Source organism: Pantoea nemavictus, assembly GCF_037479095.1.
In the GTDB taxonomy this organism is placed as follows: Bacteria; Pseudomonadota; Gammaproteobacteria; order Enterobacterales; family Enterobacteriaceae; genus Pantoea; species Pantoea nemavictus.
Window position 1 is genome coordinate 1,497,789 of the sequence record NZ_JBBGZW010000001.1, and the last position, 57,671, is coordinate 1,555,459.

General features: G+C 50.8%; 42 protein-coding genes, 1 tRNA gene and 3 pseudogenes (2 of these 46 cut by a window edge). 21 read left to right on the forward strand and 25 right to left on the reverse strand.

What is annotated here, in order from left to right; translation table 11 throughout:
- Window positions 1-1,316 carry the 5' end (the start) of a bifunctional [glutamate--ammonia ligase]-adenylyl-L-tyrosine phosphorylase/[glutamate--ammonia-ligase] adenylyltransferase gene (gene glnE / locus WH298_RS06735; protein ID WP_180822517.1) on the reverse strand. 1,543 nt of this gene lie to the left of the window's left edge, so 1,316 of the gene's 2,859 nt are visible here — the first part of the coding sequence; it begins with the start codon at window positions 1,314-1,316; its stop codon lies off the left edge, out of view.
- A 25-nt stretch (window positions 1,317-1,341) separates the two neighbouring features.
- A complete protein-coding gene (locus WH298_RS06740; protein WP_180822518.1) occupies window positions 1,342-2,652 on the reverse strand; it encodes a CYTH domain-containing protein in 1,311 nt (436 codons plus the stop codon).
- Window positions 2,653-2,856: 204 nt separating this feature from the next.
- Between WH298_RS06740 and WH298_RS06745 the strand changes: the two genes are divergently transcribed.
- Complete coding sequence (locus WH298_RS06745) at window positions 2,857-3,480, forward strand: TIGR04211 family SH3 domain-containing protein (RefSeq protein WP_180822519.1); 624 nt, start codon at window positions 2,857-2,859, stop codon at window positions 3,478-3,480.
- Window positions 3,481-3,622: 142 nt separating this feature from the next.
- The gene (locus tag WH298_RS06750; RefSeq protein ID WP_180822520.1) at window positions 3,623-4,855 is read left to right on the forward strand and encodes a multifunctional CCA addition/repair protein; all 1,233 of its coding nucleotides are present in this window, start codon (window positions 3,623-3,625) and stop codon (window positions 4,853-4,855) included.
- A gap of 18 nt (window positions 4,856-4,873) precedes the next feature.
- On the opposite strand, the gene bacA is transcribed toward WH298_RS06750, so the two are convergent.
- Complete coding sequence (bacA, locus tag WH298_RS06755) at window positions 4,874-5,692, reverse strand: undecaprenyl-diphosphate phosphatase (protein WP_049850610.1); 819 nt, start codon at window positions 5,690-5,692, stop codon at window positions 4,874-4,876.
- A 192-nt stretch (window positions 5,693-5,884) separates the two neighbouring features.
- Window positions 5,885-6,244, reverse strand: a complete 360-nt coding sequence (gene folB / locus WH298_RS06760) for a bifunctional dihydroneopterin aldolase/7,8-dihydroneopterin epimerase (protein ID WP_009127658.1) — start codon at window positions 6,242-6,244, stop codon at window positions 5,885-5,887.
- Window positions 6,245-6,351: 107 nt separating this feature from the next.
- Between folB and plsY the strand changes: the two genes are divergently transcribed.
- Complete coding sequence (gene plsY, locus WH298_RS06765; RefSeq protein ID WP_009127656.1) at window positions 6,352-6,951, forward strand: glycerol-3-phosphate 1-O-acyltransferase PlsY; 600 nt, start codon at window positions 6,352-6,354, stop codon at window positions 6,949-6,951.
- A gap of 31 nt (window positions 6,952-6,982) precedes the next feature.
- On the opposite strand, the gene tsaD is transcribed toward plsY, so the two are convergent.
- Window positions 6,983-7,996, reverse strand: coding sequence for a tRNA (adenosine(37)-N6)-threonylcarbamoyltransferase complex transferase subunit TsaD (gene tsaD, locus WH298_RS06770; RefSeq protein WP_009127654.1), 1,014 nt, complete (start codon window positions 7,994-7,996; stop codon window positions 6,983-6,985).
- A gap of 281 nt (window positions 7,997-8,277) precedes the next feature.
- Here tsaD and rpsU point away from each other — a divergent pair, with 281 nt between their 5' ends.
- The 3 genes from rpsU to rpoD all read left to right on the forward strand — a co-directional run bounded on the left by rpsU (window position 8,278) and on the right by rpoD (window position 12,579).
- A complete protein-coding gene (rpsU, locus tag WH298_RS06775; protein ID WP_008103436.1) occupies window positions 8,278-8,493 on the forward strand; it encodes a 30S ribosomal protein S21 in 216 nt (71 codons plus the stop codon).
- Window positions 8,494-8,611: 118 nt separating this feature from the next.
- On the forward strand, window positions 8,612-10,357 hold the full coding sequence (dnaG, locus tag WH298_RS06780) for a DNA primase (RefSeq protein ID WP_180822521.1): 1,746 nt from the start codon (window positions 8,612-8,614) through the stop codon (window positions 10,355-10,357).
- A gap of 380 nt (window positions 10,358-10,737) precedes the next feature.
- Entirely contained in the window at window positions 10,738-12,579 is a 1,842-nt protein-coding gene (rpoD, locus tag WH298_RS06785) for an RNA polymerase sigma factor RpoD (protein ID WP_009127647.1), read from the forward strand.
- Between the two features lie 62 nt (window positions 12,580-12,641).
- On the opposite strand, the gene mug is transcribed toward rpoD, so the two are convergent.
- On the reverse strand, window positions 12,642-13,157 hold the full coding sequence (gene mug / locus WH298_RS06790) for a G/U mismatch-specific DNA glycosylase (protein WP_009127646.1): 516 nt from the start codon (window positions 13,155-13,157) through the stop codon (window positions 12,642-12,644).
- Window positions 13,154-13,741: a TetR/AcrR family transcriptional regulator gene (locus WH298_RS06795; RefSeq protein WP_180822522.1), complete on the reverse strand. Its 588-nt coding sequence runs from the start codon at window positions 13,739-13,741 to the stop codon at window positions 13,154-13,156. Before WH298_RS06795 ends, mug begins: the two co-directional genes overlap by 4 nt.
- Window positions 13,742-13,876: 135 nt before the next feature.
- Between WH298_RS06795 and WH298_RS06800 the strand changes: the two genes are divergently transcribed.
- From WH298_RS06800 to WH298_RS06820, 5 genes are all read left to right on the forward strand, one after another.
- Window positions 13,877-14,659, forward strand: a complete 783-nt coding sequence (locus WH298_RS06800; RefSeq protein WP_180822523.1) for an SDR family NAD(P)-dependent oxidoreductase — start codon at window positions 13,877-13,879, stop codon at window positions 14,657-14,659.
- A gap of 189 nt (window positions 14,660-14,848) precedes the next feature.
- A tRNA-Ile gene (locus tag WH298_RS06805) sits at window positions 14,849-14,924 on the forward strand.
- A 236-nt stretch (window positions 14,925-15,160) separates the two neighbouring features.
- Window positions 15,161-16,195: a hypothetical protein gene (locus WH298_RS06810; protein WP_180822524.1), complete on the forward strand. Its 1,035-nt coding sequence runs from the start codon at window positions 15,161-15,163 to the stop codon at window positions 16,193-16,195.
- 79 nt (window positions 16,196-16,274) lie between these two features.
- On the forward strand, window positions 16,275-17,090 hold the full coding sequence (locus tag WH298_RS06815) for a hypothetical protein (protein ID WP_180822525.1): 816 nt from the start codon (window positions 16,275-16,277) through the stop codon (window positions 17,088-17,090).
- Between the two features lie 920 nt (window positions 17,091-18,010).
- Complete coding sequence (locus tag WH298_RS06820; protein ID WP_180822526.1) at window positions 18,011-18,568, forward strand: serine acetyltransferase; 558 nt, start codon at window positions 18,011-18,013, stop codon at window positions 18,566-18,568.
- A gap of 4 nt (window positions 18,569-18,572) precedes the next feature.
- Here WH298_RS06820 and WH298_RS06825 read toward each other — a convergent pair.
- Window positions 18,573-19,585, reverse strand: a pseudogene (locus tag WH298_RS06825) (hypothetical protein); the annotation flags it as partial.
- An 86-nt stretch (window positions 19,586-19,671) separates the two neighbouring features.
- On the opposite strand from WH298_RS06825, the gene istA reads away from it, so the two are divergent.
- The 3 genes and pseudogenes from istA to WH298_RS06840 all read left to right on the forward strand — a co-directional run.
- Entirely contained in the window at window positions 19,672-20,691 is a 1,020-nt protein-coding gene (istA, locus tag WH298_RS06830) for an IS21 family transposase (protein WP_238344418.1), read from the forward strand.
- Window positions 20,691-21,470 (forward strand): IS21-like element helper ATPase IstB, encoded by a 780-nt coding sequence (istB, locus tag WH298_RS06835; protein ID WP_180822527.1) that lies wholly within the window; start codon window positions 20,691-20,693, stop codon window positions 21,468-21,470. Before istA ends, istB begins: the two co-directional genes overlap by 1 nt.
- Window positions 21,471-21,888: 418 nt before the next feature.
- A pseudogene (locus tag WH298_RS06840) lies at window positions 21,889-22,011 on the forward strand (IS110 family transposase); the annotation flags it as partial.
- Between the two features lie 121 nt (window positions 22,012-22,132).
- Here the strand turns inward: WH298_RS06840 and WH298_RS06845 are convergent.
- From WH298_RS06845 to WH298_RS06860, 4 genes are read right to left on the reverse strand one after another with little or no spacing between them, the layout of a single operon-like run.
- Window positions 22,133-23,176, reverse strand: a complete 1,044-nt coding sequence (locus WH298_RS06845; RefSeq protein ID WP_180823701.1) for a Wadjet anti-phage system protein JetD domain-containing protein — start codon at window positions 23,174-23,176, stop codon at window positions 22,133-22,135.
- Window positions 23,177-23,200: 24 nt separating this feature from the next.
- Complete coding sequence (locus tag WH298_RS06850; protein ID WP_180822528.1) at window positions 23,201-27,637, reverse strand: coiled-coil domain-containing protein; 4,437 nt, start codon at window positions 27,635-27,637, stop codon at window positions 23,201-23,203.
- 2 nt (window positions 27,638-27,639) lie between these two features.
- Window positions 27,640-28,536, reverse strand: a complete 897-nt coding sequence (locus WH298_RS06855; RefSeq protein WP_180822529.1) for a hypothetical protein — start codon at window positions 28,534-28,536, stop codon at window positions 27,640-27,642.
- Between the two features lie 2 nt (window positions 28,537-28,538).
- On the reverse strand, window positions 28,539-30,008 hold the full coding sequence (locus WH298_RS06860) for a hypothetical protein (protein WP_180822530.1): 1,470 nt from the start codon (window positions 30,006-30,008) through the stop codon (window positions 28,539-28,541).
- Window positions 30,009-30,183: 175 nt separating this feature from the next.
- Here WH298_RS06860 and WH298_RS06865 point away from each other — a divergent pair, with 175 nt between their 5' ends.
- Window positions 30,184-31,077, forward strand: a complete 894-nt coding sequence (locus tag WH298_RS06865; protein WP_180822531.1) for a BrxR family helix-turn-helix transcriptional regulator — start codon at window positions 30,184-30,186, stop codon at window positions 31,075-31,077.
- A 493-nt stretch (window positions 31,078-31,570) separates the two neighbouring features.
- Window positions 31,571-31,729, forward strand: a complete 159-nt coding sequence (locus WH298_RS06870; RefSeq protein ID WP_180822532.1) for a hypothetical protein — start codon at window positions 31,571-31,573, stop codon at window positions 31,727-31,729.
- Here the strand turns inward: WH298_RS06870 and WH298_RS06875 are convergent.
- From WH298_RS06875 to WH298_RS06900, 6 genes and pseudogenes are all read right to left on the reverse strand, one after another.
- The gene (locus WH298_RS06875; protein ID WP_180822533.1) at window positions 31,726-32,340 is read right to left on the reverse strand and encodes a Fic/DOC family protein; all 615 of its coding nucleotides are present in this window, start codon (window positions 32,338-32,340) and stop codon (window positions 31,726-31,728) included. The two genes, WH298_RS06870 and WH298_RS06875, sit on opposite strands and share 4 nt — an antisense overlap.
- A 4-nt stretch (window positions 32,341-32,344) precedes the next feature.
- Window positions 32,345-33,596, reverse strand: a pseudogene (locus WH298_RS06880) (tyrosine-type recombinase/integrase).
- 364 nt (window positions 33,597-33,960) lie between these two features.
- Window positions 33,961-34,665: an MgtC/SapB family protein gene (locus WH298_RS06885; RefSeq protein WP_009127550.1), complete on the reverse strand. Its 705-nt coding sequence runs from the start codon at window positions 34,663-34,665 to the stop codon at window positions 33,961-33,963.
- Window positions 34,666-35,013: 348 nt separating this feature from the next.
- On the reverse strand, window positions 35,014-36,825 hold the full coding sequence (locus WH298_RS06890) for a TolC family protein (protein ID WP_238344420.1): 1,812 nt from the start codon (window positions 36,823-36,825) through the stop codon (window positions 35,014-35,016).
- A 101-nt stretch (window positions 36,826-36,926) separates the two neighbouring features.
- Window positions 36,927-38,168 carry an HlyD family type I secretion periplasmic adaptor subunit gene (locus WH298_RS06895; protein ID WP_049850566.1) on the reverse strand — a complete coding sequence of 414 codons (1,242 nt, stop codon included), beginning with the start codon at window positions 38,166-38,168 and terminating at the stop codon, window positions 36,927-36,929.
- A complete protein-coding gene (locus tag WH298_RS06900) occupies window positions 38,165-40,474 on the reverse strand; it encodes a type I secretion system permease/ATPase (protein ID WP_049850565.1) in 2,310 nt (769 codons plus the stop codon). Before WH298_RS06900 ends, WH298_RS06895 begins: the two co-directional genes overlap by 4 nt.
- A 267-nt stretch (window positions 40,475-40,741) precedes the next feature.
- Between WH298_RS06900 and ddlA the strand changes: the two genes are divergently transcribed.
- Window positions 40,742-41,836 carry a D-alanine--D-alanine ligase gene (gene ddlA / locus WH298_RS06905; protein ID WP_180822534.1) on the forward strand — a complete coding sequence of 365 codons (1,095 nt, stop codon included), beginning with the start codon at window positions 40,742-40,744 and terminating at the stop codon, window positions 41,834-41,836.
- 16 nt (window positions 41,837-41,852) lie between these two features.
- Here the strand turns inward: ddlA and WH298_RS06910 are convergent, their stop codons facing one another.
- From WH298_RS06910 to WH298_RS06920, 3 genes are all read right to left on the reverse strand, one after another.
- Window positions 41,853-43,277 (reverse strand): GGDEF domain-containing protein, encoded by a 1,425-nt coding sequence (locus WH298_RS06910; protein WP_180822535.1) that lies wholly within the window; start codon window positions 43,275-43,277, stop codon window positions 41,853-41,855.
- Between the two features lie 294 nt (window positions 43,278-43,571).
- A complete protein-coding gene (locus WH298_RS06915) occupies window positions 43,572-45,047 on the reverse strand; it encodes a SulP family inorganic anion transporter (RefSeq protein ID WP_180822536.1) in 1,476 nt (491 codons plus the stop codon).
- Between the two features lie 681 nt (window positions 45,048-45,728).
- Window positions 45,729-46,538, reverse strand: coding sequence for a 5'-nucleotidase, lipoprotein e(P4) family (locus WH298_RS06920; RefSeq protein ID WP_180822537.1), 810 nt, complete (start codon window positions 46,536-46,538; stop codon window positions 45,729-45,731).
- Window positions 46,539-46,647: 109 nt separating this feature from the next.
- Between WH298_RS06920 and WH298_RS06925 the strand changes: the two genes are divergently transcribed.
- Window positions 46,648-47,367: a purine nucleoside phosphorylase YfiH/LACC1 family protein gene (locus WH298_RS06925; protein ID WP_180822538.1), complete on the forward strand. Its 720-nt coding sequence runs from the start codon at window positions 46,648-46,650 to the stop codon at window positions 47,365-47,367.
- Between the two features lie 29 nt (window positions 47,368-47,396).
- On the opposite strand, the gene WH298_RS06930 is transcribed toward WH298_RS06925, so the two are convergent.
- The 4 genes from WH298_RS06930 to WH298_RS06945 form a co-directional block, all read right to left on the reverse strand.
- Window positions 47,397-48,716, reverse strand: a complete 1,320-nt coding sequence (locus WH298_RS06930) for a gluconate:H+ symporter (protein ID WP_180822539.1) — start codon at window positions 48,714-48,716, stop codon at window positions 47,397-47,399.
- A gap of 79 nt (window positions 48,717-48,795) precedes the next feature.
- Window positions 48,796-49,560, reverse strand: a complete 765-nt coding sequence (gene idnO / locus WH298_RS06935; RefSeq protein WP_180822540.1) for a gluconate 5-dehydrogenase — start codon at window positions 49,558-49,560, stop codon at window positions 48,796-48,798.
- A gap of 9 nt (window positions 49,561-49,569) precedes the next feature.
- Window positions 49,570-50,601 carry an L-idonate 5-dehydrogenase gene (idnD, locus tag WH298_RS06940; protein ID WP_180822541.1) on the reverse strand — a complete coding sequence of 344 codons (1,032 nt, stop codon included), beginning with the start codon at window positions 50,599-50,601 and terminating at the stop codon, window positions 49,570-49,572.
- Between the two features lie 170 nt (window positions 50,602-50,771).
- Window positions 50,772-51,473: a response regulator gene (locus WH298_RS06945; protein ID WP_009127526.1), complete on the reverse strand. Its 702-nt coding sequence runs from the start codon at window positions 51,471-51,473 to the stop codon at window positions 50,772-50,774.
- A 486-nt stretch (window positions 51,474-51,959) separates the two neighbouring features.
- Here WH298_RS06945 and WH298_RS06950 point away from each other — a divergent pair, with 486 nt between their 5' ends.
- The 3 genes from WH298_RS06950 to WH298_RS06960 all read left to right on the forward strand — a co-directional run.
- Entirely contained in the window at window positions 51,960-55,634 is a 3,675-nt protein-coding gene (locus tag WH298_RS06950) for an ATP-binding protein (RefSeq protein WP_180822542.1), read from the forward strand.
- Window positions 55,635-55,741: 107 nt separating this feature from the next.
- Entirely contained in the window at window positions 55,742-56,365 is a 624-nt protein-coding gene (locus WH298_RS06955) for a response regulator transcription factor (protein ID WP_180822543.1), read from the forward strand.
- A 318-nt stretch (window positions 56,366-56,683) separates the two neighbouring features.
- Window positions 56,684-57,671, forward strand: the 5' end (the start) of a protein-coding gene (locus WH298_RS06960; protein WP_180822544.1) for an NADPH-dependent 2,4-dienoyl-CoA reductase. Its footprint extends 1,016 nt past the window's final position; the window shows 988 of its 2,004 coding nt (coding positions 1-988); it begins with the start codon at window positions 56,684-56,686; its stop codon lies beyond the right edge, outside the window.

The window sequence follows — 57,671 nt, forward strand, 5'->3', positions numbered from 1 at the left end:
GCATCGTCACCAATCAGCTCATCAAAAATAGCGCGCACGCCTGCCATTTGCTGCTCGAGCTGCGCCATTAATGCATCCCAATCTGCCGCGCCCATTGCCCAGGCTAAACGCTGACGATCGAGTTCATTCTCCGGCAGCGTTTGGGTTTGCTCGTCATTAATACTTTGCAGCAGGTTTTCCAGCCGACGCAGGAACAGATAGGCTGCGCGCAGATGATCAACCTGCTGCTGGCTTAACAGAGACAGCTCGCCGATAGCTTTTAGCGTAGGCAGCAAGGAGCGCAGTTGTAGTGAGCGTTCACGTCCGCCTCGAATCAGTTGAAACACCTGCACGATGAATTCCGTTTCGCGAATGCCGCCAGCACCGAGCTTGATGTTGTCTTTCAGTCCACGCCGACGCACTTCGCGTGCAATCATGCCTTTCATGTTACGCAACGACTGAATCACGCTGAAATCGATGTAACGTCGATAGACAAAAGGACGCAGCATTTGCTGCAACTCCTGGCTCCAATGACCGTGATCGTCGCCCATCAGCCGCGCTTTAACCATGGCATAACGTTCCCAGTCGCGACCTTGCTCCTGGTAATAATCTTCCAGTGCAGCAAAGCTCAGCACCAGCGGACCGCTGTCGCCGAAGGGACGTAGCCGCATATCAACGCGGTAGACAAATCCATCCACCGTTGGCTGATCCAATACCTTAATCAGCCGCTGCCCCATGCGCGTAAAGAATTGCGCATTATCGAGCTCGCGCCGACCGCCCTGCGTCACGCCGTTTTCCGGCCAGGCAAAAATCAGATCGATATCAGATGAGAAGTTAAGCTCGCAGCCGCCGAGTTTACCCATGCCAAGAATCAGCATTGGCTGGGCTTCACCGGCAGCATTGCAAGGCGTACCGAAATCACGGCTGCAGTCCTGCCAAACCCAATCGCGCGCCGCGGCGATGAGAATCTCCGCCAGCGAGCTCAGTTGTTGCAAACTCTGTTCGATGCTGGATTGCTGCAGCGCCTGCATCCAGGCGATTCGCACCAGCATATGACGGCGGAACAATCGCAGTTCACGCATCAGGGAGGTTTCATTATCAACAGATTGCAACGCATCGCTCAGCCAGCGGGCGTAATGCTGCCACTCATCCGGCGCAGGGGCTTGTTGCTGCAGATGCTGCCACCATTCGGGATGCTGCTGCAGGTTATCAAGGATAAAGTCACTAAAGGTCAGCGCGCCTGCCTGCTCTGGCGTGAACGCTGAGGGCGGCAAATTAAGTCTCTCTGCCACATTAGCTAACTGCGCCTGCATTAGCGCCGGTAACGGTAACAACATCTTCTCTCCCTGATTGGATTTTTCGTTAGCGTTTGGTTCCGCTGTTGAGCCAGAACGGCGTGGTTTTAATTGCCAGATTAACCAGCTGAATCAAACCGTGATTTTGCTTGATGCGAATGGCATGCTGTAGCTCCAGCCAGCCTTCCAGCCAACTGTTTACCTCTTCAGCTGGATAAGCACCCGCCAGCAAGTTCACCGCCAGCAGCTGGCGATTCAAACGTGTGGCTTTATCCTGGAATTCATTAAAGAGTTGCACGTCGACGAAGGTTTCTCTGAGATCGGCCGCAATACGGCTCAGCATAATGTCGCTAAAACGTTTGAACGATCCCAGCAGCTTGCTTTTGCTCTTGTCATCGAGCCAGCTTTGCCATTGTGACTCAACGAGCCAATGAGTAAGCGCTAACTGAGCTTCAACGGAGATGGATGAGAAACATGCGGCCTCGGCATTTATCTCTTCGTCGGCCAGTAGCTCTTCCTGACGGGTTAATTGCTGTCGCAGATCGCTGCTCGCCTTGCGCGGCACCAATGCACCAAATAGCGAGAATGCCTGGCGCAGCGTTTCCAGCGCTTCAACCACCGACGCTTTAGCTTCTTTATTGCCGCGCAGCCACACTTCCTCATGATATTGCCAATGATTCAGTGCAGCGGTCATGGCATTAATCATGCCCTGCTCTACCGAAGCCTTGGCGGCAATCTTCTGCAGCGGAAGTGGACGACGTGGACGTGGCAGGTTGCCCTGTGCCAGTTGATAACCGCGTGCTGCTTTACTCAGGCTGCCGAGACGTAATCCCCCCATGGTGATGAGCGCTTCGGCAAATTTCAATATATCTGCGCGCTGACCGCTTTTGAGCTCCAGCTCGACTTCATAAAGCGGCTCACTGAACTCACCCGCTGTTACTTCGCCGCGGTCAAACGCGACCTCAATTTCACTGTCGCCAAACTGCACCAGCCAGGCTTCACGCTGGAAGTGCGTGCTGAACAGTGGTTCCAGCCGCGATTGCAGTAGGGCGACATCGGTGCCCTGTGGCCAGATCTCTGCCGGCAGGCGCGCAATATCCAGTTGCGGCTCAGTGATATCGACGTTGTATTCCGGACGTTGATGCAGACCGCCAACGGTCTTACCGGCGGCTTTTAACGTCATCTCATAGCGTTGGTCAACACCCCGAATACGCAGGCCCATATCCCAGCGACGCAGTTGGTTATCGTCGGTTTCATAATAGATGTTGGTCAGATCGCGCGCGGCGACGTGCTGATGTGGCCAGGCGGCAAGCTTTTCAGCCAGTTTTTCGGCGGCTTGCGGTGTGGCAATGAACTTTAATTCGATTTCAATGGTCATAATTTTTTATTCAATACGCTGCTGGCACTTACGAGTTTAATCTGGCGAAGAGTAATGCACCGGAAGCCCGCTGTCTCCGCTTTCTTGTGCTTTTACGACCCTTTTCGCACCAGATTGAGACCAGGATAGTTCTCATTCAGATTTATGAGAAGCGTCTCCAGACTGTGCCGGTAATTTTACGCCATTAAGAAAAAACGACATCGAATGAAAAAAATCACACTTGCTGCCCTTTCTTTGCTGGCTTTCAGCGCCATCACACCTGCTCATGCTGCTGACGAAAAGCGTTACATCTCCGATGAATTATCCACTTGGGTGCGCAGCGGTCCGGGCGATCAATATCGCCTGATCGGCAAGCTGAACGCCGGAGAGGAAGTGACCTTGCTGCAAACCAACAACGACTCGCAATATGGCCAGATTCGTGATGCAGAAGGCAAAACTAACTGGATCCCACTGTCACAGCTGAGCGCCAATCCCAGCCTGCGCACTCGCGTGCCGCAGCTGGAGCAGCAGGTTAACGACCTGACAGCTAAGCTGGCGAACATTGATAACAGCTGGAATCAGCGCACTTCTGAGATGCAGAACAAAGTCGCCAATAGCGACGGCACCATTGATGGCCTGAAAGCTGAGAATCAAAAGCTGAAAAACGAGCTGATTGTCGCGCAGAAGAAAGTCAGTGCCGCCAATGTGCAGTTGGATGACAAGCAGCGCACCATCATCATGCAGTGGTTTATGTATGGCGGCGGCGTGCTGGGTGTTGGTCTGCTGCTGGGTCTGTTGCTGCCGCACATGGTGCCGCGCCGCAAGAAAAACGATCGCTGGATGAACTAATACTCCACGCAGATTTGTTCTTTTATTTGAGGGGATCGTAAGATGCCCCTTTTGGCGTGCCCGATTTTTAGCCAAAGTATGCAACAATAAAGTAACAAGCGTGTTGAGCACGCAATTTCTGATTTGCCTCTGGAGTGGTTGAGTGAAGACGTTTCTGGTCGGTGGCGCAGTGCGCGATGCCTTACTGCGTTTGCCGGTAAAAGATAGAGATTGGGTCGTGGTGGGCGCTACGCCCGATATGATGCTGGCTGAAGGTTATCAGCAAGTTGGGCGGGATTTTCCGGTTTTCCTGCATCCGCGTAGCCGTGAAGAGTATGCGTTGGCACGTACCGAGCGCAAAAGCGGTAACGGTTACACCGGGTTTGTGACCCAATTCGCGCCAGATGTCACGCTGGAGCAAGATTTACAGCGCCGCGATCTCACTATCAACGCCATCGCACAAAGCGACAGCGGCGAACTCATCGATCCTTATGGTGGCCAACGCGATTTAGCTCAACGCCTGCTGCGCCATGTTTCCGCCGCCTTCAATGAAGATCCGCTGCGTGTATTACGCGTGGCGCGTTTTGCCGCCCGCTTTGCCCACCTTAATTTCCGCATTGCAGATGAAACTCAGGCGCTAATGCGTGAAATGGCCAGCAGTGGCGAACTGGCGCATCTCACCGCCGAACGTGTGTGGAAAGAGACGGAAAAAGCGCTGCTGACGCGTAATCCACAGGTCTATTTCCAGGTGCTGCGTGATTGCGGTGCGTTGCAGGTGCTGTTCCCGGAAATCGATAATCTGTACGGCATTCCAGCACCGATTAAGTGGCATCCCGAAATTGATACTGGCGTGCATGCGCTGATGACGCTCACCCTCTCGGCTGCGCTTTCCGATCAACTTGACGTGCGTTTCGCCACGCTATTCCACGATATTGGCAAAGCGCTAACGCCTCCAGAGAAATGGCCGAGTCATCATGGTCATGGCCTGGCGGGTGTACCGCTGGTTGAAGCGCTGTGCCAGCGCCTGCGTGTGCCCAATCAGGTGCGTGATTTAGCGTTAGTGGTAACCGAATTCCACGATGTGGTGCACACCATTGAGCGTCAGCCGGCTGAGGCGCTAATCGCGTTGTTTGATCGTATTGATGCATGGCGCAAGCCCGATCGTGTGGAAAAGATGGCGCTGACCAGTGAAGCCGATGCGCGCGGTCGTGCAGGTCTGGAAAGTATGGCTTATCCGCAAGGTGACTATTTACGTCAGGCGTTTACGCTGGCGCAAGCCGTGCCAACCAAAGATGTGGTGGCCGCAGGCTTTAAAGGGGCAGAAGTGCGGGAAGAGTTAACGCGTCGACGTGTTGCGGTGCTGCAAGCGGAGTTGATTAACACGCGGCCAGCTTAACTGGCCGCGTGTTACGCATTACATAAAGATGGCGTAAACCACTGCCGCGACAATAAAGCGGTAGATGGCGAAAGAGACAAACGAAATACGCTTGATCAGTTCCAGGAACACTTTGATTGCCAGCAGCGCCACAATGAAGGCGGTGACAAAACCAACGGCAAACATCGGGAGATCCTGCATCGTCAGGAATCCGAGGCTCTTATAGAGATCGAGGCCGGTAGCGCCAATCATCATCGGCACCGCCAGAATGAACGAGAACTCCGACGCCGCATAGCGACTCACGCCCATCAGCATACCGCCTGAAATCGTTGCACCCGAGCGTGAGAAGCCCGGCCACAGCGCCAGACACTGGAAGCAGCCAATCATAAACGCCTGGCGATAAGTGATATCGTCCACGCCGACGGCTTTCGGTTGCTTTGGCTTGAAATATTCCGCGACCAACAGCAGGACACCACCGACAACCAGCGCGTACATCACATTGATCGGGTTAAACAGCGTTTTGATTTGATCGTGCAGCAGCAGACCAATCACCACCGCCGGCACCATACCCAGCAGAATATGAATCAGCGTCAATTTCCCGGTGCCGACGCCTTCGTGCTTAACCTCACCGAAGTGGATGCCGATCAAGCCAAACAGGCGACGCCAGAACATCACCACCACCGCCAGGATTGAACCCAGCTGAATCACCACTTCGAAGGTTTCTGCAGTTTCGCCTTCAAAGCCCAGCAGGTGGCCAACGATAATCATATGGCCCGTGGAAGAGACCGGCAGGAATTCCGTGAGGCCTTCTACAATCCCCAGGATTGCAGCTACCCAAAGCTGATGAATGTCTGCCATCAAAATTATTTCCTCTATCCGTTTTAAACAGTAAAAAGGCGGTCGCAAAGGGCTACCGCCTGAAATTATGCCTGCGCCACGCTGAAGGAAACCTTAAGAAATTCGGGCACGATCTGTTAGTTAGCGCAGCGGCCTCAAGTGAGACACACCATAATTTGGTTTGGTTTCATTGTGATGGCAATCACGGAAGATTTATTTCGGAATAGTCCCGCGTTCAATACGCACGCCAACGCTGCCCGCTTGGGCGATAGCCCCCGGTTTTGCTACCTTTATGCGCACTCCAGGCGTTTTGAAACGATTCATCAACAGAACGGCGATTTCTTCCGCTACCCTTTCAACGAGGGCAAAACGCTGGCCTTGCAGATGATTGAGGATTGCTTCAGTCACATCGGCATAGCTCAGGCAATCATTCACATCGTCGCTGGCGGCGGCCTGGCGGTTATCCCAGGCTAGTTCGACATCGAGCACAAGCTTCTGCTGCATGCCCTGCTCCCAGTCGTAAACGCCAATAGTCGTGAACACGGTAAGCTGCTCGATAAATACGATATCCATGATGTCAGTCTCTGTTTTTGGCTAAGCCGGATACCACTTCCGGCGGATTATGCGTATTATCCACGCTTATCGAGAACAAAACGACCCAAAAGGAACGGTACGAAGCTATGAGTGCTATCGCGCTTGGTATGATTATTTTCGCGTATCTTTGCGGTTCGATTTCCAGTGCGATACTGGTTTGTAAACTGGCTGGTTTACCCGATCCGCGCTCGCAAGGCTCAGGCAACCCTGGCGCTACCAACGTTTTGCGCATTGGTGGCAAAGCTGCCGCTGCGGCGGTACTTATTTTCGACGTGGCGAAAGGCATGCTCCCAGTGTGGATCGCCTACCTGCTGCACGTTGCGCCCCTCTATCTTGGACTGACGGCGATTGCCGCCTGCCTTGGTCATATTTATCCGGTATTCTTTCGTTTTCGCGGCGGTAAAGGCGTAGCGACCGCATTTGGCGCAATTGCGCCGATTGGCTGGGATTTAACGGGATTGATGACCGGTACCTGGCTGTTAACGGTACTGCTGAGCGGCTATTCATCGCTTGGCGCTATTGTCAGTGCGCTGATCGCACCGTTTTATGTGTGGTGGTTTAAACCGCAATTTACCTTCCCCGTCTCCATGCTCTCCTGTTTGATTCTGTTGCGACATCACGACAACATTCAACGCCTGTGGCGCGGACAGGAAACGAAAATCTGGAAACGGAAGAAGAAGAAATAAAGAAACCGGCGCGAAGCCGGTTTTTTTCGTTTTAGATGGCGGGCAATTCGGATAGCGGCCAACGCGGTCGCACGCTGACGCCAAGTTCTCCACGCGTGCCCCCTTTCAGCCGCACCATGCCGGCGTAAGCGATCATCGCGCCATTATCCGTGCAAAACTCAGGGCGCGCGTAAAACACTTCGCCACCGCGCTTTTGCATCATTTCGGCCATCCGCTCACGCAGCGTGCGGTTGGCACTGACGCCGCCGGCAATCACCAAACGTTTAAAACCGGTCTGCTCCAGCGCGCGTTTGCACTTAATCATTAAGGTATCGACCACCGCATCTTCAAACGCGCGAGCAATATCAGCACGTGCTTGTTCGTCGCCCTGATGCTCGCGAATGGTATTCGCCGCAAAGGTTTTTAGCCCGGAGAAGCTAAAATCCAGCCCCGGACGATCGGTCATCGGACGCGGGAATTTGAAGCGGTTTGCCGTGCCCTGCTGCGCCATACGCGACAACATTGGCCCGCCGGGATAATCCAGACCGAGCAGCTTGGCGGTTTTATCAAACGCTTCACCGGCTGCATCATCAATCGATTCGCCCAGCAAAGTATATTCGCCAATACCGGTCACGCTGATTAACTGCGTGTGACCGCCGGAAACCAGCAGCGCCACAAATGGGAATTCAGGCGGATTCTCTTCCAGCATCGGCGCCAGCAGATGCCCTTCCATATGATGGACCGGCACCGCCGGCACATTCCAGGCGAACGCCAACGCACGGCCAATGGTTGCCCCCACCAACAACGCACCGACCAGGCCCGGTCCAGCCGTATAGGCAACACCATCAATTTGTTGTGGCTCAAGACCCGCTTCTTTTAGTGCCGCCTGAATCAGCGGCACGGTTTTACGCACGTGGTCGCGCGATGCCAGTTCCGGCACCACGCCGCCGTAATCGGCATGCAGTTTGACCTGGCTATATAATTGATTTGCCAGCAGACCGGACGCATCGTCATAAATCGCGATGCCGGTTTCATCGCAGGACGTTTCAATACCCAGAACTCGCATAGCTTTTATCACCCTCTTCTTGCGGCGCGCAGTGTAGCACAGGCAAATCACACCCCAGAGACTTTGGCCAGGAAAAAGTGTTTTTCTGTCGCATAAAGAGTGCGCTATACTCCACGGCCTGAAAAAACCGGCAGCCGCGATGACAAATGCCCCTGTTGGTTCTAAATTATACATGGTGCTTTACAAGTCAGCCGCGGCTGGAGTAAAATGCTGCACCATTTTGAAATGTGCTGGCGCCGCAGTCAGCAGCAAAAACCGAATTTTATCGAGGTAAGAGTTACATGCCGGTAATTAAAGTACGTGAAAACGAGCCGTTCGACGTAGCACTGCGTCGCTTCAAGCGTTCATGCGAGAAAGCAGGTGTTTTGGCAGAAGTTCGTAGCCGTGAGTTCTACGAGAAGCCTACCACTGAGCGTAAGCGCGCTAAAGCATCTGCAGTTAAGCGTCACGCCAAGAAACTGGCTCGCGAAAACGCACGCCGCACTCGTCTGTACTAATTTCTTGCGGAAGTTCGCTTCCGCCGCGTGATAAACGCAGACAGAGTCAAGTAAAAGGCCGTGCTTTCCGAAAGGAAGCGCGGCTTGTTGTCGTTTATGAGCTGAAAAATCGGGGCTTATGGCTGGACGAATTCCACGCATATTTATCAACGACTTACTTGCCCGCACGGACATCGTGGATATTATCGATGCCCGCGTTAAGCTGAAAAAGCAGGGTAAGAATTATCACGCGTGCTGTCCTTTTCATAACGAAAAAACGCCCTCTTTCACCGTAAGCGGTGAGAAGCAGTTTTATTACTGCTTTGGCTGTGGTGCCAAGGGCAACGCCATCGATTTCCTGATGAATCACGATCGTCTGGAATTTGTTGAGAGCGTTGAGGAGCTGGCCACGCTTCACGGCTTAGAAGTGCCGTATGAAGCGGGCAACGGTCCTAGCCCGATGGAGCGCCATCAGCGTCAAAGTCTTTATCAGTTGCTGGAAGGCCTGAACGGCTTTTATCAACAGAGCCTGCGTAATCCGCAAGCGCAATCTGCCCAGAAATATCTCGCCACGCGCGGACTCAGCCAGGAAGTGATCGATCACTTTGCTATCGGCTATGCGCCCGCCGGCTGGGATAATGCACTGAAGCGTTTTGGTCAGCAAAAAGACGATCGCGAATCACTGATGGAAGCCGGCATGCTGGTCAGCAATGACTCAGGCCGCACCTATGATCGTTTCCGCGATCGCGTGATGTTCCCTATCCGCGATAAGCGCGGCCGCGTCATTGGTTTTGGTGGTCGCGTGCTGGGCAACGATACGCCGAAGTATCTGAACTCACCTGAAACACCGATTTTCCATAAAGGCCGCCAGTTATACGGACTTTATGAAGCGCAAAAAAATCATCCGCAGCCTGCGCGTTTGCTGGTTGTTGAAGGTTATATGGACGTGGTGGCGCTCGCGCAATTTGGCATCGATTATGCCGTAGCATCGCTGGGCACTTCGACTACCGCTGAGCACGTTCAGCTGCTGTACCGCTCAACGGATACCGTGATTTGCTGTTATGACGGCGACCGCGCCGGACGCGAAGCAGCATGGCGTACGCTCGAAACCGCATTGCCTTACATGAATGATGGTCGTCAGCTACGCTTTATGTTTTTGCCCGATGGCGAAGATCCGGACACGCTGGTACGCAAAGAGGGCAAAGAAGCCTTTGAAGCGCGGATGGAGCAGGCTACACCGCTCTCCACGTTTTTGTTCGACAGCCTGATGTCGCAGGTAGATTTGAGTACCCGCGATGGTAAGACCAAGCTGGCGACACTTGCGTTACCGCTGATTAGTCAGATTCCCGGTGAAACGCTGCGTATTTATATGCGCCAAACTCTGGGTAATAAACTCGGTATTCTTGACGATAACCAGTTAGACAAGCTGATGCCGAAGCTGGCCGAAAGTGGCGCGCTGCCCACTGCACCACCGCTGAAGCGTACCACCATGCGCGTGCTGATTGCGTTATTAGTGCAGAATCCACAGTTCGCCTCCATCGTACCGACGCTGGATGGACTGGAGCAGTCGAAAATGGCAGGTTTACCGCTATTTGTGGAGTTAGTCAGCCGTTGTACAGAGAATCCTGGCCTGACTACCGGACAGCTACTAGAGTTATATCGCGGGACAAATTTTAGCCAGCCCCTTGAAACACTGGCCACCTGGAACCACATGATAGTGGATGAAGAGGCGGAAGAAGTGTTCCAGGATTCACTGGCCAGCATTTATGATTCCGCGCTTGAACAGCGTCTTGAAGCGCTGATCGCCCGCGAGCGAACAGAAGGCTTAAGCGCCATCGAACGCCGCGAGTTCTGGGCTTTAAGCCAGGCATTAGCAAAAAAATAAGATTTTAACTCGGTCAGAACTGCAAGCACGTTAAAAACCGCATTCTGGCTCAGTCATTTCCGGATTATTAGACGCGATAAGCGAACCGGAAAACAAACAGCTCAAGATTTAGAGGCGTTAACGTCGCAGCCAGTTTCAGTGCTGCCAGCGCGCAGCACCCGGAGCGTACTGAAGTACGTGAGGATTGCGAGCACTGCCAGCGCTGAAAATGGCAAGTAAGTTAGCCTCGGAACGAACACAAGCGGCTTAAGTGCCGATTATATGAGGGCAAAGGCCCTGGCCGCGATGTAGGCAGCGGCAAAAACACAACGCCTTCACTGTTATAGTTGGCTCGCGCCGACCGACACCAATCTAATTAACAGAAGTGTGGATACCGTCTTATGGAGCAAAACCCGCAGTCACAGCTTAAGCTACTTGTCACCCGTGGTAAGGAGCAAGGCTATCTGACCTATGCTGAGGTCAATGACCATCTGCCGGAAGATATCGTCGACTCCGATCAGATCGAAGACATCATTCAGATGATTAATGACATGGGTATTCAGGTCGTTGAAGAAGCGCCTGATGCTGATGACCTGATCCTGAATGAAAACAGCTCCGATACTGACGAAGATGCTGCAGAAGCCGCCGCTCAGGTTTTATCCAGTGTTGAATCTGAAATTGGCCGTACCACCGACCCTGTGCGCATGTATATGCGTGAAATGGGTACCGTTGAACTGCTGACGCGTGAAGGCGAAATTGACATCGCTAAGCGCATCGAAGACGGTATCAACCAGGTTCAATGCTCTGTTGCCGAATATCCGGAAGCGATCACCTATTTGCTCGATCAGTACGATCGCGTAGAAGCGGGCGACTCTCGCCTGTCTGATTTAATCATCGGCTTTATCGATCCTAACGCCGAAGAAGATATTGCGCCGACCGCGACTCACGTTGGTTCTGAGTTATCGCAGGAAGATCGCGATGATGATGAAGAAGAAGACGAAGAGGATGACGACAGTTCTGATGATGACAACTCCATCGACCCAGAACTGGCTCGCGAGAAGTTTGGTGACCTGCGTACGCAGTACGAAACAACGCGTACCGTAATTAAAGCTAAAGGTCGCAGCCACGCAGACGCCGTCGCTGAAATCCAAAATCTGTCTGAAGTATTTAAGCAGTTCCGCTTGGTACCGAAGCAATTCGATTACCTGGTGAACAATATGCGTGAAATGATGGAGCGCGTGCGTACGCAAGAGCGCCTGATCATGAAGCTGTGTATTGAACTGTGCAAAATGCCGAAGAAGAACTTCATCACGCTGTTTACCGGCAATGAAACCAATCCAAGCTGGTTCAAAGCCGCGCTGGCCATGAATAAGCCTTGGTCGGAAAAACTGCTCGAAGTTGAAGATGATGTGAATCGTTCGCTGTACAAATTGCAGCAGATCGAAGAAGAAACCGGCTTGACTATCGAGCAGGTCAAAGACATTAACCGTCGCATGTCTATCGGCGAGGCCAAAGCGCGTCGTGCGAAGAAAGAGATGGTTGAAGCAAACTTGCGTCTGGTTATTTCTATCGCTAAGAAATACACCAACCGTGGTCTGCAGTTCCTCGATCTGATTCAGGAAGGCAACATCGGCCTGATGAAAGCGGTTGATAAGTTTGAATACCGTCGTGGTTATAAGTTCTCAACTTACGCCACCTGGTGGATTCGTCAGGCTATCACCCGTTCCATCGCTGACCAGGCACGTACCATCCGTATTCCGGTGCATATGATTGAGACCATCAACAAACTCAATCGTATCTCGCGTCAGATGCTGCAAGAGATGGGTCGTGAACCGACGCCTGAAGAGCTGGCCGAACGCATGCTGATGCCAGAAGATAAGATCCGCAAAGTGCTGAAAATCGCTAAAGAGCCTATCTCGATGGAGACGCCGATTGGTGATGATGAAGATTCGCATCTGGGCGATTTTATCGAAGACACCACGCTGGAGCTGCCGCTGGATTCCGCTACCTCGGAAAGCCTGCGCTCAGCCACCCACGATGTGCTGGCTGGCCTGACCGCGCGTGAAGCGAAAGTTCTGCGTATGCGTTTCGGTATCGATATGAACACCGACCACACGCTGGAAGAGGTAGGCAAACAGTTTGACGTAACGCGTGAGCGTATTCGTCAGATTGAAGCGAAGGCGCTGCGTAAACTGCGTCATCCAAGCCGCTCTGAAGTGCTGCGTAGCTTCCTCGACGATTAATCAGCATCGAGACGAAAAACCCCGGCTTGCCGGGGTTTTTTATTATCTGCAGAACCGCATTTTTACCTATTGCCCTGTAGCCAATCATGCAGCTGACGATAGGATGCCGCCATCTCTTCCAGCGTCGCACGATTTAGACCGCTGGGATTGGGCAACACCCATAATCGCGTCTTACCCAACATTTGCGGCTGCTCGCCCCACTCCACTTTGCGCTGACGAAACGCTTTCTGAAAGGCGTCCTTGCCCAATACCGCCAACGCGCGCGGTTGATAATGCAAAATCTTGTGCTGCAAACGCGAACCACCGTCACGTAACTCATCACCATCCAGTTCGTTGGCCTGCACCGTCGGACGCTCCACCAGCATGGTGATACCACAGCCGGTTTCCATTAGGCGCTGCTCCTGCTCGGGCTTAAGTAACTCCCGGGTGAATCCCGCCTGATAGATTACTTTCCAGAAGCGATTGCCAGGATGCGCGAAGTGATAACCGGTATGTGCTGATGATTTTCCCGGATTGATACCACAAAACAGCACCTGCAAATCGGGCGCGATGATATCGCGGATATCGTGCTCACTCATGGTGTCTCCACTCCGGCACGTTGTTTCACGGAACGACGGCTGAGCGCCAGCAAATTTCCTGCTTCCTTTTTATCAGCACAAGAACGAGCCAGCGCCACTGCCCCGACCATCTCAGTCAGAATCGTCGTTGCGGCGTCATCTGCTTGCGGGTGATTAAGCTCACGTAGCGTCTGCGCTAAACGCTGTCGCATCGCTGCACGCTGCTGAGAAAACAGCGTGCGCGCATCCAATGGCAGATGCGCCATTTCACTCACCAGCGCAGGTAGCGGGCAGCCTTCACCCGGCGAGTCACAATGCTGCTCTGACAGGTAGCTATCAATCAGCTGATTAAATCGTTCCAGTGGATCTTTTAGGGCAGTAATAGCAGCGAAGCGGCGGGCTGAATCGGCAAACATCTCTGCAATCACGGCTTGTACCAAATCCTCACGTGAAGTGAAATGCGCGTAAAAACCACCGTGCGTTAAGCCTACGCGCTTCATCAGCGCGGCTACGCCAATGCTTTCAGTACCGCTCTCGCGCATCACCACCGCTGCCTCATTCAAGATGCGCTGCCGCGTACGTGCTTTGTGGCTCAGCTTTTCCATCTCCACTTCCCTCACTCATCGCTTATGGCAATCAGTGTAATTATTACGATCATCATATTCCAGCTTGACGGTAAATATTATGATCGTCATATTAGCCTACGCAAATATGATAACCATCATCTCGAGGAACCTAACATGTCACAACAACTGGCTTTGATTACCGGCGCATCAAGTGGTATTGGCGCCACCTATGCCAAACAGCTAGCAGCACGCGGAAGCAACCTGATTCTGGTGGCACGCGATGAAGCCAGACTTAATCAATTGGCACGATCTCTGCGCGAGGCGCACGGCGTGGAGGTCAGCGTATTGACTGCAGACCTAACGCATCAGGATGATGTGCAAAAAGTCGTTCGGGAAATTCAGGAAAATAAGCTGATCACGCTACTGGTTAACAACGCTGGCATGACGGTAGAAGGCGAATTTGTTGATGGTGATATCGCAAAAATACAAACCATGCTGACCCTAAACATCGTTGCACTAACACAGCTGGCTCACAGTGCCGTGCAGGCCTTTCGAGCGCGCCATAACGGTACAATCGTGAATATTGCATCGGTATTAGCATTGGTAAATGAGTCTGCGAATGGCGCGTATAACGCCAGCAAAGCTTATGTCCTTTCCCTAACGCGCAATATGCATCGTGAATTAGCCGAAAGTGGCGTGCGTATGCAGGCTGTGTTGCCCGGTCTGACGCGTACCGAGATCTTCGAACGCGCGGGTAAATCTATCAATGACCTTCCCGCAGAAATGCTGATGGAGGTAGATGATTTAGTCTCAGCGGCCCTGCATGGACTTGATGCCGGCGAGCTAGTGACCATCCCATCAGTGGAAGACATGGGCCTTTGGCAGACTTACGATGACGCACGCCGCGCAATATTGCCTTTTATTTCATTGAACAAGCCAGCATCGCGTTATTTGTAGCAATGATGACCTTTTTAGTCAGCATGGTCTCAAAAAGCGATGATGATTGAGCGCTATATGCGCGTTAAAGCGGGCGATAATGGATTTTTCTTTTTGAGATCAAGGGCTCAGCCATTGCTGTAATTTTCGCCATCCAAATGGCGAACTCTGGATCACCCCAACAAGATACTCTATAATCCCCGCTCCGCTGGCCCCTTAGCTCAGTGGTTAGAGCAGGCGACTCATAATCGCTTGGTCGCTGGTTCAAACCCAGCAGGGGCCACCAAATTAAGTGATTTTAATCATGCAGTTAGGCCACCTATAAGGGTGGCTTTTTTGTTTTTTCATTCCAGTTTGTCGCAAAACTGTCGCACTGAGTTTGCCATACGTCATTGCTCAAATTTCCTGGCTAAATGTAGTAAATGCTGCATCTTGTTATCACAGCCCGCCTATTGAAGATTTTACTAATGTGCATTAAGTCGACATGTTATCCATAGGGTTTCAATCAAGGACTCTTTACTCATGAGTAATGCAAGCAATAATACTTTGGACGCAGCAAAACTTTTCGATAATGCCGTTATCTCAATTCAGCTTGGATTAGAGGATTTTCAAATATCTCAAAAAACAAAAGATGATGGAGGAAATCCCTCACGCGCGCTTTCTTCAGTTAGAAATCTTTATGCAGGGATGTTGCTCCTATTTAAGTATAAAATCGCAACTTCAGTAGACTCAGAGGAGGATGCCTACAAATTAATCTTTAATCCACCTCAAAAAGTGTTACCTCATCCTGACGGAGAAGGCGGCGTTGAATGGATACCTGTAGGTAAGTTTAAATCTACTACAATTGATACACAGGGTATAAAAGATCGGTTTAAGCAATTCGAAATTAATGTCAACTGGCCAGTAATTGATAAACTTCAAGATTGTCGTAATCATTTAGAGCATCTGCACCCCCAGAATACTCTAGGTGAGGTTGCAAGTTTTGTTGCTGATTTATTCCCTGTAATAAGAGACTTCATTACAAATGAGCTAAAAGCTTCACCAACTGAAATATTAGGTCAACATTGGGAAATAATGCTCAAACACCATGCATTCTTTCTTCAACAGCAAGAAGAAGCTTTAACTTCTTGGGATGATGCAGGCTTACCCTATGGTATGGTGGAATATTTAGCAGGCTGTATTTGTGAGGCATGTGGTTCCAAGCTAGTAAAAGCATGTAGCGAAAGTCTTGATGAAGGGCTTCAAGTTGAAAGTGACAATGATTTTAAATATGTATGTATAAGCTGCGCATGCAAAACAGACTTTAAACCCATCTTAATTAACTCCTTTGAGAACGCAAACTTCTATTGGATTCCTGATGGGGATGAACCTACATATGAAGATTGTATGTGTTGTGATAATGGAACATTTATAATTAGTGAGCAAGAGTGCAGGTGGTGCGGAGAGGGATTAGATTATAACCATTGCAAATTCTGTGGCGAATCACTTAATCAAGATGATCAAATCAACGATGGTTTGTGTGGTTACTGCAATTATAAATTTGAAAAAGACGACTAATTATTCAAATGTAGTACTTTCATTTAATTGAACCACGGCACTGGCAACGTTTATTATTATTAGATAAGAGGAAGTAATAGTGACATCACAAAATTGGATTGCAATTGTAGGACTATTGGCTGCAGTATTTTCAGCACTTGCCGCTGCTTTTGCTGTCATTCAATCGAAGTTGCAAAGAACAACTTTAACCAAACCACAATTAATCGTTGCTAGCATAAAAATCCCTGTTGTTAGCAAGTCTGATGAAATATTTTCAGTCTCACCTAAAGACCAAGACTCAATACATTTTTTCAAGGTTCCAATAAAAAATGTTGGCTTAGGAACTGCATTAAATTTGAAATATAGTTGGAATTTCGATTTTCGAAACGCTTTAAAAGCATGTGGATTCTCGGAAACAGACATTCATCCAGTGGAAGCATTTCATTCTTCCAGTCGCGAAGAGAGGCTAAATAAATCCGTATTTATGGAAGACGACAATAAACATGATATTTTCTACTTTTCTTTTTTTAATAAAAACACTTTCAAATCTTATTCAGTCAGGAAAGTATATTCTGGCCTTGAATATATAATACCAATTACTCAAGACGACACTCCATCAACTCTCTTATTGCCCTTTATCATCCCTATTCTAACGATCAACAAATTTGAGAGCCTTATGTCGATTACTGATATGATGCTAACAGAAATGGATGCTGGTATCCTTAAAATAGAATATGAGGATATCTCGGGATATAGGTTTACTATCAAATTCAACTGCAACATAAGCTTAACTAGATATACTAGTAATAGCGAGCGTGGATCTGAAGCTGTATATGAATTAAACCTTCATCGTATTCAAAATACACCTCATAGTAAAAACTGTTTAAAAGAATTATTTCAAAATTTCACTTTATAAAAAAGTGGTTTTAGTTTTTTGCAAACACTCGACTATAAGCAGGTTGCTTTTCCTAATGTACGAAGGCTGCCTGCTATGCTTCATCTTCATTAACAAATGGCTTCTCTGCAACTGGTAACCATCCACGCTGTCCGTTCTCAACCTTCTTGAATCTAACCTCGTGGCCAGAGCAAATATCTATTTTGCGGCCTCCATGCATCATTACAGATCGCATCGTGAGTAAGTTTTTCGCCACGTTTCATGAAAATAAATAGTGCACCATTGATCGAAATTCTTCGAATTTTGTCGCCCTCATTAAAATCTTGTAACTGTACATAATAACAGTATTTTTCATTCCTGTGTTTTTCAGTTGTGCCCGAATCGTTAAAATCTCCACAGCCCTTGTCCTGCCTGAAGTTTCTGGCAAAGCCTTTATTGCCGTCTGAGATCCACGCGATATCCAAAAGATTACTTAATCCCTTTAATTCCCTTTTAATTCAGACACATGTAATCATAGCTCGATCCAATTGAGATCCACAAAACTGAAAAGTACTGAAATTCTTTTCACTGTTTTCAGTTGGCGAACTCTTGCAAAAAGCCAGCAGCGGCGCGCTCTGGCGTACCGGTTTGTAGTAAAAATAAACTGAAAAATTTTTACGATCCAAATCTTGTAGGCGGGTGCGGTGTAGCGCCGATTTCGTCAGTGAGGCGATTATTTTGCTGAGCTGCTACGCAGCCAAATGCCTGTAGCTCATGCGATCTATTGAAGGAGGGAGATAGAGAGGCGCAACCCTAGCTGGCCTTAGAATCGATTCTGGAGAGCCTGACGAGGGCATGAAAAACAATGTAAATTCGCTCTCTTTCCAAAATGGGATCATTCCGAAAGTGTAAGGATTTCGTTATCATGCGCCGCAAATGGATTAGTCAGCGCTGGAGCTAGAATGGAATCGCACATTGAGCATTTGAAAGAGTGCCTTAAGCAGGAAGTGATGAAGTGTGACAGGCCGTTTTCATGGGTAAGCACGATTCATAGGGCTATTAAATGCCCTGACCGTAGACTGAATTTTTGGTGGCGGCTTGCCAACTATCTCTACGTAAGCGGCAAGAATCCGGGTTTAGCACGAAAACTAAATCGGCGATTACTGAAGAATTATGGAATTGAGATTCAGCTGGGTGCGCGTATCGGGAAGGGTCTGCGTATAGCGCATTCAGGCGGCATCAACATATCGCACATTGTTGTTGCCGGTGAGAACTTGCTGATTAGACAGAATACGACGATTGGCGCGAAGCTTGATGAAGTGAAAGAGAAGTGCATCCGAATTGGCGATAACGTGGATATTGGCGCAAACAGCTGCATAATCGGATCGGATTTAAGGATAGGCGATAACGTCACCATCGGTGCAATGTCATTTATAAACAAGGACATTCCTGATAACTGCACCGCCTATAACAAAAAAGTAATCTCAACGATTACGCTGCATCATAAGCAAGTCTCATAGCGCTTTACGCGCCAATAATCGGCGAGTATTTAGCATTCAACTCCGCAGCACGTACACCGCTTTGTGCAATGACGCTGCTGTTAGTTGGCTGCCCTACTGACGGATGTGTATGGCTGGCCAGTTGCTCTGCCAGCTGCTGCACCAGTACCACAGTATCGAGCATCAACGGAGCTACATTAATCTGCGGCGAACCAATCCAGACAACCGGCCAATGATTTCCTGCCGGGTTCCTGCAATGCTCTGCCGCAGTTGACCAATCTTTTCAACCAGCTCCGTTCCCACAGTGATCGCTGCTTTGCCTGTAATATCGGCTTCGCTGTCGCCGCCCACTGTAATCAGGTGATTCGCCCTGATGCCCACGCTGAAATCGCCCGTTGTGACCTGCTGAATGGCTCCGGCCAGCAGCGTGGCCGTTCCAATCACCGTGTTTTTATCCGTCGCTTTCACCGTGGTTTCACGGGTGATCAGCTCGCGCTTTTCGCTGTCCGCCGTCACCTCACGCGCCATTGATGTTTCACGGATCACCTGATCGGTTTTACGCTCCCAATCCCCTGCCTGCGTGACGCGCTGCGAAACTTCCTCACGCTGCTGCTGTAGCTGCTCACCTGCCTTAAAGTCCGGCAAGCTGGTTCCATCTGGTACGGTCTGGCGAACAAACGGCTTATCCGGCCTGCCCCCCTTAAATCCCACCTCTACCAGCGTGCCTTCTGGCGGAAACTGAAACATGCCGGAATCGTTACTCGCCATTGGCACGGGTAACGACACAGCAGGACAAACCGGCGTCGTGCCGTCGGGTTTACCGTCTGCATCAAGCAGCTGGAGATCAACGTCATAACGCGGCCTGAACGGGTTAGCGAAATTACAGCTTTTAACCGCTTCGCTCGGCGCAACCACGCACGCAAACTTGGCCAGGTGTAAGCCGTTGGCCAGCTCAGGAAAATGGCTCTCCATCTGGCGCTGCATGGGCGTTTTTTGCAACGGCTCGCCCGTGGTGCGGTTTCGTGGCGTCCATGTGATGTGTCACTAACGGTGCAAAAGTGATCCACTCTAACGGTTGAAAACTGATCCAGGAGTTAATCTGCTCTCCTGAATAAGGAGAGCCTATGATCACTTTTGAGAGTCGTATGGAAATAAAGATCCTTCATAAGCGCGGCATGAGTTGCCGTGCCATCGCAAAAGAGCTGGGTTTATCGCGCAATAACGTTCGCCGGCATTCAATGGCGAAGTCTGAACCTCCTGTTTATTCATCTCGTCCTTCTGCCAGCTCCGTTCTTGACGAGTACCGTCAGTACATACAGCAGCGCGTTCGTGAAGCTCATCCCCACAAAATTCCTGCCACCGTTATTGGCCGTGAAATATGCGAACAGGGATATCAGGGGGGCATGACGATCCTGAGGCAATATATCTGCACACTTGTCACACCTGAAGCTCCCGAACCGGTTATCCGCTTTGAAACCGCTCCGGGCCATCAGATGCAGGTCGACTGGGGAACAATGCGTAATGGCAAAATGCCATTACACGTTTTTGTTGCTGTACTGGGTTACAGCCGGATGCTCTACATCGAATTCACCAGCAACATGGCCTATGACACGATGAAAAACTGCCATCGCAACGCCTTTCGCTTTTTTGGCGGCGTGCCGCAGGAAATCCTTTATGACCACATGAAAACTTTCGTGCTGGAGCGGGATGCCTATCAGCCTGGCGGACACCGGTTCAATCCGTCACTCTGGCAGTTCGGAAAAGAAATGGCTTCTCTCCCTGGCTGTGTAAGCTATACCGGGCCCAGACCAAGGGCAAAGTTGAGCGGATGGCAATATACCCGCAACAGCTTTTACATCCCGCTGATGACGCGGCTCAGGCCCATGGACATCGTTGTTGACGTTGAGACAGCGAACCGACATGGACTGCGCTGGTTATACGATGTGGCGAACCAGCGCATACACGAAACCATTAAAGTCCGCCCCTGCGACCGCTGGAACGATGAACAGCAGGCGATGCTGGCGCTCCCGCCGGAGAAAAAACAGTATGACGTACAGGTTCGAGATAGCCTGACAACGTTCGACACGCATCCTCTTCATCATCCACTGTCGACCTACGACTTCTTCAGTCGGGGAGTTGCGTGATGGTTGAGTTGCAGCATCAACGACTGATGTCCCTGGCAGAGCAGCTCCAGCTGGACAGCCTTATCAGCGCCGCGCCGGTACTGTCGCAGCAGGCGGTCAAGCAGGAGTGGAGTTATATGGACTTCCTGGAGCACCTGCTGCACGAGGAAAAACTGGCGAGACATCAGCGTAAACAGGCAATGTATACGCGCATGGCAGCCTTCCCGGCAGTGAAAACCTTCGAGGAGCATGACTTTACCTTCGCAACGGGAGCCCCCCAGAAACAGCTTCAGTCGCTGCGCTCACTGAGCTTTATAGAACGCAATGAGAATGTCGTGCTTTTCGGCCCATCGGGCGTGGGGAAAACGCATCTGGCTATCGCGATGGGCTATGAAGCTGTGCGAGCGGGCATCAAAGTTCGCTTTACGACAGCCGCAGATCTGCGGCTCCAGTTGTCAACGGCGCAAAGACAGGGACGTTACAAAAATACGCTGCATCGTGGTGTGATGGCCCCGAAGCTGCTCATTATAGATGCAATAGGTTACCTGCCGTTCAGCCTGGAAGAAGCCAAACTGTTCTTCCAGGTTATCGCGAAACGCTATGAGAAGAGTGCAATGATCCTGACCTCAAATCTGCCGTTCGGACAATGGGATCAGACGTTCGCTGGAGATGCAGCAATGGTATCAGCAATGCTTGATCGCATCTTACATCACTCACATGTTGTGCAAATAAAAGGAGAGAGTTATCGGTTGAAGCAGAAAAGGAAAGCCGGAGTAATAGCTGAGGCTAATCCTGAGTAAAACGGTGGATCAATATTGGACCGTTAGTGTTGGTGAAAAGTGGATCACTTATAAACCGTTATTGACAATAAAGCCCCCAACTACTTAGCTTATGAAGAATATGTCGCCATAATTAAACTTATAAATGGGTGCTCATACGCACAAGATACCGTTTAATTTTGAAGGCGACCGATATATTGCGGTTGTTTATTCTCCGGGTTGAGCTCATACGCACAAGTGCAAAGCGAAACTCACCGCAACATCCCCAATGATCAGTCGGAGGATTATCGCGCGAATGCGGTATTCAAGATATAAGTGCAAATTTGTCATCAGGTAGGAGTATTTTAGATGATGTTGACGAATAGAATCTTAGCTCCATCACGAGTGAGATAGAGATCTTGACCCGAGCAGCTCACTTCGAAATCTTGCCAAACGATAGATAACGGCAGGTGATAATCCAGTCCGCCTAAAAAGCGAGGCCGCACTAGTAGCACGTAGTGGTGCCATTCCGTTGCCAGTATTTTCTGGAACAACGGCCAGGCATCGATTAAATCGTGGCGGCTCGTGTGAAGGGGATATACGAGGGTTTGTAACTTGGGAGCAACATTACAGTTTTCATAAGCATGAGAGCCTTCCTGTTTAGTGAACACTCTCCATGAGACGGGCATACAAAAAGTATCAGGCTATATGACCAAACCTAACGATGCCACTCCCTCTTGAGGCAGACGCTGATGAGTCGCGAGCAGCATCTTCATTTGTCGTAAAACAAAGCGCGGCATCCAACCACACAGCGACTCAAAATCGAACCGTTCGCTGTTCGCATTTCCTTCAGGTGTCACCCAGCAATTTAAGATCAGTTCATCATAGAGCCACCGATCCAATTGTAGGCTGATATCGTAATCACTAAGTAGCTTACAGTACAGTTGATGGGCTATTTTTAAGCCCGCCACATCCAAATCGCCAAAATAGAGCAGTTGTTTTACCTGTTCGGCCTTGAGAAGTTGTGACACGCACTCTGCTTGACCTGACACTTTGTTTCCCGCGCCATAAATAACCAGTGACCAGTGAGTCTGAACTCGATTAAGTTGGCAAAGTCGATAATACACATCAGAGTTTTCAACAATGATAGCCGGAAGATCGCGGCAACCTGATGACTCATACGGTAAAGGCGGAGCACGTCGAAACGCGCCCATATCAGCCAAAGTCAGTGTGACATCCTTCCATCCGTCAGGCGGCATGGAATCCAGTGCTTTTTCATCACCAAATATAAGCAGAGACCGCTCACGGTGCCCGAGCACGCCCGGAAAGAGTGGCTTGTCGCCCTTAGTTTGGCGAAAGAGATATGTATTCAACTGTTGTAAACGAGCCTTGATTGGCAGTGGCAGTTGCCCTGTAATACGTTGCGCCAACCAGGGATGCCAGGCTATTTCTGATGTAGTTTTTGTAGGGACGATGGCACCTTCGTAAACAAAAGTATTTGGTAGGCTCATACCCCGCCAGTAGCGATGCCAGTTAGCTTTATGCTTAGGCTGAGCCCGCCAGTCCCCTTCGAGCAGTTGCGTAACGGCCTGACTCAGTAAACCTGGAACATCCTGGCGCAAAGCCTCTTGGCTATGTGTTTCTAATATCTCATCCAGAATCGCATTGGCTTTAACTGTTCGGACGGCCTTACCGGCTGCAAAACGGTGCTTATTTGCTGTCGACTCCAGCCGGGATAGCCAGATCATTACGCTACTCATACCATATCTACCTTAAAAGACTGGTTCGGACTTTGGCTTAGCAACCAGGGAAGCCGACCACAGGGCGTGGCGTTCTTTATCAACGGTTACCAGATCGCGCCGCCTCAGTTTCTGAACTTTGTTCAGGAAGAGATGGTTATCAAACATCGACTGGGCGTTTTCATCCGAGATGCCAGTCAAGTAGATGAGCTGGATTTTATAAGCCCTGGCCATTTGGGTTTGAATTCGCATCAAGTCATCAGCATTCGATTTACCCAACGGGTTGTCGGCCAGTAAGAATCCTGCACTTGAAATACCCGTATCGTATTCACGCACTTTGCCAACTGTCACAAACAGCAAAAAGGCAGATGTGAGGAGCTGCCCACCTGAGCCTTCGAGCCGGGTGACAGGAGTCCATTGTGGACGACTGGCGTTCGTCTTCAGCAGACGTACTTCCAGCTCCCCTTCGCCAAATACCGACTGAACCAAATCTGCTGTCAAGGCATCCCGGTTTGGCGCACGGGGTACCTGCCCTCGGGCTATCCACTGCTGTAAGCGGCCACTGGCAAAACCCCTGAGATCTGCGGTGACATCACGGAGCCGGTCAGTCATTTTGATAATGGGCCGACCAGGCAGTACAGGGCAGTCATCAGGAATTTTGACCGACATCGCGCGCTTGAGGAGTTTTATCGCCCCCTCCAGATGTGCAGTCAGATGGGTGACAGTCAGTTCAATCGAACGCTGGAATTGTTCCAAGCTGTCCTGCACCGCTTCGAATACCTGCGTGATCCCTGTACCGACCCTGTCCAAGTCGCCCAAAACTTCATGATAAGTTGCGACTGAGTCCAACTGTCGTAAGTATTCCTGACTGGCGCGGATATCTGGGTCCTTGGCCAACTCTTCTTCGATTCTTTTGCGGAAGTGTCCCCAGACCGTAGCGACACGTATACTTTGGTGTTTAAGCGTTTCTTTTAGGCTTGCGTACATTTGGCATTGCCTACTCAGCGCGTCAGCATACTCAGTGATACTCAGAATCCTGCTAGGCAGACCCGCCGCAGAGCTCGGAGTTATGGACTGGATCGTCGCCTGAGCTGTTTTGGCATTCTGTAGTCGTTCTTTCACATTTTCCATCTTCTTCAACAGCAGCGCTTTTTGCTCCAGTTGGAGTTTGAGCTGGTATTCAGTTTCATGGAGGCTGTTGGCGATTTCAGCCAAAGACGTTTGGATTGCCTCTATTTCGACGGGTTTCTCTTTCCACACAAAGTCCTCATCAAGCGCGTTGCGGGCATTCGCGCAATTTTGGGACAAATTTTGCAGAGTTACCTTCGAGTTAATTAGATTCTGCGTGAATTGCCTCTGCTGTTCGTTAAGGCGTGTGATGCGGTTGTTAATTACCGCTAGCTCATTGATAGCCTCCGCTTTTACCTCATCCGGATAGGCACTATAGATGGGTTGAGCTATCAAACGCTCAAAGGCGTAACGTTGTGCCTGTTCAGCATCTTTCCGTTGTTGCTTGAGGGCGGTAACCTGATCACCGTTGGCTGCTTCGAGTAATAGTTTGAGCGCCTGAGCTGCCTTATCATGGGCATCTTTGGGGCTTCGTCCTTCCATACCTTCAGTCGCCGTAATCTCTGAATAGAACGGCTCATTGCATAGATTGTTCCATTCGCTAATCTGGATACTTATATAGGTTTGTTCGGCGCGCTTGTTATCCGCGAGCTCTTTCTGCAGCTCTTGCGCCTCCCACAGGTTAACAAGAGTCTCCTCGCTTCGCTGAATATGCTCGACTAGTTGTTCCAGTTTCATTATCGCCGTTTCACGCTTCGCCCATTCCATTTCAACAAAACGGCTCAGTTTATCATGTGCTTTTTCGGCCTGAATTTTTTGATGTTTGGCACTGTTTAACCGCACCAGAGCATCCGCCTTCTCGTCGCGCAGTGTGTGCGCATAATGCTCCGCCAGCTTAAATGCTAAATCAGCATTTTCCAGCAGTAAGCGGGCCTGTTCGCGGTGGTCAACCAGTCTTGCCCAATGCTTACCATACTGATCGTAGTGCAAACGCCAGTCACCCCTGAAAGATTCCAGTATATTAAAGGCGCCCTCCGCAGCCTTCACACTGGTCTCCTGCGACGCTACAGTGTTCTCCAACTCTTGCAACCGGGCATTGTAAGCGGCCTTGCTATAACCGTGTTTATCGGGGTTTGAGAGGACGACCTGAAGCAATTCAGGCGTTTTTCTGCGGAGATCCTGTATTTCGTCCAGCAGATGAATAGCAATAGGCGCTTTCTTCCAGGGCAGTTTCTCACTGATTTTATGGACTAACTCAAAAGTTGCATCGTCAAGGGCGACCAGGTTCAGATAGCGGCCTGGATCATGATCGATCACTGCAGCGATACTCTCCGCTTCATCGTGGAAGACAGAGGCCAGATAGTGAGGAAATGCCCAGAGCTTATCCCGTGCAATTCCCGCCTCATAGAACGCTTCAAGGGCCTGATTGTTCTGCTTAGTGACCAGTTCATGCCCCGTCAGTTTTAACTCTTCCAGTTCGTGCTGTGCTTGCAGTAAGCGCTGTTTCATTTCATTCAGCGTTTGAGCATTCGCATTCAATACCTTTTCGAGCTGTAATCCGCACCGCTCGTTGTGCCAACTTATGTCCTCAACGTCAAGATCATGTTGCGTTGATGCTGGTAGTGTTTGATAGGTTTTTACTAAACTCTGTGCGCTATCCATTGCCGACTGGTACTTTAGATCTGCTTGAGTGCACGTCTGCTGGGCCTTACTTTGCTCAACTAACGCATTTGTCACGACATTCTGCTGCGCTTCCAGCGCCTGCTCTTTCTGATAATGGCCAGTACTAGCCAGCTCTTCACTCTGCTGCGCATCATGTAAGGTTAATTCCAATCGGTATTGAGCACTACCAGGCGTTTCTCCCTTTTGGATCAACCCAACTTCACGTAGTTTTTCCCGTTGCGATTCACCCAGGCGCTTGTCTCTTTTATATCTGTCACGATCCACCTCCAGGCCGCCCAACGTCTTTTGTAGTTTGTCGTATGACTGTCTAAGGGTATTACTTTCCTTGCTTATCTGCCCCTGCTCTTCCACAAGTTTCGCCTCCTGCTGGCGATGCCTGTTGATTGCCCACTCTAATACGCCCAAAGCCTCGCCAGCAGTACGTTCAAAAATCACCTGCAGTGGCCTTTCTGTTTCACTTTGGAATACCTTCAGATCTTCGTCTGCCTGACGGTACGCATCCAGCACCTTCGCATAAGCTTTGTAGTCTATAGCGGTACGAGTAATCTCAATTTGACGTTGATTGGCATCGGCTTCATCTTTAAGCGCGTCGACCTTGGTTTTTTGTTTGTTGAGCTGATGCTGTGCGAAATCATATTCAAGCAGCGTTCTGCGCTTGCCCAACAGTTCAAGCACAAACCCTTTTTGGTCAATGTATTGTTGCAAGTTTCCCGTGTCATCTTCTAGCTGTATCTGTTCAATCTGAGCTTCCCCAATAAAGGCTGTGAGATCGCGCATTGATTCGCGGAAGCCGTCATCCAACAGTTGCATCTGCGTCTGAGTACTTTCCAGTTGTTTGGCGGGTTCAAGAAACGTCTGCCAGTTAGCCAGCACGTCCTTGAGAAATGATTCGTTACGACGGATACCTTCTAGCTCTCCCTGACGTTCAACTTCATGCGCTACCAGTTCCCGCAGCCGCTCAGCTGCATCTTTAGACATGGTGCAGGCAAAGAACGCACCAAGGAAATCATGCTCAGTTTTGTATTCAATAAAACGGGTCAGGCCACCTTCTTCAGAGTTGAAAGTCACCATTGTTTTAATGAGATCAATGTTGATTTGTTGTTCCAGCAAAAATGTGCGCCATTCGCACTGCCTGGAGGTTTTGCGCCAGTGCATCCCCCCCTCGCTGCCCGCTTTGACATTAAGCCAGCTTTCGAAGCTGTGCAGGCTATTAGCGTAGGAACGTAGCTCAGAATCGCGTTCCGCGCGGGAATAAGAAGGGATTTCGTCAAACGGCGCCCCCAACAGAGAGTCAGGCGCATCACAAATAAACAGCGTGCGGTCAACATCATCCCCATTGCGCTGATGAGCATGCCCCAGTAATAACGTTTGGCCTGATTCATTGACCATCTCTACCAGGATAACAGAGAGCTCTTTATAGAAATAATTGCGGTAGTGGTATTCACTTTGCCGACGGTTAGCCAAGTATTGGGTGAAATCACTAACGGAGGGCTCAAAAATCGATAACAGTAGTGCGATGTAAGTTGATTTGCCCCCCCCATTAACAAGCTGTTGATAGGTACTGGTCACCACCTTCGCATTCCTGACGGGCGAGCGCTGCGGTTCATTAGCAGTACTATCGAGCGCTTGAGACAGGCCAATATAGTCCAGCGTGAGGTCTTTGTAGAAGGCTTCTTCATGGCCTGCCCCATCTATATAAACCCGTTTAATCAGCCACATATTTAAATCTCCAGCAAGCGTTGCGTATCTGAGTTTCCAGTGGGGACAGGTCGTTCATTAACCAGAGGGAACTTCGGGGTGCCTACTAATGCAGCGATATCACTTTCAACTAGATCTAACGGCCGAGCTTCTGTGGCTGGACTGATGCTCATCACAAAACGCACCGTCTCTTCGATGCCGGTATGGCGCAGATAGTGTTTGAGCTTTTGAGTCGGATACCAGTCGGACTCACCCGACAGACTGCTGTCTTCGGCCAGAAAACCTTCCTCCTGCAGCAGCTGTATCCAGCGCGTGGCCATTTCTGTTTGTGAGCGAATACTCGAGACACGACCCACCTTTTCGTCGTGAATGCGAGGAATACGTTCTTCCTGCACAAACCTGGCCACCGTTAGTAGACCGTCGACGGTATCGTCACCCTCGGCCTTGCGTTGTGCAATTACCTGGTCGGCAACATCATTGAGCCTGGCCACTACCGTGGCAGCATTAATGGCACTACTCTGACCGAATTCGACACGAACCGTGTCCGGTGTTGGAAACAGCTCGACCAGCAGCGCAATCAGGGTTAAGCCTGCAAAAAGTCGCTGCTCTTTGCGTTCTTTACTCAACTGATCCCCCGTTATTTCTGGCAACAGGCGCTTATTCAGCCAACCTAGAGACGGAGCAAATGGGCCTCTGCCATCTGCTGCCAGTAATACCCCGTACGACTCATGAATCCCGAGGTACCGCAATTTCATGCCTGCCGCGACGCCACGGATAATTTCAGCAAACAAGGCATCACTTTGCAGGTCTAGCGCACGTTGGATAGGCTCATCTCCCATTTTGTATCCCAGTGAGTTCATAATTGCCTGCGTGGCAATCTCGGCGTAGCGTGTAGCTTGTTGATGCCTGTTTTCGGACATAACTACTCCTCAAAGGGGGTTGCGGGAGCGATCGTTAACAGTTTTAAATTGCTAGCCCACCATCGCGCTGTTTCGATAGCATCGCCGCTTATCTCCACCTCTATTGTGGGATCACTGTTAGCCGCCACACTGCCAATATGAAGTAAACAAACCTGTTGTTCTTGTTCGGATAATTCGTCGTGCTCATAGGCGTTGAAAACATCTCTAAAGCTCACATGCCCCCGATTCTTCAGCCGGTCACTCACCCAATCGCTGCATTTCTTTATGACAGATTCAGGGATCCCACGCAGGTTGGTTTCAATAGCTACGGGCTGGTCGGTAGGGTCCTGTATCTCATGTGGCAGCGCTTGTTCAAATCTATCAAGATAGAGGTTCAGCAGCGCCTCAAGGTCAAAGAGGATGTGTCTATCATCATCCTGACTTCGGGGAGCCAGCACGCGTGCGATGAGATCATCTATTTCTTTTTCGACAGTGTCGGGGGAATGTAACAGCAGTGGTTTAAGTGCACCTTTTTCCAGCGTTTCACGAAAAAGAGTGTTATCTCTGGGAATAATGAGTTTCAGGCGAGCTCGCTCAAAATCTTTGTTCACATCATGTAAGCAGTCTTGATAGCGCTGAGTAAAAATGCAGACATCGGCAAAAATCTCTTGCGCATTACGCAGCTTATTTAATTTATCGGGGTGTAATTCTGAGCGACCATCAACGAGCATTTCCGTAATGGCCGACATCGTGGTCCGAATATGCTCCAGCACTTCCCCAGTCTTGTCAAATGAGTCATTAAGTACTGGACGAATATCACGCGCATAGGATGCACTCAAATCACCAGACTGAGCGGCGCGTACTTTCATCCGCATCCCAATCAGATATTGCTCTAGTTGCCTCTGAGTTGACTGAATCTGATGCACGGCCTTGTCGATCTCACCGCGACGGATGGTTTTTAACGTGCGCCAGGCCAGAATAGCCGCGCGTTCAATCGGCGTTTCATCCAAACGGAGGGTATAGAACAGCATTCCTTCATCGGTCAGTGACCAGAGAATTACATCTGAGCCGGATAGCTGGTCGTAGCGGACCAGACGGACTATCTGTTCTTCGGAATGCGTTCGTTGCTTGAAGTCGTAATAACGGAGACGGAAAGGGTCTTTAATCGATGCAAAAATCTTGCTGGCAACCTGCGCGTAGGCCGAGGCTTCTTGTCCCGGATAAGCTTCATTTAGGTGCCCAACCAGGCATAACTCCGCTTCTTTCCGCGTCATACCGGGTTGGCGCTCGCGGTCAGCATAATAAAGCATCGCGTCAAAGAGATGCATGATAGCCGCCAGCGCATCAAGCTCGACGCCTTCCCAAGGATTGCGCTGTAGGGTGCGATAGATTGAATCCAGCGTACGCACGACCAGCAATGCATGAGACTGGATAGTCAGCTCGCGGCGTGCCATGGATTCATTACGAGCCTGCTCCAAAAACTCTAGCGACATAGCATTCTCCCTAAGTAACAGGGCCACTATAGTATGGCAAAATAATTTACGCAAAGAAACTTTGCCTAATTTTTTAAAATTGCAATGTTATTTGTTTTGAAGTAGTTCACCTCCTATACTGAATCCATACATCGGATTGCCAATAATTAACCTGCAAAGACAAAACAATACTGGTATGTATTACTCAACGTTTCTTGAGAAACACAAAACATCCCTCAGCCACGCACAGTGGTTGCGCTTGCGCTATATCGAGCGCCAGCTACTGTGGGAGCGAAAAGTCACTTCACGCATGATTGCTGAAGAGTTTGGTGTCTCAGCGCAGCAAGCCCGTACCGACGTACGAACCTACCTTGAGGTAGCGCCAGGTAATGCTTTCGAACAAGGAGGCGGCCGAAAGGGATATTTTCCCAGTGAGACGTTTGTGCCTGTTTTACTAGGAGACAACGACCTAATATGGCGTGCGACGGCCGAGTTTCAATCGCCACAAACGGCTCACGCGCAGGAAATTCCACTCATACATCGCGCAGTGAATAGCCGCACACTGGCAATTTTTTTGTCAGCGATCGAGCTGCGGGGCCAAGTGCAAGTAGTCTATGCGTCAATGGAAAACCCTGAAGGCACGTTCCGTACACTGACCCCTACGATTATTATTACCGTCAATGGCCGTCAGCATGTACGTGCCTATGACTGGGACAGTTCTACGTTTAAGGACTTTATTTTGGCGCGATTTCTGGGCTTACCGGAACTGATTGTCCCAGCTGCAGCCCCACCGCGTGAAGACACTTCGTGGGAGATCGCGATCCCTGTACGTTTTATTGTCAACCCAGCTCTAAGCGAGGCGCAGCAAAAAGTGATTGAGCGAGACTACATACTTGAACCACGTGAGTTCACTATTCGCGCACCGATGATTTTTTATTTGTGCCCCGAAAACAATCTGCCTAAAACCGATGATGAATTTGCTCAGGCTACAGATCCCAGTGGTCAAGGCCCCTTTGTCTATCCAATTCTTGCTGTGCATACCCAAACAGGTGAGCCTATTCACAAATACCGCCATGCAGGCGAGAGATAGCCCTTCTGTTTGCTAATTTATTGCCATGCGCTGTTACTGTGAGGATGATGGCCTAGAGATTGCTCTGATAGAAATCATGGCCATAAATTAGGTCATCCATTACGTGTTCATGTGCTCTAGCGGAGACACAGCGCCTGAACGTACATAGTGAACTCGCTTTACTGAAGTAAATGTAAAGCGGCAGCTTTCCTTCAAGCCACGTTTAAATGAAAACGTCGACATCAACACCGGAACGAGATGAAGTTTCCTCCACAGTGAAAAAATATTGCGACATATCTTTCCCCTCCCCCCATGACAGAGTGATGATTGCACATATTTTACACGTAACTTAATAATTCATCAGTACTTTTACCAAGGTCTGGAAATCGTGGCGCATCTGATTAATCCCCCCTAGGAAACCCAAGTTCCCCTTGGTAAACGACCAACAAATAACAGCCTTGCGGGCCCCCCCTACCCGAACTAGAATCATGACTCAAACAATGAGGCTTTCCACATGACAAAAAAAACAGCACATACTCAGATCACTAAAACTCAAATCTATCGTGCCGTTGCCAGCTCAACCGCGATCGAAACCGGTGCTTCTGTGCAAAAAATTGAGCAGCAACTGAAACAAAATCAGGCACAGGCGAAAGCCGTCGGCCTCGCCCGTTAATCTGGCAAGATATCACTCACCAATTGCATCATAGGGCTATAGTTCCCTGATACGCCTGCCTGTATTGCCTTGAAGTAAAACGCCTTGTGCTCATCCCACAGGCTATAATCAAGTAAGCCATTCCCTGCCAGAACCGACAGCACATCGCAAAGTAGCCGCGACAGACGCCCGTTACCTTCTCTGAATGGGTGGATCAAAATAAACTCCACATGGCATTCAGCCAGATAACTTACCAGCTCCAGACGAGCCAGGGATTTGAGCTCACCAGACCGAGAAAGAAACTGCCTCTCGAAACCATCAAGAAGCAGCGGAATCCTGTCGGCAGCAGCAAACTGGAAACCGTCCTTAGTTAAGTTGGCATTACGCAGCCTCCCCGCCCAGTCGTACACATTCCCCAGCCATTGACGATGCCAGCCGTTGATATGCTCAAAAGCCAGCGCCGCTGGCGGCTGGCCTTCGATAAATAGCTGTTCATAAAGCATCAGCAGCAGGCCAGACTCCAGTGCCTCCATTTCCTGCTCATCAGTAATCCCTAACTTATTAGCCAGCACCAGGTCTCCAGAGCCCGGTTGATACCGCTCTTCAGCTGAATTAAGCTCATATTTTGCCAAGCTCTTATCTCCGCCCAAACAAGTTCACAACGTTGTTTTCCTGCTGCTGCAGATAGTTGTTAACCCGGTTTTACCAGATCTCAAGCGTCCTGCGTTTTCTGTCAGGTAATCATAACGATCATAGTGTTTCGAGCTAACGTCGTTCAAAGCGTGGCTCTGGATACGATCGCGGATCTCTTTACTGATCCCCGCCTCTCCTATTAGCGTTTTACAGGTGCGACGTAAATCTCGCGCCGTGAAAACTGTAAACTCAGGACTAAAGGCCCGGAAATACATGATGGAACGTGCCAGGCTATCAGTGCGTACCGGTCGTCCACCGTTGGTAGAAAGCGGGAAGATATAGGGACTGCTGCTTTCCTTAGTCAGCTCTTTCACTGAGGCTAATTCTTTAGTGCCGATTCAGTCAGCGGGATCAGGTGCTCACGCTTGTTTTTCGATACATCAGCTATGACCAATAACGTCTTGTGCTGCCAGTCAATCGCGCTCCACTGGCTGGCAATCATTTCAAACGGGCGCTGCCCGCCAGCATAAACACAGAAGCGGATAAGGTGCTGCATCAACGGCCCAACGTTAGTGGCCTGAGCGAACTCCTCCATGACTAAACGTAGCTCCTTCAGTGTTAACCAAGTATCTCCGACTTTTTCCGCCGCTGATTGCTTCGGGATAGCTGATACCGGATTAACTTCAAACCCGAACGTAATGCCCACGCTGGTATTCATCGGATTGTTATCGGCTTTAAGGCCGTAGATGAATGCAGCCATCAGGTAGTAACGAATTCGGTTTGCATGGACCACCGCATCACGCTGGATGATGCCAGATAAGATCGTTTTGATCTGTAATGGCGTGACATCCTTCGCTTTGGTCTCACCAGGGATGACTGAATAGCACTCTTTTTCAAGACGTTTCAGTACATCGGCACATGTCCGCTTATTGTCGAGCTTCATCTTATTGATGTAACCATGCACCAGCTCTTTAAACGATCCCTGCGAGCGATGAAGCTGCATGATGTGCTGCTCGGCCAGGCGTTGTTGCTCAAGTTCTTGTTGCGGCTCTTTTCCTTCAATAATCCAGGCTCCGTACTTTTTCGCCAGCTCATTGGCCGTCACCAGTTTCATCTCATGCCAGATGCACAACTGGATGAACTTCTCTTTCTTCCCTTTCTCAACGTAATAACGGAAATAAAAAACCTTGCTGCCTGAAGGCTGAACCTTAACACCAAGCCTGCCGGTGCCACGTTGAGCGCTGTTGCTCCACACGTAGTACGCCGTGCTTTTTGTCTTCAATCCACGTATAGCAGTCTCGGTAAGATTAGCGGCCGTAAATCCACCTTTATAAGGATGATATAATGAGGATATCAGGCAACCAAACAGGAACAAAATAAACATCATAAATTATTGATTATATTCAATTAAAAACACAATCAGAGCCTAATTCGAACAATTAAAAACATGCCAATTCTATGACTCATAATCGCTTGGTCGCTGGTTCAAACCCAGCAGGGGCCACCAAATTTAGTAATGTAAATCATGCTATTAAGCCACCTCTTTAAAGGTGGCTTTTTTGTTTGTAACCCAAAGTGGCGATTAAATGGCGACCCGTTCTCTAAAGCGTATCTGAGTATCAATCCCGCTCCAACTCACTCACCTGCCATCTTACCGAGCTCACGCCTTTCTCCAGGCTAATACGGCTCACCAGGCTCTCAAGCTGATCGGTTAATGTCGGATTTCCCATCACCTCCGCATTAACCTCCATACGATGTGGTGGATCCATGTCTTCACTATGTAGTGATTGCAGACGTAAGCCGCTGCCACCCAGCGTATGCAGCATCAGGCTGCGTACCTGAACTTCGTCTTGTGCCAGACAGATGATTTGCACTTTATAGTGCTGTATCGCTTCGGCGGCTGAGACGATGGTTTGGCGGTTAATGCCAAGCGCCAACTCGCGCAACAGGATATTGGCGCACAGGATCACCATGCAGCCAATGGTTGCCTCCAACAGTAGTCCCATGCTGCACAGCACGCCAACAGCAGCCGTGCACCATAAGGTTGCGGCGGTATTTAATCCGCGGATGTTCAGGCCATCACGCATGATCACGCCACCGCCGAGAAAGCCGATCCCGGAGACGACATAAGCCGCAACCCGCGATGCATCAGTTGCGATGCCGGGTACGCTTTGCGTCATCAAAACAAAGAGACATGCGCCGGTGCTAACGAGCGCATTGGTGCGCAGTCCAGTCATACGTTGACGTAACTGACGCTCGCAGCCAATTAACGCACCCAACACCAACGCGACGGTGACGCGCAGTAAAAAGATTTTCCAATCCATAATAGACCTCACTCCGCAGCATTTAAGAGTGCGGAAAAAACACAGGTTAAAAATGGATTACAGACAGTGCCAATACCGCCGTGAATCAGCAGCATTACGCTAATGAAAGGAGAGATTCAGAAGGATATCTACCGTCTTAACGCGCGGTTAAGACAGCGTGACGAGAGCTATCTTACCGCAAGAGCCTGTTGTAATCGTTCGGGACTTGTGTCCAATGTCGTTATCCTCTTGAGTAAAAATTCGCCGCGATTTTAGAGCGCCTTACGCTGCATTGCCAACCGCAAAATCCACTTTGTTTAATTTGGGTTTATGACGAAAAACCCGCCGAAGCGGGTTAAATGTGCATGCTTATCGTCCCGTCGTCAGCCAACGGCTCAGTGTGCCTGAGTTAGCGTAACCACTGATAATGGCGGCATAACTATCAAAGCGGTTGCTGACCTCACTCACCTGGTTGTTATACAGATCGCTTTCAGCACTCAGTACGTCCAGCAATGTGCGGCGACCTAAGTGATACCACTGATCATAAAAGTCTTTGCGGATACGGTCAGATTCCACGATCAGGTTTTTGTATAGTGTGGCGCGCTCAGCCGTTGAATGCGCATTTTGGTTAGCAGCACGCACGCGGTTTTCCAGATCGCGACGCTGCTCCTGCACTTGCTGACGGCTCGCCTCGGCGCGCTTAATCGCAGCAATTTCCTGGGCGTTAGTGGAACCACCGCGGAACAAGCCCCAGCTTACGTTCAAACCGGTTTGCCACGCCTGTTGTCGTCCCAACTGATCTTCGCGCGTGTTTTTGCTTACCGTCCAGTTGAGCTTGGGTAAACCAGAGGCTTTAATCGCCTCGGCTTCTTTGAACGCTGCACGCTCTTCAGCACTGGCGCGTAAGATCAGAGGATGGACATCCAGGCTGGCCAGCTGGCGATTTAAGTCACCAAACGATAGAGCCCAATTGTCGCTGGCTGGCAAAGTCACACGGCTATTGCCCATCAGGCGATTCAGGGTGATTTCTACATCACGCGCGCGTGATTCGGCATTTTCCAGGTAGCTTTGCGCCTGAAGTAAGCGCCCTTTCGCCTGCGTCAATTCACTACGACGTCCCGCATCAGACTGAACAATTCCGCTCAACATCTTGGTCAGATCTGCCATACGTGCGAGATATTGCTTACTGATGCTGATAACGTGCTGTTGTTTATTCCATTCAATCAGCGCATTAGTCACCTGCATTGCCAGATCTTCGCGTTGAGCCTGAACTGACTGCCTTGCCGACGTCACGCGCTCCTCGCGACTTTCGATGGTACGGCTCGTTTGGCCAAAGTCGATAAGGTTGGTCGCCACCGAAACGCCTAAGGATGGCGTATTGCCCTGGTATTCGTAATTTTTTGTGCCGCTACCAAACTCTTTCGTGGCTGAAGCAGCGCTGACATCAACCTGCGGCCAACGCTGACCTTTGGCTTCATCAACGCTGGCCTCAGCCGCATCGCCCTGCGCGATATAGGACTTCAACGCCGGGCTGATTCGCCAGGTAATGCGTGCAGCTGAGAGAAACTTTTGGCGAATTTCACTTTCTGCGACCGTTTCATTCGCCGTGCCACTGAGCATCACCGGCGAGCTTTTCCCTGCCGTATCGCTTGCTACAGACGGGCTGACATAACTGAAATTAGCCGGGGAGCTAGCAGCTGGCGCATAAGACGTAGTCTGCGCAGGTTGCGGCTCTTGCTTAACACTACGCACCGATTGCATCGGATTAAACGGCTGTGCTTCGGGACGGCGTTGCTCCTCGGTCAGGAAGCCGCCGCCCTGTATCTCCGCAGCATGAGTAGACATGGCCCTGGCTGATGTCGGTGGCTCAACAACTGCACGTTGTTGGGGGATCTCTGCTACCGCAGGCGGCAACGTTGGCGCAGCTGGCGGCTGAACCTGCTGAATATGAACGGGCGCAGGAGCCTGCCTTTCAGCAACGATTGGCTGCTGTTTGGGCTGAGATATCATTGGCCGCGCGAAGGTTGGCGCAGATACCGATGGCACGGGTGCTGGCGCAACTGAAACCGGCGCAGGTAGCGTTCGCGCCGGAGCAACGGGCACCGCTTTCGGAGGTGGCGCAATCGGGCGATGGCCGCTCATCTCCGCAAACATCATCAGCTCACTGGTGGAATCAGCCATTACATTAACCGCGGGTGCCATCACAACCGCGACACATACGGCAAGCAAAGAGAGATGACGCGCCTGTGTATGGCGCATCTTGTTATTATTTTTCATGATTATTAACGCTCGCGGAATGCTTCTTTGGCTTTCAGGACCGGCTTCAGCAGGTAATCGAGAATGGTTTTCTCACCCGTGCGCACTTCGACGGTAGCGATCATGCCGGGAATAATCGGCAGATCTTTATTACCCGCATGTAAGGTGCTTTTATCCGTCAAAATTAATACGCGATAGTAGGTATCATCCGGACGTCCACTGGCGGCTTTCTGATCGTCTTTCAACGTATCCGGACTGATGTACTCCACGTGTCCATCAAGCCCGCCGTAGATGGCAAAGTCGTAGGCAGTGATCTTTACCTTGGCCGGTAAACCAGGGCGCAGGAATGCCACATCCGAAGGACGAATTTTTCCCTCTACCAGCAGCTGTTCTTCCAGAGGAACGATTTCCAGAATATGTTCGCCCGGCTGAATCACCCCGCCGATGGTATTAACACGCACGTTTTTCACCGTGCCGCGAACCGGCGCGTTAATGGTGGTACGCTCAACGATATCGGCACGACCAATAAGGTTTTCACTGACCTGGCCCAGCTCAAGCTCCATACGCGCCAGCTCTGCATGAGCGTCAGACTGATAGCGGTTACGACGTTCAACGATTTGCGCCTGAATGTCGTTCGCCTGACGCTGCATTCGCAGCAATTCGACTTCTGACAAAAGACCTTTAGCAGCGAGCGGCTCTGCCAGACGAATCTCGCGCATCGACAGTGCATAACTACGTTGCAGCGAGTTAACACTGTCATTCAAAGCCCTTTTACGTGACTCATAGGCTTTGGTTTCCTGTGAGACAACGGCCGGATCGCTTTTTACCTGCTCATCAAACATCAACGGCTGCTCATAAGCCTCTGCACGCAAGCGTGCAATGCTGCCTTTCAAACCCACAACTTTGCTCAGTACTTCGCGGTAGCTTGATTGCGCGCGCGTCGGATCAATCTTTAGCAGCACATCACCGCGATCCACCACCGTACCTTCCCGCACGTTCATCTCAGCCAGAATGCCGCCTTCCAGGCTCTGAATGACCTGTTCACGGCTACGAGAAATGACTTTGCCATCTCCTTTGGTGATCTCTTCCACTCGCGCATAGTTGGCCCAGGTAATGCCGACACCTAATACCGCAATGATGATCCACATCACCAGCTTGGAACCGGGTGTGGTTTGTGACAGCAGTGAAGCCTGGACGTCATTCATGAATTCGGCATCAGCAGCGGAAAGACCTTTCGCGCTCTTACGCCATGGCATTAATTTGCTCATACTGCAGCCTCCTCTGCTGCTGCTTCCACCGGCGCTGACACTGCCGAAGCATCGTTTGCGGGGGCTGGGGCATCCACTACCTGTTCAACTGCCTGACGCGGCCGACGAACTTTATTTTTTCCTTCCAGCGCGGCCAGAACCTGATCTTTCGGGCCGTCTGCGACCACTTTTCCCTCTTCCACCACGATGATGCGATCAACCAGCGCCAGAATGGACGGACGGTGCGTCACCACAATCAGCGTGTGTCCTTCACTGGCACGACGTAAATGCGCCAGGAATTGGTTTTCAGTCATGCTGTCCATTGCGCTGGTCGGCTCATCCATCAGCAGCACTTTAGGGCGCGTTAACAGCGTTCTTGCCAGGGAAACCAGCTGACGCTGACCGCCGGACAAACCTTCACCGCCCTCTCCTACCGTCAGATTGATCCCACTCGGGTGACGTGCGGCGACATGATCCAAACCGGTGAGATTAAGCACGCGCAGCAGCTCATTGGCCGTCGCATCTGGACGCCCAATCATGACGTTTTCGCGTAGCGTGCCGTAGAAAAGACGTGCATCCTGGCCGACAAAACCCACCGCTTTACGCCAGTCCGCCGGATCAATCTGGTTCACATCCAGACCATCGGCGGATATCTGTCCTTGCACGGGTTGGTACAAACGCGCCATCACGCGTAGCAAGGTGGACTTGCCGCTGCCGATACGACCTAGAATCGCCACACGCTCTCCGGCTTTGATGCTCAACGAGATATCTTTGAGGATCTCCGGATTGGGCTTCATCGGCGGAGCCGGATAGGAGAAGTTGACGTTGCTCAGCGTGATCTCACCACTCAGCGGAGGATCCGTGAGGTAGGTTTTACTGCTGTCGCGATCGACGGGCATTTCCATCAGCTTGTTTAACGAGGTTAACGCCGCCTTTGCCTGCTGATAGCGCACTGCCAGGCCAATTACCTGACCGAGTGGACCGGTGGCACGGCTGGCGAGCATGACGGTCGCGATCATTGCACCCATGGTAAAAGTGCCTTCGTTAATCAGATAAACACCGGCTACGACCAACATTACCGTCTGGAATTGCTGCAGGAACGTCACCACACCGGTTGCCAGCGTCGAGTAACGTTTTGATTTCATTGAGTTAGCTGATTGCAGCGCGCTGAAGTTTTCCCAACGGCGCTGCATATGCGCTTCACCACCAACGGCTTTCAGCGTTTCCATGCCTTCAACCGACTCAATCAGCACGCCTTGCTTAAGCGAAGCATCTCGCAAGTTCTCTTTCATGATGCGCGCCAGCGGCCACTGGATCGCGGCACTGACGATGATGATCATGGGGATCATCATCAGTGGAATGATGGCCAGCGGACCGCTAATGAAGAAAATGACGCCGACAAACATCAGAATGAAGGGCAGATCGGAAATGGCTGCCAACGTCGCCGAGGCCACAAAGTCGCGCACGGATTCGTACTCACGGATTTGGTTGGCAAACGTACCGGAAGAAGCCGGTTTGTGTTCCATCTGGATTGAGAGTGCCTGGCGGAACAGCATGCTACCCAGCACCAGATCGGCTTTTTTACCGGCCATATCCAGCAGATGAGCACGTACAAAGCGCGTTACCGCTTCAAACACCATGGCGATGGTGACGCCAATCGCCAGCGACCACAGCGTCACAAACGCCTGATTTGGCACCACGCGGTCATAAACGTTCATGGTGAAGAAGATGCTGGAGAGCGCTAAAACGTTAATCAACACAGCTGCAATTGCCGCACTGCGGTAGTAGCGTCGATAGCGCCACAGTGTGGAAAACAGCCAGTGGCCTTTCACTTCCGGCAACATTTCGCTGGCGCGTTCATCCACCACCGCTGTTGGTTTTGCCATCACGGCAAAGCCAGCGTAGATCTCATAAAGTTCCGCCATGCTCATCTCGACAGCAGAGGCACTGACTTCTGGCATCACCAACTGGAAACGCAGTTCGCGCTGATTCTCCTCATTGGTATGAATGCGGCGCGACAGCACAATGCACCCGCCGCCCTCTTTGCGCAGCAGAATCATCGGCATCAGTTGTTCCGGTAAATCTTGCAGACGCCGCTCCACCATGCCGCCGGTGATACCCGCATTCTCTAGCGCAGTCATGGCCTGTGAGGGTGAGAGCAATGTCGCTTTTGGCAAACCGGCCACCAGCGCCTCTTCACTTTTCTCGCGTTTGTAGTGTTTGCAGATCCAAGCCACGCTTTTTAACAACGTGTCATCTACCGTGGTTTCAATACGAGCAACAGAACGCGCATCCTGCTCCACAGCATCCTGCTTCTGGTCGACCATTTCCCGACTCCTGTAAACCTGACAAAAAACGGTGAGCAGATTGCCCACCGTTGTACCTGTTTGAATTGGGAAAATTCTGACAGAAGGCAGGTTTTAAGCCGTCCAAGACTTGTCTCAAACGGTTATGAATATTTGTTTAAACTCATGACTGAGGGTGCTGCGGTGGGCTTTATGCCGCTCTTTTATAACGATAATCGCAGGGCTGTTGATGGCTGTCCTGGGCGTGTTATCTTACTGGCTCGCTTGATAGCAATCGGACAAATAGCAATGGCAAAACAGCGGATAGGAGTTGTGTTTGGCGGCAAGTCGGCCGAGCATGAAGTGTCATTACAGTCAGCCAAAAATATCCTCGAAGCCATCGATAAGAGTAAATATGAGGTGGTTTTACTGGGGATTGATAAGCAGGGGGAGTGGCATCTGAATGATGCGTCAGGGTTCTTGCTCAACGCCGAGAATCCGGCGCTGATTGCCCTCAATCGTTCAGGTGAACACGTCGCGCTGGTACCGGGCAGCTCTTCTCAGCAGCTGATTACCCGTCAGCAAGCGCAACCGCTCTCACAGCTGGATGTGATTTTCCCGATCGTGCACGGTACGCTGGGCGAAGATGGATCGCTGCAGGGTTTATTGCGCATGGCCAATCTGCCGTTTGTCGGTTCTGACGTGCTCGGTTCTGCGGTCAGCATGGATAAGGATTTCACCAAACGTCTGCTACGCGATGCGGGACTCAAGGTGGCACCGTGGCTGAGTGTGACCCAGACACAACGTGCCCATGTTGATGCCCAAGCGGTGATCGCCCGCTTTGGCTTACCGCTGTTTATCAAACCCGCGAACCAGGGATCTTCGGTCGGGGTGAGTAAAGTCGATAGCCTGGAAGCGTTTGATGCCGCGCTGGACCTCGCCTTTACTTTCGATCGTAAAGTCCTGATTGAGCAAGGTATCAAAGGACGCGAAATCGAATGCGCCGTGTTGGGTAATGAGTCCCCGCAAGCCAGTCCCTGTGGTGAGGTCGTGGTGCACGATGCTTTCTACTCCTACGACACTAAATACATCAGCGAAAGCGGTGCGCAGGTGGTGGTTCCCGCCGCCATCAGTGACGCAGCCAGCGAGGCGATTCGCGCCGTGGCGATCACCGCATTCCAGGCGCTGGAGTGTTTTGGCATGGCGCGCGTGGATGTGTTCCTGCAGGATGATGGCGAGATTATTGTCAACGAAGTGAATACCTTACCTGGCTTCACCAACATCAGTATGTATCCAAAGCTATGGCAAGCTGCGGGTTTGAGTTACAGCGATTTGATAACTCGCCTGATTGAGCTGGCGCAGCAGCGCCATCAGCAGAGCAGCCAGTTGAAAAGCAGCGTGTAGTCAAGTGTGACGTGGCTCAGGCCACGTCATGCATCATGCTGCGCGGCTCCATCGCCGGTGAGGTTTGATTACGGCCATTGCGCTTGGCGAGGTAGAGGTTTTTATCCGCCGCTGACACTAAACGGTTAATCACGCCAGGCCATTCACGTTCGCTCTGCGCACTGCCGCGCGCCAGACCTAAGCTGGCTGTCACCGTCACCGTGTTGCCCTGAATCCAGAACTTCTCTTTCACCATCGCCTGACGCACCGTTTCAGCCAGTTGGTACAGCTGGCTGTGATTGCAGTCGAAAACCACTATCACAAACTCCTCCCCGCCAAAGCGACAAACCATACCGCGATTGCCCACTACCCGCTGAATACGACGCGCAATCTCTTCCAGCACGCAATCTCCGGCATCATGACCAAAATTGTCATTAATGGCTTTGAAGTAGTCGACATCCAGCATCACCACGCCCGCTTCACGCTGCAGTGAAAACGGCTCATTTCTCAGGCTCTCATACAGGCCAGAGCGCGAGAGTAGCTGAGTGAGAAAATCAAAATTTGCTCGTAATGCGAGACGATGATTCAGCTGCCGAATCGCGTCCATGCTCACCGCCACCAACAATGGACTCAGCGCGACAGTGGCCACGCCAAGGCGGGCTGAAGTGAGGTGGCTAATCGGTAGTAGCGCGTCGTCGCCCTGAATGTTCATCACGCCATGCGACACTAATACAATCTCGGTGATGCCGGTGATGAGGATCACCAGGCTGGTCAGCGGAATGGGCAACACAATTGCACACCAGATCAGCGCTGGTACCGGGAATGTCAGGCTGCCTGCGCCGCCAATCAACGCGCCCACGGTTAGCGAGAGGATCACCGCTGCCAGTGCCAACAGTTTGCCCGGATGCAGCAAGGTACGCGGCGCTACGGTGCGCAGCGGACGCGCCAGCATCACTGGCAGCAACATCAGTGACGTTGAGAATTGCTCGCTAAACCAGTCGCCCCACGCCACGATAAAACGCGCATTGAAGTCGATATCCTGCGCCCATGCCCCCCAGGTTGCGCAAGCCGCCGCGCCGAGAAAACAGGCCGGGAAAATGCGCATGGCATTGACCACCTGGCTGTTAGCAGAAGGACGTTGCAGATGTTTGATCAGCATACTGACCGAGACGAGGATAAAAAGAATATTGGCAAAATTCACGGTAAACGCAGGCAGCGCCCAGCCGGAAAATACCGTGTCGTTAAAAATCATCGCACTGAAGCACACCAGATAGCTGGAAGTGGTGTGCAAAAACGGATTACGCACCATTAAACCGGCGACCAATGCATTCACCGGCCAAAACAGTGAAAACTCTTGCGGGATGCGCAAATGGCTGCCAATAAAGCAGAAAAAAAGCGTAATGAAGAACAGCGTGAGAGTATTCTTTTTTAAATTATTCTCTTCAAACAGCATAACGCGCATACGTCTGAACCCTGTAACGTAGAAATCGCTGCCATCAGCCATGGGCATCAGCAAGCATTAAACCTGAAATAACCGCGCGATGATTCGGTAATTAAGCAAGTGTTCGTCATCCTACTCTGCGGCTGGACGGCGCTCAATCTGCCATGAAAACAGCATGGAAACCAAATGGCAGGGTGGGAACGCCAGAGACAAAAGATCAAGCCGGCGGCAATTATGCCCTGTAAATAAAAAAATCGGCTATCCGAGATATCCGATTTTTACTTTCAAAACTACCGTTAATGCCAGGATTTAGGGTTATTTCAACGCCACAGGCCACTGACTGAGGCGAATGCCACGTTGGCGCGCGTTTTCGCCAAAGTCTTGCAGCACAGCCTTCACATCCGGATCCATATATTTAGCGTTATCGTGCTCGGCAACCACCACGCTATTTTCCGGAATCTCTGCCAGTAATCCCTGCAGTTTCGGATTATGCATAAAGGTCAGATTTTGCTGGAAGCGTAATACGTAATGATCGTCATAACGCGTGAGCTGCAATGCATTGCGATGGCTTTTATAGATACTGCAAAGGATTTGCGTCGCGATGCCAATTCCGATGCCGGCCAGCATGCCAAATACGATAATGCCGCCGATAGTGGCAAGGAATGGCACATATTGCTGGGGCCCCATGCGCATCTGCTCAATGAACAGGCGTGGCGTAGCCAGCTTATAGCCGGTATAAAGCAGCACCGCCGCCAGACTGGCAAGCGGGATAGCATTAAGCAGATGGCTAAACCACAAGCCGCAGATCAGCAGCAGCCCACCATGAATCAGGATGGAGAGCTTAGTTTGCGCCCCCGCACTGACGTTAACCGAGCTGCGCACAATCACCGCGGTAATGGGCATTGCGCCGAGGAAACCGGCGGCCAAATTACCCATCCCTTGAGCAAACATCTCTCTGTTGGGCGATGGCGCAGGATGCTGCGGACGCAGTTTTTTTAGCGCTTCCTGACTCAGCAGTGTTTCAAGACTCGCTACCAGCGCCAGGGTTATCGCCACCATCCACACCGAAGGATTCCGCCATGCTTGCCAATCTGGCGTTTCCAGTTCTGCCACCAACGCTGACATGCTATCGAAGGCAGGTAGTGCGATACGCGGCAAGCTTTCTGCCAGTGAAGGAAACAGGCGATCGCCAAACACCGTCGCAGCACAACCTAGCAGTACCGCCACCAGCGGACCGGGCATCCAGCTCAGGGCCTTCACCGATTTGATCAGCGGCGTGGTCCACAACCAGAGGATGATCAGGCCAGTGCCGGCAACCAACATTGCACTGCTTGAGAACTGAAACTCACCGTTCACCAGCGAAATTAATTCGACGTCTCCCGCGGCACCCAGTGCCACCGGAATTTGCTGCATAATCAGCAAAATACCAATTGCCGCCAGCATGCCTTTAATGACGCTGCTCGGTACCAGCGTGATAAAACGTCCTGCACGTAATAAGCCAAAAAGACACTGCAATCCACCCGCCAGAATAAGCGCGGTGAGAAAGGCAGAAAAACTGCCTAGCGTCGCGATCGACGCGACCACAATAGTGACTAATCCCGCCGCCGGACCGCTGACCGCAAAGCGCGAAGGGCTCAGCGCAGTGACCAGCAAACCGCCAATCACGCCGGTAAGCAGACCAGCAAAGGGTGGCAGTCCGCTAGCCTGAGCGATACCAAGACAGAGCGGCAGCGCCACCAGAAACACCACCAAACCAGCCGGAATATCCTGACGAAGCGTGTTTAAATTCATGGCGTATCTTCCTCTGCACAAAGGGTAATTAACCGCTTGCAGAGCGGCAAAGCCCACCTGCGATTTTTCGCTAATAAAGGTTTTAGGGTCATCACAATAATCTTCTCTCAACGTTTAAAAATATCGCTTTCAGGGAATAGCGTCGTCATTAAACGCGCCTATTGAGAACAATTGAGGATGAAAGCAGAACTTCCTCACAAAAATTGTTTATAGACGCTTATGGATAGAGTTGCATCAGGAATATTTATACGGTCGCCATGCATGGCTATTTTGTAAAAATAGATTCAACAAATGTATAATTTAAGTAATGTTCTGCAAGTGAGCGCATTATGCATAATTCAAATAATATGCATTGATAACAAATAAATAGGATAAGAAATTAATGTTATATTCCTTATGCCATTACAAAAATATACACACATCAACACTGTGCCTTCCTATTTATTCGTTAATTTAAACATTTTGCGTTAAGAGAAATCTTAATTAAAAAATTTATGATTGGCATGATTCACTACCTTACCGCCCATTAGGCAATATATTTCACCATTCACAGCGCATATATTAAGCAAGAGATCAGGAAAATAATGAGGGGAATAATAGTTACATGAAAAAGTAAATATGACTGGACCTGAAGAGGGCACAAATGCGCCTGCAAGGACAGGCGCTATTTCGCTTGACGAACTATTTACCGTTCCACGCTTTCATGCGCGCATCACGCACCCGCAACTGCTGTTGAGGTGTCAGCTTGTTATAGTTTTCTGCCATACCACTTTCCCAGTCACCATACAGCGGATTCGGCAATACAATGAATTGAGTGCCAAAACGTTGATGGTTGAGACTGACAAACTGCTGCCGCTGAGCATTCCCCTGATGCCAGGTTGCACCACCAAAATCATTCAGATTGTCGCCGACGTACAGCACCACGTTATAACCGGCATTTTTCACCGCATCGAAGCGCTCCTGCTTATTCGAATTGCCGGTGCTAAGACGCACGGTTTTATCGCTAACGCCGGTGAAGCCCAACTTATTCAGGTTCTCAACGGTCGCGGTGTAATCCTTTTGATCGCGATTGGAGATATAGAACATGGTGCCGCCGTGGCTGTTGACGTAATTGGCGAACTCCACTGCGCCCGGAACTGCCGTTGCCTGTCGCGCCTGGGTCCATGCCGACCAGGTTTTGCCGGAGAATGGCTGACCGTTCTTCGCCTGCCACGCGCTGTAAGCGCTGTTATCAATCATCGTTTCATCCAGATCGACAATTACCGCTTTGGGTTTTCCCGCCAGCGATGGCGCCTGATCAAACGCCATGCGCGCTGAGTTAAAGGCCTGCCAGCTCAATGCCTGATACTCGCCGGATTGCTGGAACCAGTTTACTGCCAGTACCGACTGCTGACCGAGCTGTTGCTGCGCCTGCTGGTTTGAGGTTTGCGCACAGCCTGACAGCGCTAACGCCATTAAGCCGGACGCCGCCAGCAAGGTGATTTTTTTCATCATTTCATCCTTAAGTGATTAGGGTCAGTTTTTGTAAAGCTTTAAAAATGTAGCAGTTAACGTAAGCTGTGGGCACCAGAATAACGCCGTTTTATAAGAGGAGAGACTTATGACACAGCACCAACACAGCGGTCCACGATCAACGCTGCTGGATGGATTTTCCTGGCTGGAATACGCATTTCAGCCCGCTGGTCAGCCGGTTCCAAGCGATGCGGCTTATGGCCAGCAGCGTCATAGCGCTAACGTGGTGCTGGCTAAGCAAAATCTGCCGCCAAAAAGTTGTGAATCCGATGGCGTGATTGGCGAAGATCATCTGCCGGTAGCTGTGTATACCGCCGATTGTTTGCCGGTTTTATTTGCTGATACGCAGCAGCATCAGGTGGCGGCGGTTCACGCCGGATTAAAAGGCACGCTGGGCGGTGTGTTACATAATGCCGTCGATCGTCTGTTAGCACGGGGCGCCAGGCTCGAAACGCTGCATGTGGCCATCGGTCCCGCCATCGGTCCATGCTGCTATGAACTGGGCCAGGATCTTGTCACGCAAATGCAGGATCGTCCCGACCTTCCGCCCCTAAAGTGGTCAGCTCAGCAGCCACACAATGCACAGGCCATTCGCCCGCAGGCGCAAGCACAGCAGCAAGGAATTTGGTTTGATTTGCCACATCTGGCGCGGGAATTATTGTTACAGCGCGGTATTCAGGCTGAGCATATTGAGGTGCTGAAGGTTTGCACTTACTGCATGGCGGAGTCGGGATCCAGCTATCGCTACAACACCCACTTTGACAGCGGCTACCAATCGCGCTTTTCGTGGATTCGCACCCGCGCTTAAGGCTTCACCTCCCTGTGAAGCCTCGACGGTCAGTGAATCACAGCATTGAGAGCGAGAACGCCCGCTAAACCGAGAATAGAGATCAGCGTTTCCATTACCGTCCAGGTTTTCAACGTCTCCACTACGCTCAGGTTGAAGTAGCCCTTAAACAGCCAGAAGCCAGGATCGTTAACGTGTGAGGCGATCACGCTGCCAGCGCCAACTGCCAGCACCATTAAGGCCGGATCGGCATGGGTTGCAGCGATAATCGGCATCACAATACCTGCGGTGGTGATGGCGGCGACCGTCGCCGAACCCAGTGCGATACGCAGCATCGCCGCCACCGTCCAGCACATCAGCAGTGGCGACAGTGACGAGCCTTTCATCATGTCGGCGATATAATTACCGACACCGCTGTCCACCAGCACCTGTTTGAACGCACCACCACCGGCGATGATGAAAAGGATCATGGCGATAGCGGCAATCGACTCGCCACACATATCCATGACTTCTTCCATCTTGCGACCGTTGCGCAGGCCTAGCGTCAGCACTGCAATCACCACCGCAATAAATAGCGCCACCGCCGGGTTACCGATGAATTCAAAGAACTGACGTAGCGCGTTCTCTTTTGGCGTGGTTAACTCAAACACGGCGGCGATCGCCATCAGCACCACAGGAATAACCGCGGCAAAGATACTGATACCGAAGCCTGGCATCTCTTCTTCGGTGAAAATTTTCGGGTTATAAAGCCCTTCTGGCGGCGACTTCTCAAAACCTTTGAGGAATTTCGAGAAAATCGGCCCGGCAATAATCACCGTCGGGATGGTGATGATCATGCCGTACAGCAAAGTGGTGCCGAGATTCGCCCCAAAGATAGTGGCAATCGCCGTTGGACCGGGATGCGGTGGCAGGAAGCAGTGAGTCACCGACAGCGCGGCAACCATGGGTACACCGACATACAGCAAAGGTAAGCCCGCAGCAGCCACGATAGTGAACACCAGCGGTAACAGCAGCACGAAGCCAACTTCATAGAACATCGCCAGACCGACGATCAGCCCAGTAACGACCAGCGCCCATTGCAGCCGCTCTTTACCGAAGGCGGCGATGAGCGTCGTCGCAACGCGTTGCGCCGCACCGGTATCCGAAACCAGCCGCCCGAGCATGGCACCAAAGCCGAGGATCATTGCTAACCCGCCCAGCGTCGAGCCGATCCCTTTCTGAATCGAGGCCATCACATTCAGCGGCGTCATACCTTCGGCAATACCCACTACCGCCGACACAAACACCAACGCAATGAAGCCGTTGACCTTAAATACAATCATCAACACCAGCAGCAGTATCACACCCAGCACAATGATGGTTATTGGCATTTTTTATTATCCTTAGGAATACAGAGGGGTGATTAAGGTTTAGGCGCGGCCCGACGATAATGCCAGCCGCACCTCGGCATCACACGGCGACGCGCATGCCACCGTCAACGAACAGCAGATGGCCGTTAACGAAGTTCGATGCGCCCGACGCGAGGAACACTGCCGCGCCAATCAACTCTTCTGGTTTGCCCCAGCGTGCGGCGGGTGTACGTTTGGTTAGCCAACCCGTAAAGGCGGGATCGTCGGCCAGCGCCTGCGTCATTTCCGTGACGAAATAGCCCGGCGCAATCGCATTCACCTGAATGTTGTGACGCGCGAGCTCCACGCACATGCCGCGCGTCAGCATGGTGACAGCACCTTTTGAGGCGGCATACGGCGTGATGGTGTCGCGGCCTAATTCACTCTGCATCGAACCAATGTTGATAATTTTACCCTGCTGACGCTCCACCATCTTTTTGGCCACGGTTTGCGACACCAGAAATACCGCCGTCTGGTTGACGGCAATTACGTCATTCCAGTCCTGTTCAGGGAATTCGAGGAACGGACGACGGCGCTGAATGCCGGCATTGTTCACCAGTACATCAATGGCGCCCCACTCCGCTTCAATCTCATCAACCGCCTGCCTGACCTGCGCCGATTGGGTGACGTCAAAGGCTTTGGCGTGCGCACGCAGCCCCAACTCACGCAGCTGGGCGGCACCTTTCTGCGCGCCTGCATCGGTGGTGGCATTGACGATCACTTCGGCGCCAGCCTCAGCCAGACCGCGCGCCAGCAGGAATCCAATGCCACGCGCTGAACCGGTGAGCAGTACACGCTTACCTTCGAGGGAAAATAACTGACTCATCACTGCTCCTTAAAAGGTTAACTGAACTTTAGCGGCGCGGGTTTTATCGCCAGCAAACTGCAGCGCGGCATCGATATCCTGCAAGGCGTATTCGCCGCTGAACAGCGGCAAGGGATCAACCACGCCGTTAGCCAGCCACTCGACGGCGGTATTAAATTCATGGGTAAAGCGGAAGGAACCGACCAGATTAATCTCTTTAGCAATCAGCGCCATAATCGGGAAGTTCGGAATGGTACCGCCCATGCCAACCTGCACCAGCGTACCTTTAGCACAGACCACATCAAGGCAGCGCTGCAGCGAAGAGGGATGCCCAGAGGCTTCAAACGCCACATCGAAATAACCTTTGTCGGCAAGATAAGGCGCGAAATCGCCATCAGCTGCATGGATGACGTCGGTTGCACCCATCTGCTGCGCCATCTTCAGAGAACGTTCGCTGATGTCGCTACAGACAATTGACGCTGCTCCGCGTGCTTTTGCCGCCGCCGCAATCAGACAGCCAATCGGCCCAACCCCCGAAATAAAAACCTGTTTGCCGGTGAGATCGCCCGCCTGATGCGTTGCGTGAATGCACACTGCCAGCGGCTCGGCGAAGACCATCACCGTTTCATCGGCATCCTGCGGAAAAGGCACACATTGCGCGCTATCTACCACTTTGTATTGGGTAAAGCCGCCGTCAACGTGCGGGACATACATGGCGCTACCGAAGAAGCGCATTGAGGTGCACTGGTTTTCCTGATCGCGCTGGCAATATTTGCATTCGCCGCAGGGTTTAGATGGATTGACCGCGACTTTTTGATCCGGCTTTAGTTGCGGATTATCGCTTTCCACCACGTAGCCAATCACTTCATGTCCGAGGATCATCGGCATTTTGATCTCAAAACTGCCGACCTTCCCTTCCTGATAGTAATGCAGATCGGAGCCACAGATGCCGCCGCGCGTGATGCGAACTAACGTGCCTTTGCCCTCCCATTTCACCTGCTGCTGTGCAACGCTGACTTGTTTTTTTCCAGTGATCACACCGGATTGCGTGTCGATATTCATCCTATCCCCCTGAGTGCTAAACAATGGGGGCCATCAGACCGGGTTACGCAGCGTTAAACTGTGACAAAGATCACTCAAACACATGTTACGGAACAGGTGTTACTGGGAACGTGATGTACGCAATGCAGAACAGGAAAAAGGCGGTCATGAATTGCCGCCTGTGAAGAGAATCAATAGCCCGACATCAGGTCGTGACTGTATTTAAACAGCTCTGAATCTGAGCGCAAACCCAGTTTTTTCAACGCAGATTGTTTTTGCCCGCTCACAGTTTTGCGGCTGCGTTTAAATTTCACTGCAATCTGCGACACGCTCAAACCATCAAGGAAACACCGCACCACTTCTACTTCGCGTGGGCTGAGGGTTTTCACCTTCTCATACATATTGCCTTTGCTGTTGAAATCGTGGTTCTCATCCAGCGACTCTTCGCTCATCACATAGAGATTTTCCACTTCATAGGCCACTTCCTTAGACAAGAATAAACGCCCTTGCGCCACCTGACGGATGGCGTGCGTAATATCCTGCATATTGTGACTCTTGCCGATAAACCCTTTTACGCCCGCGCTCAGCACCATTTTGACGATTGCCGGGCTTTCCATTGAGGAGGAGATCAGAATTTTCTGCTGTGGATAGTGATTACGTAATTGCTTAACCAACGCAAGACCGTCCAGCTCACGTTCACCAAGAAGAAAATCCAGTACCAGTACATCAACGGTGGTACTTCTTAGCTGATTAAATAACTCATTGCTTGAAGCCCAGGTGCCCACCAAATGAATATCGGGCTCATGTTTTAAACACAACTCGAAAACAGTACGGACCATGGGGTGATCATCAAGGACAGCAACACGCACTTGCTTATTGTGTGCATATACCATTTATTTATTCCTTTATTACAGTTTTAACTTTGTCCAATTGTGATAACCACACCAGATGAAGTGAATCTATGATATTAAAAAGCGACACTTAAAATAATAAATCGGTCGCAGCGTTATCATTATCAAAATAATTTAACCCGTAAAACGAATCTGTCATTCGTTTCTTCAGGCTATCTTATTTATTGCGCTGGCTTTTAACTTTTCCGCCCACACAAAACTGCGAAAATTCTGACTTAACTCCTCAACCAGACCACATAAGAATTGTCTTGAAAGGCCCCAAGTCAGTTAACACATTGAATAAAAACACCAATTAATAAAAAGCCATTTTTCCTTGAGCAGGTGCTTTCTTTATCAATATGTCACTATTTCAAGAATGGTCGCAAAACACAGGTACAAAGATGATAGGAGAAGAGAATTATTTAAATGTCTCTATACTCCCTTGTCCTTACTGCAATTAATGTAATTACTTTGTCTTGAGATGGTATCGTGTTCATTCAGCCTGCAATTTTCCGTCTGGCAACGTTATTGCTGCTAATTTTATTTTCCTGCTCATCGGTTGCGGCGGAAAAAACACTGCAACTACTCGCACGCTATGATACGACGCAGCCAGCCCTGCAATTAGCGGAACCCATTCCTTCTGGATTTCGTAATAAAGTGCTCAAGGTTGCCGTAGCGGGCCAGCCACAACCGCCTTTATATATGGACACCGATAAACGACGCTTTGAAGGACTCAGTGCTGATTACCTCTCTCTGATTCAAAGCATGCTCGATACCACGATTGAGCTCTATCACTATCCCAGTCATAGCGCCGCGCAAAATGCGGTGATTAACGGCGAAATGCAGATGTTGGCGATCAATGTCGTGCTGCCATCGTCACAACCTCAGCCTTTACTCGCCAGCGTCCCCTGGATGCTGGATTACAGTGTGGTAGGACATAAACCCGATCATGCTATTAACCTGAATCACACGCTTGCGCAGCGCGTCGCCTGGTCCGGCCCTCCCCCACAACGCGAATACCTTGAGAATATCTATCAAGATGACCATTTGGTGCGCTTTCCCGGTTATTACGATGCGGTAGCAGCAGTGGTGTTTGATCAAACCGGTCAGGTTTGGGGCAATGCCGCCACGCTGAACCATCTCAATCGTTACCTGTTCGCGCATGCCTTAAAAGTGGCGCCCGATGAGCAGAGCATTCCCATGGATGTCAGCTTTGGCATCAGTCCACAGTTGCCCAAACTGGCTGATGCGATCAATCAGGCACTGCAGCAGATCCCGCTGTCGATTCGTATGCAGATAGCCAAACGCTGGCAGCTTGATGCTCATCATGTCTTGCAGAGCAATCCCCTCGCGTTAACTCAGGAAGAGGAGCAGTGGTTGAAGGAACACCCACGCATTGATACCTCGCTCTCAACGGTGCTGGCTCCCTTAAGCAGCCGAACCGGAAGCATGCCATTCCGCGGCATGACCGTCGACGTGCTGGAGCTTATGACCAACCTCACTGGAATGAGTTTTATCGCGCATGGCCAGGAAGATGATCCTCCAACCAGCAGCAGTGATATGTTGCCCAGTCTGTTTCCGCTGGAGATCCTTGAGCGGGAAGACGAGAAGCATCCCCAACTGACCACGCGTCCGTGGTTAGTTTCGCATTGGGTTATCATCCGCAATCAGAAACCCCGCAGTATCATCGGCCAGGATACCTTCCCATTTGGTTCGGCATTGATGCTGAGCAATCAGGTGATGAAAGAGTGGATGCTGCAGCATTATCCAAATCTGAACCTTACGCCTGTAGACGATCCGGTTGACGCCTTACGCCAGCTGCAAGATCACAAGGTTGATGCTGTGGTGCTCCCCAAAATCTTTGCGGATTACCTGCTACGCAATCATTTCGGCGACAGGTTAAATGTCGAAAGCACGCTGGGTGCAGAGCCTGCACGTTTTGTCATGCGTGCTACGTCCGGTAATGAACTGTTAATCAGTATTCTAAATAAAGCGTTACTGGCAATTCCACCGGAAACGCTGTTTAAACTGCTAGCACAGTGGCGTCAGGCAGAAACCCCGTTCCTCAGCGCCTCATGGCAAAACTACAAACAGGCGGTTTTGATTATTGTGTCAGTGTCAGCCGGATTAATCCTGTTGATCCTGTTCTGGAATCATCATTTACGCAAAGTCATTCAGCAGCGTATTCAAGCCGAAAATGCCTTGAAAAATCAGCTTAATTTTACGCATACGTTATTTAATGAATCCCCGGTCGCGATGTATATTCGCGACAAAAAAACCCGCCTGGTTGACTGTAATCAAGCCTATTTACGCTTTATGAATTTTCGTCGTGATGAAGTCATTGGCAAACGCCTTTCCGACGTGCTAACCGGCAACAATGAAAGCATTCACAGTATTGAAGATGGCTACCAGCAAACCCTGCTGGATGGCGAAGCTGTGATACGCGATATCCATATGGCGCTTGATCATCAGGCTTATCAGCTCTATCACTGGACGCTACCGTTTCGCGATCGACTAGGCGATGTGGCGGGCGTCATCGGCGGCTGGCTGGACGTGACCGAACGCAATGCGCTGCTGCAGGAGCTACAGCTGGCAAAAGATGCCGCCGACAAAGCGAATCGATCCAAAAGTGAATTTCTCGCCAGCATGAGCCATGAAATCCGTACGCCGCTGCATGCCATTATTGGCCTGCTCGAGCTGGAAACCCGATCGCATGCAGCGGACTCGCTCTCTGAAAATATTCGTGTCGCCTACAGTTCAGCTCACGCATTGCTCTCTTTAATTGGCGATGTGCTCGATCTGTCGAAAATTGAATCGGGTCTGTATCAGCCCACGCTGGAAACCGTCTATTTGCCGGATGTGATCGAGCAAGCCGTCGCCCTGTTCCGTAATAAGGCCGAGAGCAAAGGGCTCGATCTGCGTGTGGAGATGGATATTGCCGCTTACTGGGTTAAAACCGATCCGCTGATGATTAATCAGATCCTGTCTAATCTGTTAAGCAACGCGATTAAGTTTACCGAAGAAGGTACGGTTACCGTGGTGCTTATGCAGGGCATCGCGCAGGAAGAGGAAGGCAGCGAATTCGTCATTGAAGTGAGCGATAACGGCTGCGGCATGACGGAAGATCAGCAACATGCCATATTCGAACCCTTCGTGCAGGTCGGAGATCGTCATCAGCAGCAACTGGGCACCGGATTAGGATTAAGTATCTGCCGTAATCTGGCACATTTGCTGGATGGCGAATTAATTGTCGAAAGTGCACCAGGTGAAGGCGCCGTTTTCTCCTTCTACTTCCGCGCAGCGCAAGGCGAACCACGCGATCAAACGCAACCTCACCTGTCACAACCGCCGTTATCTGACAAGCTTTCGGTCCTGGTGATTGATGATCATGCACCGAACCGTTTACTGCTCGGTAAGCAACTCGAAATGTCAGGCCATCAGGTGGTAGTGAGTGAAAGTGCTGCTGAAGCATTGGCGCTTTGGCAGCAGGAACCGCTACGTTTTGATTTGATTATTACCGATTGCAATATGCCGTCGATGAACGGCTTTCAATTCGCTGAGGCGCTACGCCAATATGAGCAGCAGTATCACCTACCACCGATTATGCTGTTTGGTCTGACCGCATCTGCCGAGCAGCATATTATGCAGCGCTGCTTACAGGCGGGCATGAATGACTGTCTGTTTAAGCCTTTGAACCTCGATAGATTGCTGGCGAAGATCGCGCAGTGTATTCATCGTGGCCCGGATGACGCACGGCAAAATTATGCAGCAGCGGATGAAAGAGAGCGGATCAATGAAGTCGCCGTTACTGAAGCTGTTGGATCTGATAGCGCACTGTTCCCGCCGTTTTTAATCCAACTTGCTGAGCGGGATGCGGAAAGCTGCCGGGCATTGCTCACCAGCATCCGTACCAGCCACGATGAATTGCTCCGTGAGTTGCAGCAGACACAGGAAGCAAGCACGCTATCCCAGCTAGGCCATAAACTTAAAGGGGGGGCCGCGATTCTGAATGCTCATGCCTTGATGAAATTAGGTCGGCAGCTGGAGGTGCACCGTGAAGAAGCGTATGACGCGCAAGCGTTAATTCAGCAAATAACATTAGAAATTGGCCGGGTGAATCAGACATTATTTAAATTCGCAGTAACTCATCTGAAAAATCAGTAATTTTTTTAGCTTCATAATTTTAACGAGACATTTCTCGGTTCGCCCCATTACGTCGGCGGACATAATATCTTCAGCGTCATCACTACGATGGCGTCAAAGGGAGAGATATGTTTAATGCAAAAATCCTCATCATTGATGAGCATCGTTTGGTTGCCGCCGGCGTGCAGGCTTTATTATTAATGAATGGCTTTAATTGTGTCACTACTGCGCACACAATTAACGATGGCATTGATGACATCATTCATCAGCACATCGACATATTGATATTAGATCCTGAATTCAAAGAAAAAAATGGCATCGCATTTTTACGCGATATTGTTAAATCGAAGAGCTGGATGAAAGTCATATTGATAAGCCAGGGTGGGAACAACCACTTTTCAATACAATCGCTTAGCCAGGACGCAAATGGGTTTGTTTCAACCTATGATCCCATTCAAACCCTGATCGCTGCGATTGGCTGCGTCTCGAATAATGTAAATTACCTGCCCGGTGACATTCTGGATAAACGCCAGCGCTATGTAAATGAGCAAGATATGCTTTCTCGCTTAACAGATCGTGAGAATTTAATCCTGCGCCAACTCGCTCAAGGAAAATCAAATAAAACCATCGCTTATGAACTTGGGTTGAATAATAAAACCATCAGCACCTATAAAACAAAAATATTCCAAAAACTCGAATCAAAAAATTTATTCGATATTATTGAGCTTGCACGCCGCAACGGTGCATGTTGAAAGAAAATCAAGACCAGTCTTGCGGAATTAAAGAACGATGGCATGGCATGATATCCCTCGTCCTTACCCCGGACAGTGTGTAATAGATTGAGTACTACTGAAATCCATAACCACAGAGCTAATTTATTAGCCCCATCTTCATGCTATTACAGGGCGAGTAGGTTTCTTCCCGTGCCTGGCGAAAGCGTCCGAAACTTTCGTCTGCGACTTACCGCCCTGCTTTTTTTGATGCTTCTCACAGGCTGAACGCCTCACATTTCCTTCCCGCTAAAATCCCGCTAGAGTTCACTCATCCGACCACTTTCTGAGTATGTGATCATGTCTGAGCATTATGCCCACCTGTTTGCCCCGCTGGATTTGGGCTTTACCCAACTCAAAAACCGTTTCCTGATGGGCTCGATGCATACTGGATTAGAGGAACATGCAGCAGGCGCTGAGCGTCTGGCGGCATTCTACGCTGAGCGCGCACGCGAAGGCGTGGCGCTGATTGTCACGGGTGGCATTGCCCCCAATCCGCAAGGTGTGGTGGCGCAAGGTGGTGCGATACTCAACCAGGAGCATCAGTGCGACTGGCACCGTGAGATCACGGGTGCCGTGCATGCGGCAGGCGGAAAAATTGCGCTGCAAATTCTGCATGCTGGGCGCTACAGCTATCAGCGCGATCTGGTTGCGCCTTCGGCGTTGCAGGCACCGATCAATCCCCTTACACCGCAAGCGCTCAGCGATGCTGACATTCAGCAAACCATTCAGGACTTTGCTCGCTGCGCCAGGCTGGCACAACAGGCGGGTTATGATGGTGTTGAGATTATGGGCTCGGAAGGTTATCTGATTAACCAATTTCTGGTGGCGCATACCAATCAACGTGATGATGATTGGGGTGGCGACGTGGTGCGCCGGCAGCGGTTTGCACTAGCCGTCACGCAGGCGGTACGCGATGCCGTTGGCCGCGACTTCATCATTATTTTCCGCTTATCGATGCTGGATCTGGTGAATAACGGCAGCTCGCTGGAAGAGACACTGGCGCTGGCACACGCGCTGGAACAGTGTGGCGTGACGCTGTTTAACAGCGGCATTGGCTGGCATGAAGCGCGTATTCCTACCATCGCAACCTGCGTGCCTCGCGCCGGTTTTGCCTGGGTTACGCAACATTTACGCGAGCGCGTTTCGGTGCCGGTCATCGCCACCAATCGCATCAACCATCCTGATATTGCCGAACAACTGTTACGCGACGGGATTGCCGATATGGTGTCGATGGCGCGTCCATTTCTCGCCGATGCCGCTTTCGTCAGCAAGGCAAAAAACGGTC

Excerpts from the sequence above, each read along its gene's own strand:
- WH298_RS06740 (WP_180822518.1), bottom strand. The coding sequence starts at position 2,652 with ATGACCATTGAAATCGAATTAAAGTTCATTGCCACACCGCAAGCCGCC.
- WH298_RS06745 (WP_180822519.1), top strand. The coding sequence starts at position 2,857 with ATGAAAAAAATCACACTTGCTGCCCTTTCTTTGCTGGCTTTCAGCGCC.
- bacA (WP_049850610.1), bottom strand. The coding sequence starts at position 5,692 with ATGGCAGACATTCATCAGCTTTGGGTAGCTGCAATCCTGGGGATTGTA.
- folB (WP_009127658.1), bottom strand. The coding sequence starts at position 6,244 with ATGGATATCGTATTTATCGAGCAGCTTACCGTGTTCACGACTATTGGC.
- plsY (WP_009127656.1), top strand. The coding sequence starts at position 6,352 with ATGAGTGCTATCGCGCTTGGTATGATTATTTTCGCGTATCTTTGCGGT.
- tsaD (WP_009127654.1), bottom strand. The coding sequence starts at position 7,996 with ATGCGAGTTCTGGGTATTGAAACGTCCTGCGATGAAACCGGCATCGCG.
- rpsU (WP_008103436.1), top strand. The coding sequence starts at position 8,278 with ATGCCGGTAATTAAAGTACGTGAAAACGAGCCGTTCGACGTAGCACTG.
- dnaG (WP_180822521.1), top strand. The coding sequence starts at position 8,612 with ATGGCTGGACGAATTCCACGCATATTTATCAACGACTTACTTGCCCGC.
- rpoD (WP_009127647.1), top strand. The coding sequence starts at position 10,738 with ATGGAGCAAAACCCGCAGTCACAGCTTAAGCTACTTGTCACCCGTGGT.
- mug (WP_009127646.1), bottom strand. The coding sequence starts at position 13,157 with ATGAGTGAGCACGATATCCGCGATATCATCGCGCCCGATTTGCAGGTG.
- WH298_RS06795 (WP_180822522.1), bottom strand. The coding sequence starts at position 13,741 with ATGGAAAAGCTGAGCCACAAAGCACGTACGCGGCAGCGCATCTTGAAT.
- WH298_RS06800 (WP_180822523.1), top strand. The coding sequence starts at position 13,877 with ATGTCACAACAACTGGCTTTGATTACCGGCGCATCAAGTGGTATTGGC.
- WH298_RS06810 (WP_180822524.1), top strand. The coding sequence starts at position 15,161 with ATGAGTAATGCAAGCAATAATACTTTGGACGCAGCAAAACTTTTCGAT.
- WH298_RS06820 (WP_180822526.1), top strand. The coding sequence starts at position 18,011 with ATGGAATCGCACATTGAGCATTTGAAAGAGTGCCTTAAGCAGGAAGTG.
- istA (WP_238344418.1), top strand. The coding sequence starts at position 19,672 with ATGATCACTTTTGAGAGTCGTATGGAAATAAAGATCCTTCATAAGCGC.
- istB (WP_180822527.1), top strand. The coding sequence starts at position 20,691 with ATGGTTGAGTTGCAGCATCAACGACTGATGTCCCTGGCAGAGCAGCTC.
- WH298_RS06845 (WP_180823701.1), bottom strand. The coding sequence starts at position 23,176 with ATGATCTGGCTATCCCGGCTGGAGTCGACAGCAAATAAGCACCGTTTT.
- WH298_RS06850 (WP_180822528.1), bottom strand. The coding sequence starts at position 27,637 with ATGTGGCTGATTAAACGGGTTTATATAGATGGGGCAGGCCATGAAGAA.
- WH298_RS06855 (WP_180822529.1), bottom strand. The coding sequence starts at position 28,536 with ATGTCCGAAAACAGGCATCAACAAGCTACACGCTACGCCGAGATTGCC.
- WH298_RS06860 (WP_180822530.1), bottom strand. The coding sequence starts at position 30,008 with ATGTCGCTAGAGTTTTTGGAGCAGGCTCGTAATGAATCCATGGCACGC.
- WH298_RS06865 (WP_180822531.1), top strand. The coding sequence starts at position 30,184 with ATGTATTACTCAACGTTTCTTGAGAAACACAAAACATCCCTCAGCCAC.
- WH298_RS06870 (WP_180822532.1), top strand. The coding sequence starts at position 31,571 with ATGACAAAAAAAACAGCACATACTCAGATCACTAAAACTCAAATCTAT.
- WH298_RS06885 (WP_009127550.1), bottom strand. The coding sequence starts at position 34,665 with ATGGATTGGAAAATCTTTTTACTGCGCGTCACCGTCGCGTTGGTGTTG.
- WH298_RS06890 (WP_238344420.1), bottom strand. The coding sequence starts at position 36,825 with ATGGCTGATTCCACCAGTGAGCTGATGATGTTTGCGGAGATGAGCGGC.
- WH298_RS06895 (WP_049850566.1), bottom strand. The coding sequence starts at position 38,168 with ATGAGCAAATTAATGCCATGGCGTAAGAGCGCGAAAGGTCTTTCCGCT.
- WH298_RS06900 (WP_049850565.1), bottom strand. The coding sequence starts at position 40,474 with ATGGTCGACCAGAAGCAGGATGCTGTGGAGCAGGATGCGCGTTCTGTT.
- ddlA (WP_180822534.1), top strand. The coding sequence starts at position 40,742 with ATGGCAAAACAGCGGATAGGAGTTGTGTTTGGCGGCAAGTCGGCCGAG.
- WH298_RS06910 (WP_180822535.1), bottom strand. The coding sequence starts at position 43,277 with ATGCGCGTTATGCTGTTTGAAGAGAATAATTTAAAAAAGAATACTCTC.
- WH298_RS06915 (WP_180822536.1), bottom strand. The coding sequence starts at position 45,047 with ATGAATTTAAACACGCTTCGTCAGGATATTCCGGCTGGTTTGGTGGTG.
- WH298_RS06920 (WP_180822537.1), bottom strand. The coding sequence starts at position 46,538 with ATGAAAAAAATCACCTTGCTGGCGGCGTCCGGCTTAATGGCGTTAGCG.
- WH298_RS06925 (WP_180822538.1), top strand. The coding sequence starts at position 46,648 with ATGACACAGCACCAACACAGCGGTCCACGATCAACGCTGCTGGATGGA.
- WH298_RS06930 (WP_180822539.1), bottom strand. The coding sequence starts at position 48,716 with ATGCCAATAACCATCATTGTGCTGGGTGTGATACTGCTGCTGGTGTTG.
- idnO (WP_180822540.1), bottom strand. The coding sequence starts at position 49,560 with ATGAGTCAGTTATTTTCCCTCGAAGGTAAGCGTGTACTGCTCACCGGT.
- idnD (WP_180822541.1), bottom strand. The coding sequence starts at position 50,601 with ATGAATATCGACACGCAATCCGGTGTGATCACTGGAAAAAAACAAGTC.
- WH298_RS06945 (WP_009127526.1), bottom strand. The coding sequence starts at position 51,473 with ATGGTATATGCACACAATAAGCAAGTGCGTGTTGCTGTCCTTGATGAT.
- WH298_RS06955 (WP_180822543.1), top strand. The coding sequence starts at position 55,742 with ATGTTTAATGCAAAAATCCTCATCATTGATGAGCATCGTTTGGTTGCC.